The organism is Amycolatopsis sp. lyj-23, from assembly GCF_046549135.1.
GTDB lineage: Bacteria > Actinomycetota > Actinomycetes > Mycobacteriales > Pseudonocardiaceae > Amycolatopsis.
Genome location: NZ_JAJPWN010000017.1, coordinates 113,952 through 170,599, shown reverse-complemented (window position 1 = coordinate 170,599; position 56,648 = coordinate 113,952). Strand labels below are relative to the sequence as shown.

Below are 56,648 nucleotides of genomic sequence, written 5' to 3'. Positions count from 1 at the left end.
TGGGCGCACCATCGGTGGCGCTGCCGACCATCGGGCGGGCGCTGGGAGTGCCGTTCGGGGCCACGGCTTGGATCCTCGCCGCCTGGTCGCTGACCTCCGCGCTCGCGATGCCGGTCGCGGGCCGACTGATGGGCCGGTGGAACCCCTTCCAGGTGCTCGTCACCGGCGTCATCGCGCTCGTGGGGGGCTCCGCGCTCGCGGGAGTCGCGCCGACACTGCCGGTCGTGATCATCGGCAGGCTGAGCGGCGGTGCCGGGGCGGGCGCGACCGTGATCGCCGTGTTCGCCGCCGCGACCGCCCTTCCCGGCCGAGAACGCACCCGTACCCTAGGCATCATCGCGGTCGCCAGCGCGACGGCGTCAGGATCCGGGACATTGCTGGGCGGAGCGGTGACCGCGTGGCTGGGCTGGCGTGCCGCGCTCGCGGTCCCGGTCGTCGCGCTGCCTCTCCTGCTGGCCGCACTGCCGAGCAGACGAGCATTGACGCGGACGACAGGCGGGTCGGGCGCACCGTTCGACATCGTCGGCGCGGCCGTGTTGTCGGTACTCGCCGGCTCGGTGATCATATTGCTGCAGGCACACTCGGTTGGCCTGCCCGCGGCGGTCATCGTCGTCGTGGCGGCCGCCGGAGCGCTCGCCGCCGCGGAGCTGTGGCGTCGCGTGCGAAAGACACCCGACGGGTTCGTGCCCCGGAGGGTGGTCACCACCCGCGGCTTTCCCGCGACCGGTCTCATCGGCGGAACGGTTTACTCCGGGTACTACGGGGTGCTGTTCCTCGCGCCGTCCTTGATCGAGCAGGCCACGGGTGGCGGAGCATTGGAAGCCGGTCTGCTCCTCGTCCCGGCCGCAGCCTGCTCCGTGCTGACCGGACGGCTGATCGGCGCCTTGACCGGCCGGGTGACCGGCTGGCAGTTGTCGGCCGGGCTCGCGGCAGTCACCGTCGCCGGTGTTCTCGTGGTCGCCGCCTTCACCGGGCCGATCCCGGTCATCATCGGCACCGCGCTGACCGTGTGCGGGTTCGCCGGCGCCCAAGCCGTCCTGGTGGGGCTCGCCACGGACCTGGTCGCCACGGATGACCGCGACACCGCGCAAGGCCTGCTCAACTTCATGAACGCCCTCGGGGGCGGGATCGGCCCGGCCGCCGTCGCTGGCCTGTCCGGCATCGTGCCGGTGCCGGCGGCTCTCGCCCTACTCGCGGCTCTTCCCCTGTGCGGACTGGTCGTCAGCGTGACCCGGCGGCCCGGTGCCTGAGCCGCGAACTGTCCACTCTGGACCCGATGAACGCCTTTACGTCGAAAGGAGCCCTCTCCATGGCCGCCAAGCCGTTCGAAGTCAGCATCACCGAGGCCGAGATCGCGGATCTGCGTGACCGGTTGCGTCGCACGCGGTGGCCCGAGCCCGAGCCGGTCGACGACTGGTCGCAGGGAACCCCGCTGGCATACACGCGGGAACTCTGCCGCAGCTGGGCCGAAGACTATGACTTCGGGTTCGCCAAGCGGCTGAACGTCTTCTCGCAGTACCGCGACATCGTCGACGGGTTGGGCATCCACTTCCTGCATGTCCGCTCGCCGGAGCCGGACGCGTTCCCGCTTGTGCTCACACACGGGTGGCCGGGTTCGGTGCTCGAGTTCCTCGAGGTCATCGGCCCGCTCACCGACCCGGGCGGACACGGAGGGGACCCGGCGGACGCCTTCCACGTGGTCGCGCCGTCGTTGCCCGGATACGGCTGGAGCGACAAGCCCGCGACGACCGGGTGGGGCGTCACCCGCACCGCGCGGGCCTGGGACACGCTGATGGTTTCGCTGGGTTACCAGCGTTACGGCGCGCAAGGAGGCGACTGGGGTTCGGCGGTGTCCGGCGCTCTGGGCGAGGTGGCGCCCGAGCACGTCGCCGCCGTGCACCTCAACCTGGGATCCGTCGCAGCGGGCACCTTCGCCGACCCCACACCCGCCGAGCTGGCGAACCTCGAAGCCGAAGAGGAAATGCAGCGCACCGGCCGGGGATACTCGGCGATCCAGTCGACCCGCCCCCAGACACTCGGCTACGGCCTCACCGACTCCCCCGCCGGCCAAGCCGCCTGGATCGCCGAGAAGTTCCAAGCCTGGACGCACCACGACGGCAACCACGAGGACGCGGTGTCGCGGCAGAAAATCCTCGACGAAATCTCGGTCTACTGGTTCACCGCGTCGGCCACCTCGTCCGCGCGCCTGTACTGGGAAAGCTTTACCCACTTCCGGGACAAGGTCACCGCACCGACGGGACTGTCGGTCTACCCCCGAGATATCACCCGCCCGTCGCGGAGGGAGGCGGAGCTGCGGTTCACCGACCTGCGCTGGTTCGAGGAAATGCCACGGGGCGGCCACTTCGGTGCCCTTGAGCAGCCGAAGTCACTCGTCGAGCAGGTACGCGGCTTCTTCCGCCTCTTCCGGTGATCGTCAGCCTCGGCGCGTGCCCCGGCTTCGGGCGGCGCCGCCCGCCGCAAAATCCCGCCAGCCTCAGCCGCAAGGGACTGTGCCTTGGAGACCGTGCTAAATGCCTCCGCCGCCGCAGGAATCACCGGTACACCTTTGGCGCAGCTGGATCCATGAGCACCACACCCGCCCGTGAGAAGCGGCACAACTACGGGGTACCCGCATTCGCGGAGTGGTCCCCCGCCCGTTACGCTGTTGCACAGGGAGACCAGCACAGTCGCTTCACCTGGTTGATTGTCTTCATCAGCGCCTTGGTCTCTGGCCCTACGACGACGCCACGGAACCGGCAGAGAGCGTCCGGCGGTACCAGCGCCGGGCAAGAATACGCTCGGATTCGTGACATGACTTCTCCCAGTGAAATACACGAGAGCGGTCGAGTTCAGGATCCTTGCTTCCCTAAAGTAAAGCTATGTGCGAACCGTTATTTACTGTCAGGGTCGACTATTGAGTCCCGGGTAGCCGTTGCGCGATCGATCAATCTGCCGTCGCCGCAGGAATAGGTCGGGTAACGCACGGGTCCAGGAGCAGTATGGATGCCGGTCGTACGGCGACAACCGGAGAGCGGCAAGGCCGCCGACAGGAAAGACCACGGATCGCAGGAGTCTGCTGAAGATCGGTGCCGGGGCGGCAGTCGCCATCGCCGGATCCGCGCTGCTGAACGCACCGGCGGCCGCGACGACGACGCCCGACCTTCCGCCTGTGTCGGGGATGCTCGGCGACCCGCGGACGAACGAACTCTGGTACCGGCTCGACGAGATCTCGATGTACCACCGACACCAGAAACCAACGACGCCTGAACACCTTCTTCGGCTACGTCGATGAAGGAGGCATCTACGCGAAGTGGCTCGCTTTCAGTGAAGAACCAGGCTACCCGTGGAACTACGCCGAGTACCTGAGACCCGTTGAGCAGCCGTTGAGGATGCTATCAACCCTCCAGCTGGACAACTTCGACCGCTACTACTGCGGCGACGACCATGGACTGATCGCAGCCTCGCCGCATTCGGGCAAGGTGTGCTCTTCGACCCACGGCGAGCGGACGTCGAGTCCGACGTGCACACCATGGACGGTGATCCCACCCACGCCTACCACCGCTGGCACGCGATCCAGCGCGGGAACATGGTTCTCGACATCGATCGCGGCCAGTGGGTACGGCTGAATCCTGTTCTCGGGTTCGCCTGGGCTCTGCAGTCCGTCGCGAAGCCGGATCACGGCCATGTCAACCCCCGCCTGCCCGCGGACCAGGTCCGCGCGTTAGCCCGCCACTGGCTGCCTCGCGACCAGACCTTCCTCGATCGTGACTTCCGATCGGCGCCCTACCCGTCCGGGATCGAGTGAGACACCCGTTCACAAGCCGCGCGCGACGCCGGGCCCGGCGCGGTCCCCAACCGTTCGTCGCGGATCCGCCGAGCCCGGTGGTACGCCGCGACCGCGTCGGCTACGCGTCCGCTCGCCCAAGCGCTCGTGGTGAGCTGAACCCGCGCGCTCGCGTAGCGGCTGGTCGTGGACCAGGCCTGTGGCGTCCGCACCGCGCTCTGGTGGTCGGCCACCGCCATGGAGCGTAAGCTCCATAGTTCCTTTGGGAAACTGGGTGCAAGGAAGGTAACCGGAGTCACGTGCGGACGGTGAATTTCCACGCGAGTGGATTTAACTGACGGGACAATCCCGGCCCGACAACGCCGAGACAGTTCGAGTTGCCACACTCTGCCCCTGAGCGGAACTCGCGCGGTTCTCACTGACGATAGAAGATTGCGGTACCTGCGCTTGACCAACCTGCCGAGCCCTTCTGCTGGATCATTCGCAGCGCGCATCGCCCCGCGTGGCCGCCAATGACGCAATCCAGGCAGCAAGTGTCGAAGCGGTTGTCTCGGCGGCCTCGGGTGAGGACTGTGTCTTGATCGCCCGGTACGTCCAGCACCTTGTGCGGCAACGGCCAGCTCGGCCGCCAGCCCCGGTCCGGGTCCGCCGCCGTCATCTCCGGGGTGGGACCGCCCATGAGCAGCAGGGTAGGCACGTTGGACCGCCCGGGAGGCCAGCGGTGGAAGAGGCGGACATACCAGCAGGCGGTGAGTAGCCAGGCATCCGCGAAGTGCTCGTCTTCCGCCGGCTGACCAGATGCGGGGGGCGCGGCCGACATCAGCGCGATCGTGCGGGGGTCGGAACCCTCGGTCAAACCGATATCGGACTCGATGAGCGCGACGTCGGCCGGCGCGGACCCGATCGAGGCGAGGTGCGTCGCCAAAGCGTGTGTGACCAAACCGCCGGAGCAGTAGCCGAGCAGGATGACCGGCCGGTTGCCAGCCACCTCGTGCACCTGGGCGGCGAACTTATGCACGAGTGCTTCCAGATCACGCGGGATCGCCTTGTCGTCGGCGAAGCCGGGTACTGAAGGACGAAAAGGCCGTAATGGTCGCCCAAGCTTTACTTCAGGCGGACTGGACCGGGTCGTCCCAGCGCAGATAGCAACGAAAAGACGGTTTCGCTGCTGTGCAAGGAAGGGGCGCGATTCCGGCCCGTTCCAGTGCCTCCCAGGTTACCGGACGCGGACTAAGCAATGCGGAGATCGCGAAGGCGCTGGTGGTCAGCGAGTCCACGGTGCAGGTCCGCATCGGGCACAACCTGGCCAAGCTGGCCGCGGCGAATCGCACTCAGGTGGCCATCCTGGTCCACGACGCCGGACTGGCCTAGCTAGCCGTGGACCTGGGCTTGACCGGTCCGGCGAAACCTGTGCCTTCCGGAGTCGCGATTTCCGTCGTACGGCATGCGCGAGCGCTCGGAGCTGTGCGGAGGTACGTTCAATGGCGGACCGCGACCCGATGGTGGCTTCGCTGCAGTTGCGTCCTTGCCGCTCGAGGAGAGAACATGACGGTCCGGGTGCTGGTCGCCGACGATCAGCAATTGGTTCGAGCTGATCGCGCTGCTCGTGCGACGGCCGGCTCGCCCAGCGTGTTCTCGAGCTGGCTACTGCCGCACGCGCCCAGCTCTCCTCCAACATCCAGCTGTTCCGGGAGCTGATGGCCGGTTTCGACGTGATGCCGGGTCGACACACCATCGTTCCCGTGCGCGTCGAGCAAGTGAGCCGCGTTGCGGAACGCATACGCTCAGCGGGGGTAGAAGTAGAACAGCCTGCATGTCCCGTCGTACCGCGCGGCACCAAGCGCATCCGTGTACAGCTGCCCGCGCCGCACACCGAGCAGGACATGACCCACGACAAACGCGTACCTCCGCGCGGGTCAACAGCGGCTGATCTCCCCGGAAGCAGCTCATCGAGCCACAAGCCGCCCTCGGTCACCCCCGGTCGGATTCGGCCAGGGCGTGGGCGTGCGCTCTGGTTTCGCTGTTCATCGGGAAGAAGCACTCGATGCGTAGTTCCTGCAACGTCACGTCTTGCGGAGTACCCAATGTGGTCACCGTGGAGAAGTAGTCGAACCGCCGATCACCGACCTCATACCGGATCGGCACGATCGGCAGGACAGGCGTCGATGCGTCCATTGTCCGCAGATTGGACGGCACTCCCGGGTAGCCCAGAACTTCGTCGAGAATCCGCTGCGCCCGCTCGTCGAGGACACCACCGATCGCCTCGCGCCGGGCACGCCGCACCAGGGCCTCAGCGACCTCCGCCCAGTTCTTCACGTGACGCCGAACACCGTCCGGGTGAAACATCCGGCGAAGCACGTTCGCCGGCCCCGGCGAGCGATCCCCGTGTTCGTTCTGAAGGAAGGCGAAGAACCGGCGGGCAGCGGTGTTGGCGTGTCGAATGTCCCAGCTACGGTCCATCACCAGTGCCGGGAACGGCTCCTGCTGGGCGAGGATCGTCTCCAGTGCTCCCCGCACCGCGGCCAAGGCAGGGGCATCCAATTCAGACTCCGGGTACTCGGGGGAAAACCGGCCCTGAGCAGCAATGTGTTGCGTTCACGCAAAGGGACGTCCAGCACCTCCGCCAGCTTCAGCACCATCGCGCGGCTCGGATTCGCCCGACCGGTTTCGACAAAGCTGAGATGGCGAATCGACACGGCGGCCTCGGCGGCCAGAGCCAGCTGGCTCATCCGCCGAGTACCACGCCACTGCTTGAGCAAAAGACCGACGTCAGACACCCGTCGAGTATCTCGGTTCTGAGACGCGCGGCAACACGACGTCCTCCAGCGGTGGTATCGCGGCGTTGATCACGTAGTCGGTCATCGCCGGGATCGCGAACCCAGTTGTGAGCTCGAACACCTTTACCTCGGCGCAACCCGCCGACCAGCTAACGTCCGAAGCCCCTCACAACCCGGACGTCGTCGATGTCATCGTCCACTCTTACCGGCACTGTGGTGGTCTCACCAAGGGAGATCCTCGTCCTCGAGAGCAGAGGAAACCTCTACGCCCAAGTTCGCGTGGCGACCGCGATCACTCTACCGGACGGTACGAACACCTGCTCCTCCAAGGTGTCGGTACAACGTTTCACACGAAGCGCCGGAGAAAGTCCGCGAACGCGGTCGCAACCCTCCTCCGGCGCCAGTCGGACGAAATCACGCCGACGATCTTGCCATCGGCGAGGTCGACGAGCGCACGGTGTCACCGCCAGAGCCGATTCGCCTGACAATCCGACGCGCTCGCGAACTTCCTAGACCAGGGTCGCTTCCAGCGTAATCTCGACGGTGGACAACGCCTTGGAAACCACACAACCCGTCTTCGCCTCGCCGGCGAGCTTTGCGAACTCGGCTTCGTCAATACCCGGGATGTCGCCCCGCGTCTTCAGGTCGATACGCGTAATCTCGAATCCGCCGTCGACGGCGGAAAGTCGCACCTCGGCACTCGTCTCCACCGATTTCGGGGAGTGCCCGGCGCCTTCCAGAATATGCGTGAAAGCCATCGAAAAGCAGCCAGCGTGCGCCGCCGCGATCAGCTCCTCCGGATTAGTTCCCTTACCGTCCTCGAACCGCGACCGGAAGCTGAACGGTCCTTCATACGCCCCCGAGCCTAGCGCCATCGAGCCAGAGCCCTCCACGACCGAGCCCTGCCAACGCGCCGTGGATACCCGAGTAGCCATTTTCTTCTTCCCCTTCGTCACCGCTGCCCGGACATCCCGGGCGTCATCAGCAGCAAGGTACCCAAAGACGGGTAGTTACTCGCAAGGACAAGTGGTTCCCAGCGGGAAGTACCAGCGCCCAGGCACCCGAAGAGTCGCCACCATGCGAACGTCCGGGTCTGGACGACCCGACCGAGCGAACACCGGCGGGCTAGGAGATACCAGCACGCCGGTTCATTCCGCAATCGCCCGGACTCAGGCAACCACAACGAGCGGCACTTTGGTCCAGATGCGGACCAGCTCCGCTTGGACCGACCCAACGTACGCAACTACCTGGAGTTCGGCGACGCCCCGAACAGATGGACACCACCCGGACACCCGACCATTGGGCGCCCGGCGAGCGTGCTGTCAGCGAGCCCGGCAGTTCGCGGTGCCAACACCTGCACCGGAATCGCCTGGTCGAGCGACAGGACGTCCCCGAGCAAGAACACCGCCATGCGGTGCCGAGTCATGGTGACATCCCAGTGCGCGGAGGCAAGACCGCGAAATTGCCACACGAAGGTGGTTACTCCAAGGTATGCCTACTTTCCATACGGTGCGTAGCTCCCCTTTTTGGAAGCAAGTTCGCTTGCCAGTAACCAAATCTGCGTCTTTATAGTGGCGTGGCGGGACGGATCGGCCCGAAGCCACTACGGAAAGTCAAAGACACCATGACAACCTCGTTTTCCTCTTTGTTCAAGCCCGCCACCGTCGGTGGCGTGCACGTGCCGAACCGGCTCGTGATGTCGCCGATGACACGCAATCGGTCCACTCCCGAGGGCGTTCCGACCGCACTGAACGCCGAGTACTACGCGCAGCGCGCGTCGATCGGGCTGATCATCTCCGAGGCGACTCAGCCGTCGGATGACGGACAGGGGTATCCGCTCACCCCTGGTATCTACACCGACGAGCAGGTAGCGGGGTGGCGGCAGGTCACCGACGCGGTGCACCGCGTGGGCGGCCGTATCTTCATTCAGCTCATGCACGCCGGCCGCGTCGCCCACCCGTCGAACACTCTCCACGGGCGGCAGCCGGTTGCACCGTCAGCCATCCGTCCCGAGGCGGAAATGCCGACGGCCACCGGTTCCCAGCCGATTCCGGAGCCCCGGGCACTCACTTCGGAGGAAGTCGCCGCCACGGTCCAGGACTTTCGGAACGCGGCCGCCGCCGCGATCCGGGCCGGCGCGGACGGCGTCGAGATCCACGGCGGCTACGGCTTCCTGGTGCAGCAGTTCCTGTCCAGCAGCGCCAACCAGCGCACCGACCAGTACGGTGGATCAGTCGACAACCGCATCCGGTTCGCGGTCGAGGTCGCGGCTGCGATCGCCGACGAGATCGGCGCCGACCGCACGGCCATTCGAATCACACCCGGAATCCCGCACAACGGCATCGTCGAGGACGACATCGAGCAGATCTACCCGGCTTTGGTTCGCGCCCTCACCCCGCTCGGCCTGGCCTACCTCGAACTGGTCCACGTCGGAGACGACTCGTTTTTGCGCACGATTCGCGAGGTCTGGCCGACCGCACTGGTTGTCAACCGGCCGGGTGCCGACCTGTCCACCCGGGTCGCCGACCTGGACACGGGGCTGGCCGATCTGATCACCGTCGCACAGCTCGCGTTGGCCAACCCCGACCTGGTCGAGCGCCTTCTCGATGCGGCTCCGCTGAACGAGGCCGATCCGGCCACGTTCTACGGCGGCGATGCAGCCGGCTACACCGACTATCCCCTGCGCACGAGCAACGGCCAGTGACCAAAACAGACTTTGCCGAGCCCACAACCGACCGGTTGTGAGCCGGGTAACCCAGCACAAACCGGCTCGGTGAGCATTGAGCTCACCGAGCCGGTTTTAGTGTGCCGGGAAGTGGTGTGGCATTGGCCTGGTGCGGTCTTGTCAAACCCGCCTGCGTCGTCCGCCGCCCCATGGTACGGAGCAGCACACCGGCAACTGTCCGCTCAGCGCTGGCCTGCAGTCACGCCGCGGGCGCAACCACCGTCCGACGATCTTGAGCTCGCGAAGCGCACCGACTGGTCCTTGCCCCGGCACCCGGTAGGAAAACCAGTCAGTGCGTCAACGGAATCTTACTTCGGCTGGACGCCCAGCGCGGACAGGGCCGGGCCGGCCATGATCACGCCGTTGCCCGTCACCGTGTCGAAGCCGGGCGCGCCCAGGTCGATCGCCGAGGACACCAGCGCCGAACGGATCTGGGCCGGGGTCGCCGTCGGCTTGCCGGACAGCAGCAGGGCCGCGATCGCAGCCGCGTGCGGGGCCGCCGCCGACGTCCCGTAGAACGGCTGGAAGCCCGCCACCGACGTCGCGACGCCGTCCGCCGCCGTGATGTCCGGCTTGCTGCGGGTCGTGCCGCCCGTCGAGGACACGTTGCCCGGCGTGATCGCCGACCCGTCCGCGTTGTAGAACAGGTGACGCTTGCCGTCGGAAGAGAAGCGCTCCCACTTGCTCGACGCGCTGAACAGGCCCGGGTACGGGCCCGCCGGGTTGGCCGGGTCACCGGTCTCGAGCGGCCGGCCGAACGCCGGGCCGGCCGGGGCCGCCGCCACGCTGAACGCGTTCGCCGCCGCCGAGTGGCCGTTCGTGACGCCGTTGGTGCTGAACGCCTTGAGCGAACCCGAAGCCACGAACCGGCCGCGGATGACGTTCAGCGCGATGAACCGGTCGGCACCGCTGTACTTGACCACCGCGACCTTGTAGCCGGAGCCCGTGGTGGGCACGCTCGCGATCTCGTACGGGTTCTGCGAGCCGGACTGGCCGTTCTCGCTCGAGGCGACGACGCTGCCCGAGGAGTTCAGGATGAACAGGTCGTAGTCGTTGGCGGACTTGCCCCACGGGTCGGACCAGAACAGCGTCACCGGCTTGCCGAGCGAGCCCGCCGAAAGCGCGTCGAAGTTCTGCGTCGTGCTGCTCGGATCGAAGTCGTGCGGGGTGCCGGTGACGCCGCTGATCTTCGACGACGACGCCCGGAAGTCGCCCTCGTAGTAGCCACTGGTGCCGTCGGTCGCGTTGCCCGAGTTGCCCGCCGAGGAGAAGTACAGGACGCCGGCGGCGGTGACCTCGTTGACCGCCTGCGCGACCTGCGTGTCCTGGAACGGCGACTCGTCGAAGTAGGCGACGTCGTCGACGATGATCGTGCAGTGGCCGGTGGTGCGCAGCGCGCGGATGTTCGCGGCGAAGCTGGCCTCACTGGTGAACGCGGTCGCGAAGCCGAGGGCGGCGTTCGGCGCGAGGTCGTGGACGATCTCCAGCATCGCGGTGCCCTCGTCGCCGCTGCCCTTCTGGCCGGACAGGACGTCGACGGTGGGCAGTTCGCCGGCGCTTTGCGACTTCGCGAGCGAGTCGACGCCGTCGGAGAGCACGCAGACCTTGACGCCGGAACCGCTGACGCCGTAGGTGGTGCGGGCGGTGTCGGCACCGTGCGCCTTGTCGCCTTCGGACACCTGCGTCGCGGCGGCGACCTGCGCGGCCGCGGCCTGGCGGAAGTCCCGGTTGCCCGGCTCGCTCCAGGTGGTCGCCTGCGCGGCGGGCCGCACTTCGGCGACGTCGGCGCGGCCGGCGATGGCGTCCACGGCGGCCAGCGGCAGGTCGGCGCGAACGGCGCCACCGGCGGCGTAGCGGACGGTGCCGCCCGCGGCCTGGACCGCGCTCGCGACGGCCTGGTCACGGCTGGCGGCGATGTCGACCGCGACGGTGCCGGCGCTGCTGACACCGACGCCCGAGCGGTAGTCGGGGATCTTCGCGGCGAGCGACCGATCGGCCCGCAACCGCTTCTCGACGACGAGCTGGCTCGATTGCTTCCGCTCGGCGGGGGTCAGGCTCTTCTTGATGCCCTGCAGCGCGTTGATGCCCGCCTCGGTGCGCGCGGCCGCCGCATCCACGGTGGACGGCTGCGCCGCGGAAACCCCCGTGGTCAGCAGCAGGGCGCCGACCGTCAGCGGAACCGCGTGCGCGGCGACCCGGCTGAATCTCACCATCGATTTCTCCCTATGATTTTCGATCATCCGGCCCTGAATCGGCTCGATCGGAAGTTATCCACAATGAAACTAAGTAATCGCCATCGAACGGTCTAGCGACCAAAGTCGGGAACGTATCGGACATTGTTGCTCGCCGGGAAGTCAAGTGAGTGACAGGTAACCGCTTCGACTCTGGCTCATGAGGCTCGGTTGCAAGCTGCACTGAAACCCGACTTGTTCAAGACGAATCACAGCGCGACATCGACCGGTGAGCACGTCCCGGCCGATAACCGAGCGTATACCGGCCAGCAGGATGCTCCTGTCAGAGGACCGGATGCGAACGAAGCAAATAGTTGATTCCCATAAGAAACCAATACGCGTTGAAGGTAACCATCTGCTGCGTGATAGGATTTCGATGTAGCTAGGCAGGGACTTTAAAAACCGAAATCACCTGCGCGAACCCTCACCTCAAGAAGGATCTGTCATGTATATCTCTCGCGTACTTGCTACTGGCGCATTGACCGCATGCCTGGGACTCGGCCTCATCTCACCGGCAATGGCCGCTCCGACTACAGCTGCGTACAACGCCGCAGAGTGCAGCCGAGCACTTTCAAAGGGACTGGATATTCTCGGCGCGATCGGCCAGACCACCTTGCCGCTCCCATCCTTGGTATACGGGGCTCTTGGCCAGGCAATCGACAGTGGCCGACTTAGCGGGCCCACGGCACAGACGGCCGCACGCGAGGTACGTGATCGAATCTCGATCTACTGCTTCAATTGAGCATCCAGTAATACTTTAAACCCACCTTTAAGAACATCTTACCTCGATTTCGAGATATTCCTACACTCAAATCACACGAGCTACGACGGTGGCGTGCCAGGCCAGCTAAAGGCCTGGCACGCTATCGCATTCTAGGGAATTACCGGATTCCTGCGTTAGCTTGCGCAAGTTGGTCACACGCGGTGAACACTAACGATTAGCGATGGCGCCGACTACGCCGCTACCGTCGCACAGCGATGAATCTTGCATTGCAGGCCTAGAGAAGCTGTACCGCACTAGCCGGTCACGCGGCTGTCCAAACGCGTAGCCGGACGGGGTGCGGCGCATGATGATCTGTTCTTCCAGGTGCGGGAAGAACTCCCTCACGTCGCGAGGCAGCACTCCGCGCCGCAGCACCGAACGCACCGCCGCCCGGTGGCTCCACCACCCCCGCAGGGACACCGCGAACCCGGTCAGCCACGCCCCGGCCGCCGCCGCGATCATCAGGTGGTAGGCAAGGGACCGGACCTCCGCGCCGACGACCGCAGCGAGCACCGCGGCCAGCCTCCACCACACCACCAGCGCCACGGCTCCGGTCACCACCCGCACGAACAGCGTCCGCCGAGCGGCCGCGGTCCGCACCGACCGCACCCGCCCGGCACCGCGCTTGCGCCGCGGCGCGGCCCGCACCGGCAGAGCGAGCACCGCAGCCGCCGCCCCCGCGGTCACCCCCGGCAGCAGGCCGAGCAGCAACCCGTCCACCCCGCCGAGCGCTCCGATGCACACACCCACCATGAGCCCGGTCGAAATGCTGGGCAACGCCATCAGGAGCGCACTCGGCAGGTCCAGCCGCCACCGGCCGGCCACGAACTCCGCGAGCTGCAGCTGCGACAACCCGCTGGCGTTCACGCGCTGCGCGATCCGCCACTGCATCAGCGCGGTCAAGATGAGCACGACGACGGAGGCGATCGCGTAGCCCGCGCCCTTCACCCGAAGCTCATATCCGGCCAGTCCGAGTGCCGCGCACAGCGCCACCACGGCGTAGGCGCCCATCGGGATCCGGCCGGGCGGCGCCGGGTCGGCCTTTCGCACCCAGGCGAGGGTCAGGTTCTCCATCGCGAACGTGTCGCGGCCGCCGGACTCCATCAGCCGCGCCAGCCCCCGCAGGTGGCCCATCGTGGCCTCGTCGCCGAAGCGCGGTTTCCCGGGTGTGGTGAGGCTGCGCCGCCGTTGCAGGGCCTCCGCCAGGTAGGCCGACCACAGGTGATCCAGACGGCCGGCGAGCAGTTCGGCAACGGCCGCGTCGTCGACCAGCCGGCCGCGGTAGGCGAGCACGGCGACGGTCAGCGCCAGCGGTGTGTTCAGCAGCCGGACCAGCTCGGCGTTGCGGCCGCACGCGCCGCGCAGCGACGCCAGCTCGTCGCCGGCGTCGGCTAGGTACTGGTCGATGTCCGCGGCGCTCAACGGCGTGATCTCGGCGGCGGCGCCGAAGTTCAGGAGGCGCTCGGATTCGAAGTACTCCTTGGTGCGGCAGCAGACGACGATTGCGGTGTTCAACCGTGACCGCAGAAGGGAAAGCACCCCGACGCAGCGGCGGCGGTCCTCGACGTTGCGGATCTCGTCCAGCCCGTCCAGCAGCAGCACGATCGGGCTGCGGTCCATCCGCAACCACGCCGCGACCTTCGCCTCCGGGACCTGATACAGCCGCGAGATCTCCCACGACAGCCAGTCGATCGCAGCCGCCACAGCAAGGTCGGCCTGCACCCGGCGGGCCGCGCGCAGCCGCTCGCGCCGCATCACCTTTTCGTCGTAGGTCGCCTCGTCCGCGCGGCCGGTCCGCTGCAGGGTGGTTTCCCGGCCGGGCTCGACCTTCCAGCTGCCGGTCGACAACGAGACGACGATGGGCACCGGCCCGGCTCCGTCGGCGAGCAGGTGCTCCGCGAGGTGCAGCAGTTGCGTGGTCTTCCCGGCGCCGGGCTCACCCAGGACCACCAACCGCCGTTGCGTGCGATCGGCTTCATAGAGGGCAACGATGTCCGCGACCTCGTCCGGCCCATCGCCGTCAACCACCCTCAATGGACCGGTGATCCCGTCTTTCCGCTCCCGCAACCCCAGCCGCGCCGGCACGACCCGCTCCAGCGACCGGGCCAGGAACTGGTCAATCCACACCACCCGCATCCGGCGGCGGACATCCTCCAGATAACCGTCCTGCTGCGGATCCCACGGATGAACGGCAGAACCGGCGGCCGGCCGGGCGCCGCGCTGCCACAACGCGAGCACCGCACCGAACAGCGTCACCGCACCGAACAACGACAGCGCCAACGCGATGTGGCTCTTCATCCACTGCTGACCGGGCAACGGGTCAGCGGCCACCCAGTCCCCCAGCGGCGCGAAGTAGACCGCACCGGCCACGCCGACGGCAATGGTCAACGCCGCGGGCACCGCTCCGTTTCCCCGACGTCCGGCCACCCGCGCCCTCGCTCCTTTCCGCACCAGCGAAACGTCGACAGCATATCCGGATTACCAGCGCGAATCAGCGCTCTGCCAGCGACTGCCACCTGCGCGTACCAGTGATCTACAAAATTCCGAAAACCCGTTCCCACATGATCGACAAGACGGTGATTCACGAGCGACACTCTGGCTCGTATGTCCGATCAACCCGGATCTGAGTCCGCGTCGAAAGCCACTCCCGGGAATTGCCGCCGCAGTTCGGCCAGCACTGCCGAAGCCGTTCCGCCGTCCACCTTCGCGGCTCCGGTGCGGCTGCCGGCCGCGACGACGATCGCCGCGACCTCATGCAGCTTGACGCTGGTCCGCTGGGAGATGCTCCGGAGGACGCCGAAGGCCGCTTCGGGCGGCCAGCCACACAGCAGCATCACCATCCCTGTGGCCTGTTCGATCACCGGCTGCGTCGCCAGCGCGTCGCGCAGCTGGCTCACCTCGTCGACCGGATCGTCCGGGGGTCTCCACGACGTCATGCCGCTCATTCCACCTCATCGGGCTTTCAGCGAGCCGCAAGAACGCAGCACGTCGAACGTCTCGTCCGCGACGATGCCGCGGCGGGCTCGACGAGGAGAAGTTTCGATGCGTCCGAACGGGGGTATCGAGAGGCCAGGTCTGATTGTCTCGTACGAGTGTCCTTCGGACCCAGACCCCGTCGGCTCCAAAATCGGGGGCCGACGGGGTCGCCCACCACCTGGGAGGCGACCGCCGTTACGCCAGACCCGGAGCCGCGAGGTAGGCCGTCAGCCGCAGGCGCAATCCCCGCAGGTCAGCCACCGCGACGAACAGCGTGCGAACCGGCGTATGCCCGTTCCGGCCTCCCGCGAGCACCGGGCCGTCGAAGTACACGCACTCCGTGATCCGGTCGACCCGCGCCCGGCTCCACCGGTCGAGACCGCCGACCTTGGCCGTCGCAGTGCTCTCCAGCACCGCCTCGACCGCGGCCGCCAACCCCGGCACCGCCGCCACCGGCACCAGCACACTTCGACCCCGCCAGGCATGCGGCTGGATCCTCGGTTGCGCGCCGACCTCCGGCACGTAGGAGAACACCGCGTCCCGCCCGTCGACCGCTGCCGACCAGGGCGCCATCACAGGCGACCGCGGTATGACCATCATCGGCCCACCCTCCGGGTTCCGCTGCCGTCTTGGCGGGCGAATGCGCCGAGCAGGACAGCGACCTGTTCCGCCACCAGGGTCGTCGGCGCGGGACCATGCAGCAGTTCCGGACTCGCCTTCAGCTCCGCGAAACTAGGCGATGGACATACCTGCCAGCTGCGCCACCTTCTCACGACACAGCCCCGACCGTCGGCGCCGTGAACCATCCGCCAGGTCGAAGTCAGCCTGCCACATCAGCTCGCGGTGGCGGAACAAGTCGGCGAGGGCGTAACGATCCGATCATGCGGCCGTTCTGGACGGCGGCTCACTTGAGCCAGGGAGGCCCCGACCCTGATGGACCCGGCCTCATGGCAGGGCGTCGGTGCGGGCTGGGACGACACCGAGCGCTTCGGTGACACCGGTCAACTGGAAAACACGTGCCACCGTGCTGTGCTCGGGAGCCACCACCCGGACCCGGGTGACGGGCGCCGCCTGGCGACTGGCTTTGAGCAGGATCGTGATCCCGATCGACGCTAGGAAGGATACTTCGCTTAGATCGATCACCAGCAGCTCTGGTCCGCTCGCCCTAGCCTCGGCGATGGCGGCTTCCAGAACGGGAGAGCTATGCAAGTCGACCTCCCCGGCGACCTCGAGCACGACCGCACCTGTGCCCGATTCCGCAGGGAGGGCCGTCACTCGCCGCAGATCACGGGGTTGAACCCAAAGAGGATCGGAAGCCACTCTTTACCTCCGGTGGGACAAGTAAGCAGGACCGAATACCCGTCTCGGCGCAGCGCAAACCTTCAACAATGTGACCTGCGACACATGTCCGGGTGATTGGCAGGGCAGGGGTCCGCTCCTTCGACCTCAACGCTGACGCAACAGAGGCGGCCCGGACTCCGCGACAGCCGCACGGTGAAGGAGCAATCAGACCTTCCGCTGGATTGGACCCCGCCGCGACGGCGGCTGATCCGGCGACGCCGTGACAGCCCAGCTTTCCGCGAGTATCCGTTCCCGGAAGCACCGTCAGCGCGACATAGCCACGGCCGCGACGAGGCAGTGCAAGACGCTGGCGAAGCGCTGGCCTTCGGCCTCAACTTGGCTCAGTCCACCGCCTGACGCGCCCGGCGCCTGGCAGGCCCGACGGTCACTTCCCCACACCCGACAACACGAAATCACTCGCCAACTTCGACAGCGCACTGAGCAGAGAACCATTTCGTCGACGACCCACATGCACGAAACAAATTCCCCGGCGAGCGGCAACTCCGACCGGTTGAAGAATCTCCGGACCGCGACCGCCGCGGAAAACTCGACACTTTCACCGGGCAATCCGGCGAACCAGCTACGGCGTCGAACCGCAAGCGCATCACAGAGTACGTCGAGCCCGTGACGTTCGCGGGCTTCGATCGTTACTTCAGATAACGCGAAGGAGAATCAGGTGGCCAACATCGACAACGCGCTGTACCGCCGTATCCTCGGGGACGAAATCCGTCGGACCCGGCGCCGGCCGGGCTGGACCCGCGAGGAGCTCCGGGCGCGAATGGGCGGCACACTCTCCCTCCAAACCCTCGCCACATACGAACTCGGCACTCGCCACTGCTCGCTTATTCGGTTCGTCGAGATCTGCATGGCACTCGGCGAGCCTCCGAGCGACGTCTTGGCCCGCACTCACCGTCGCGTGACGCCGGACCCGGCAGACGGTCTCCTGGTGCACTTGAACGCCATCGTCCGAGATGCCCCGCCGACGCTGGAACCGCTACGCCGGTGGGCCCAGAACCGTCTCGCTTGCTCGGGCATTCCCAGCGGCGAGGAGGAAATCCTTTCCGGCGCCGCGCTTGAACACCTTGCCCGCCTGTGTGGAATGTCCGTCACGGAGGTCATCGCTACAGTGAACGACTTCGCTCCGGTTCCGTCGGCATCGTAAGGCAAGCGCGAAATCCGTCGAGAGGCCGCGGAAGATTCGGATCGAGCGCACCGCTCAGGACCATGTCGACCACGGTCTCACCACATTCCGCTTGACCAACCGGACGCCAGCCTGGAGTGCCAGACGATTTTCGGTCGCGTACAGCACGATAAGGTCTCGTTCTCTACAGAGAGTAGGATTAGACCGAAGTCGCTTAGCTCATAAGGGTGGTTGCCGACTCCTCCTTGGTCGCGAATCTCGCACACTGTAACTCAGCTGCAGAGCTCTGCGACCTAGAAATGACACCAGACATCGACCGTGGCGGCGGCTTGAGGTGAGGGCGAGCCGTCCGCGACATCGCGGAGAACCGGAATGAGCGCACACCTGCCCTTGTTCGGGATGCTGACCTATCAGGCACGGCACGCCCGCCGGCGCCTGCGCTGGCCGGTACTCGCACTCCCAGCCACCACGGCGGCCATTCCGGTCGCGGACACCGCGGCCGGCATGATCGTCCTCGCCACGGCCGCAGTGCTCATCGCAGTGATCCTGGCCTCGCGGTGGCACTGGACCCGCGCGGCCACGCGGATCGAGGAGATCGTCGCTACCGAGCTGGCCAACAACTCACGGCCACCCGCCACCGGCCGACCACACGACTGAACACCCACAGTGGATCGACCGTTTCCGCCGGAGTCCACGCGCCGGTCCTCGCCACGGCATGTCCGCACATGTCATCTTGCCAGCACGTCAAGCTCAGAGAAAGCCGTCAGCGTCCGGACGCACTGCACCGGGAGCAACACCCGACCGCGATCCTCGCCGGTTTTGATGATCGCGGGTGGCGCCAACTATCGTCTTTTTGCACCGAGAAGTCTGCATCAGCACGCAACCCGCTGCTGGCGCGGACCCTTCAGCGGGCCGCTTTCATCTTGACTCCCAGCAAACCGGCGAGCGAGCCGCGCAGCTCGCCCGGATTTCCCTCCCAAGTGATCACCGCGGGCGGCTGCGGTCCGAGAAAGCGCAGCGCCTGTTCATCGAGTTCTCGCACCACGACCAGCACGGCAGCTCCGCCGACGACCATCGAAGCACGGGAACGAACCCGGTTGGCCACGTGCTCGTCGAGAACCAGGCGAATAGCCAAGAACACCGCTTTCCCCGCCTTCTCGACGCGCGTGTTCCACCATTCGTCGGCCGCCCCGTTGAGGCTTACCTGTGCGCCCAACTCAGCTGCTATCTCTGCGACGACGGCCATGATTTCACTGTTGAATAGCGCGTGCTCGGCCAACCGGGCAGCCTCGGTGAGGTCCACACCGTCTTCGACACCACCGATCGCGTCGGCGATAGCGTTTTGCGCAATCTGAGCGAGCTCAGCCGGCGGCGTCTCCAGCGCTTGCGCGTCGGCACCCTTGGTGCCTGTCCGCAGATCGATCTTCAAGTTCTTACCCCACGACACTCGCCCCGGCAGCACGCCGACGACCCCGAGCAGAAACGCCGCCCCGGCCAGAACCACCAGAGCCACCACAGCGGCTCCTTCATGTCCCAAGAACACGTCCCATTGGGCGAAACCCGCAACCAGCAAACCAGATCCTCCGCACACAAGCCGCTGCGGAAGAGGCAGCCGCACCGGCTGCAGCCTCTCGTTGTGGTTGTCACGCCCGGACATCCGTCACCGTTCCCATGCCTAATCCGCAGAAGCGGCATTGCCGTGGGGACAGCCGAGTTTGGGCACCTTGTTCCGCCAGGCGTGCAGATACTCCTCCTTGCCGTATCCGCACGCCGCCTGCAGATACCGGATCTGCCACCGCGAAAGCCGTGGCCCCTTCGGCACCGGAAGCAGCACTCCGCCACGACGAAGCCACCGCACGTCTGCCGTCGCTTCGACGCAGCGGAATCCGAGTGCCCGAAGTGTCCGAGCGTGTGCCCGGCCACCGCCATCACAATTCCATCGCTTGCCGCGCTTCGCCATACCGTCAACCACCCCGCTCACTCAGCGTCGCACTCGGCTCTAACCGTGCGTTGTAGCGAGGAGATCGTTCGGCTCTGCTGGTCTGCTACGCCCGAGCCCCATCCCCTCCCTGTTGGAGACCGGATCGTGACCGCGGACCAGGCTGAGCCCGGTCATCCGGTGGGGGCAGCAGTCTCCGAGGTTTTGCTCTTTTCGGCCTTCCGCGACTCCTTGGCCGCTTGCCTGGATGACTGCTTCGCGGCCTGCCTCGATTCCTTCGCGGCCAGCTTGGATTCCTTCGCCGCCTGGCCGTCGTTCGTGTCGGTTCCTGAGCCCTGGGCCGCTTCGGACTCCGCCGCAGCCGCCGTCTCATCGGCCGAAGCTGCACCCGGCGCCGACGTCAGCTGCGGATCCGGCGAGGCCTGGCCAGGGCCCGCTGGAACTGCTTGCCCCGCAGTGTCGCGCGCGGCCGAGCCGCTCCGGGCGGTCTGCGTCGTCGTTGCCGCGCCGCCGGACACCGGCGGCGGGGTGTCATTGGAGGTGCTCGTACCGATAGTCACCGTCGTCACCAGGACCGCGCCCGCCGCGGCGACCTTCGCGGCCGTCGCCCAGGACAACGCCGAGGCGCCGGTGCTGGCGGCGACCCCGGACGAGGCGAATGAACTGCCCGTGGTCAGCCAGTGCGTGATGATCGGCAAGCCGAGGATGAGCGGCGCCACGGTGGCGGGCAGCTCCTCGTTCAGCTCCTGCAAGCCGGTCGCCAGCTTCCGGCAGTCCGCGCACCGCTCGAGATGCACGGTGATCCGGTGCGCTTTGAGGTCGGAAATGTCGTCCCGCACCCACCGGGCCAGCTGACCGGACACGTTCTTGCAGTGGCGCCGCCGCGCCTCCGGCACGTGCTGGCCCAGGTACGCTTGCCGCAGGCCCTCCCGCGCACGGTAGGCCAGCGCCGCCACGCCGTTCGGCGTCATCCCGAGGTCTTCGGCGATCTTCGCGGGCGAGTCGCCGTCGATTTCGGTCCGCCACAGCACCGTCCGCCACCGCTCGGGCAGACTCGCGAACGCGTCCGCGGCGACCGTGGCGTGCAACCGGCTGTTCACCGACTCGTCGCTGCCCTCGCCCGGCAGGACGTCCGGCACCTCGGCCACCACCGACACAGTGGAGTCACGCCGCCGCCAGCTGACCATCGTGTTCCGGATTGTCGTCAGCAGATACGGCCGGAAATCCTCGTCCGGCCCGTCACCGTTGCGCAGAATCCGCAGCACGCGGGTGAAGCCCTCGGCGATCAGGTCGTCCCGCTCCGCCACGTCGGCCGCGATCGCGGCCGCCACCCGCCGGGCGGCGGCGAGGTGGCGTTCGTAGAGCTCACCGAAAGCCGCGATGTCACCACCACGGACCGCCGCGATCAGCGCCGCGTCACTCCGGGCATCGGTCCCGGCCACCGCCGGCGCCACTTCGGTCATCACACCCCCTTGCCCGTGCGGGTGCACGTGCAGAACGTCACACGATAGTGGTCGAAGGTGGAGTCGTCCGCAAGGCTCAACGCGTTGCAGATGCGCGAACTCAGCAGCGACACAGGAAGATGAGCTGCGTTCGCTGCGGTGGCTTCACCGGGGTCATAGCTGCACTGTCAGCTACCGGAGTGAGCGCTCGGCTCGGGAACTGAACCGTAGCGCCATGCTCACCAGAACGGTCTCCAAGTCCAAGGCCTGCCGAAGCCAAGGCAGCCTCTCCGTCTCCAGCCGCTCGCGGAACTGGCCCGGATCGCCGTCCTGGGCCAGCGTCACCACCAGAGCCAGTGTCGGGTCGTCGCGTCCTCCGGTCAGCGTGGCGCGTGCCTGGCGCGGCGTCCGAAGCAGCCCTCGACGCGGGGATGTTGCGCCCACGTGCGGCGGCGCAACCCCGGCTGATCACCACGGTGGGTTTGCCGTGGATCTCCTCGTCAGCGAGCACTCGCGGGTGCCAGCAGTTAACGGGAGCGCAAGCGCCGCCCCTGGGGCGAGGGCGCCGTCGAGTTGGCCGCTGTCGTGGACCTTCGGCGGGTGCGGGAACGACCGCATGCCCGTGTCGCTCCGTCCATGGCCGCACCAACAGGCTGTGAACGCGGTGCATCGACGGTGAGGCGGCCTGCCGGGTGCGCCGTGCTGCGCCCGACAGGCCTCGCCGACCGGCGGTGGGCCGGGGGGAAACCCACATTGCCGGTCGGCGTCCTCCGAGAATGGCAACGGCACGCGGTACCGACCAGGGTCGAACGCCTCTGTCAGCGCCAATCGGCACCGCCAGCCGCTGAGTCGATCAGCCCGCGTCGAGACCTACGAGTGCTGATGACCTGCCGCCCCCGACGGCCGGCAGGCCGTCGGGGTCATTGCCGTCACGCTGGATCCACGACCACGGCCATGAAACCGGGCCCCAGATCGCCTTCGGCGTTCCCGCTGGACATCAACGGTCAACTCCGCCAGCAAGACAACGCATAACCAGCACCATTCTTCGGCAGAGCATGGCTTCAGTCCGCAGCGCCGTCGATGAGCCGGATCAGGTCACCGGTACTACGGTGATCCAGTGCACGGCAGAACAGTGAAGATCGCGGTGTGGGGCGGAGCTGCCCTCGTTGTGCTGGCGGCGGTTGCCGTTCCGTCCGTTCTGCCTGCTTCGTCCGATGACTACCGGGATTCCGCGCTGTCGGCGGCGGAAGAGGCGCTGTCACAGTCCGGACGACCGAGCTGATGGTGACGGCCGACGCCGAGGAGAACATCCTTCCTCCGTACCGGTCGGCGGTGCTGTGGCAATCCCGCGACAGCCTGGCCACGGCGATCAGCGATTTCGCCGGCGACGAGGTTCCGGACGCCGCCGCCTTCGCGCTGCGCGACGAGTGCCTGCCGTTGCTGAGCGCTGCGGCCGCCGAGGTGGCCGCCGTCAGCGCCGCCACGGACGCGGGACCGGGGGCCGAACGCGCGTTGGCGGCGAAGCTGCGGAGCACTGGTGATCTGCTGGCCGGTTTTCTGGAGCGCCGCCGATGAAGAAGGTCTTGGCCGTCACCCTGGGGATCCTCACGGCGATCGGCGGTTTCGTCGACATCGGCGACCTCGTCGCGAACTCCCAGACCGGCGCCCGCTTCGGCATGCGGCTGGCGTGGGTCGTGATCGTCGGCATCGTCGGGATCTGCGTCTACGCGGACATGGCCGGCCGGATCGCCGCGGTCAGTGGCCGTCCGGTGTTCGACCTGATCCGCGAACGGCTGGGCCCGCGGATCGCGCTGGTGAACCTGGTCGGGTCCTACTTGGTCACCATGCTGACGTTGGGCGCGGAGATCGGCGGGGTGGCGCTCGCGCTGCACCTGGCGACCAGCGTGCACTACCTGCTGTGGGTGCCGGTCGTGGCGGTCGTGCTCTGGGTGGTGTTGTGGCGCACCAAGTTCGAGACCCTCGATCGGGTGTTCGGGCTGCTGGGCTTGGCGTTGGTCGTGTTCGTGGTCGCGCTGGTGACGCTGCCGGTGTCGTGGGCCGATCTACTCGGTGAGGTGGGCGGGGGACCACCGCCGACGGAGAACTGGGCCACCTACGGATATTTCGCGGTCGCCTTGTTCGCAGCGGCGATGACGCCGTACGAGGTGTTCTTCTTCTCGTCCGGTGGAGTGGAGGAGAACTGGACGCGCAAGGACCTCGGCACCGAGCGCATCAACGTGTTCGTCGGGTTCCCGCTCGGCGGCATGCTGTCGCTGGCGATCATGGCGTGCGCCGCGGTCGTGTTCGAGCCGGCCTCGGTGAAGGTCGACGCCATCACCCAGACGACGCTGCCGGTCGGGCTCGCGCTGGGCAAACTCGGCTTGGCCGTGGTCATCCTCGGCGTGTTCGCCGCGACGTTCGGGGCGGCGCTGGAAACCGGGCTGTCCGCCGGCTACACCGTTGCCCAGTACTTCGGCTGGGAGTGGGGCAAACGCGTCGCGCGGCCCGGTTCCACACCGTCGTGCTGGTCAGTGTCGTGCTGGGGGCCGCGCTGTTGCTGACCACCATCGACCCGGTGCAGCTCACCGAGTACACGCTGCTGCTGTCCGCGGTGGTCCTGCCCCTGACCTACCTGCCGATCCTCGTCGTCGCGAACGACCGCGACTACCTCGGCGACCAGGTCAACGGCCGGATCCGCAACGTACTGGGCGTCACCTACCTGAGCGTCATCCTCGTCGCGGCGGTCGCGGCGATCCCGTTGATGATCATCACCGGAGCCGGCCAATGACCACGTTGCGGATCGACTTCCACCTCCTCGACCGGCAGGTCGTCGACCTGGCGGGCCGGAAGGTCGGCAAGGTCGACGACGTCGAGCTGGCCGCGGGCGAGGATGGGCGGCTGCGGGTCGTCGCGTTGCTGGTCGGCCAGGTCGCCCTCGGACTGCGGATCGGCGGCCGATTCGGGCGCTGGCTCGCCGCGGTGGCCACGCGGCTGCGTGCCGAAGAAACGCCGGTGCCGCTGCGGATCCCGTTCGAGCACGTCGCCGACGTCGGAAGTCACTTGACGTTGTCGTTGCGGGCGGAAGTCTTGACGGAACCGCCGCTGGAGAAGTGGCTGCGGGAGCACGTGATCGGCCGGATCCCGGGAGCTCGTGATGCGCGCAAGTGACCTGCTGGGTTCGACCGCCTACGACACCCAGGGGCGGCCACTCGGGCGGATCGCCGACCTGATCACCGAGGTGGACAGCACCGGTGCGCCGGTGATCCTGGCGGCGCTGATCGCTCCCCGCCGGCGCGTCCGGTTGCTGGGCTACGAGCGGAAGGAGATGAGCCGGCCGTGGGTGATCGACCGCATCGCCCGGTGGCTGCACCGCGATCTGCGGGAAATCGCCTGGGCCGATCTGAGCGTGGCCGCTAACTCGCGAGACCGCTGATCGGCAGGGATGAACCGGCGGCGTTTGCTCGAGGGCCGCCGATCCAGGTGCTCTTCGTGCGAGCGCCTGCCCCCGCCTCGGGAAGCGTTGAGCAAGCACCTGTGCGTCACCATGTGCTCCGGGCACCGAGGTCCGCAACGCGATGTCGTCGCGTTGATCCGAGGAACAGGAATCCGATGGAGAAGTGGTAGTGCCTCGCGGACCAGACCACTCATCGGAGCGGTGATCTTCGCTCTTACTTGCCAGCTGGCCGCCAGTCGCTGGCCCGCCGTCACACCACCACAATTGCGGCTGATGGATCCTCAGCCGATGGTGCGGTCGATCGGGGGGCCGGAGGTGACTTCGGGCAGCAGCTTGCCCAGTGACTGGCGCCAGGCGGACTGGTAGCGGCCGTCCTGGTAGCTGTGCTCGAGGATGTCGTCGATCCCGTCGGCCAGCTCATGCCGGTCCTTGCCGACGGCGATCCCGTAGGAGCTGTCGCTGAACGGCGCTCCGACGAGCTTGACCTTGGCGCCGAGGCCGAGCTGGTAGCCGAGCAGGACCGAACGGTCGGAGCTCACCGCCGTGGTGAGGCCGTGCAAAAGCAGCTGGAGGCATCCGGCGATGGTCCGGCGAGTAATCAGCTGGCCGGAGCGATTCAGGTAAGGGCGCAGGCTTTCGACCGCGGTGGTGCCCTCGACGGCGCAGACGGTCAGGTCGGGGTTGCGGAAGGACTCGCGGCCGTCGACGGTCGTGGTGGGACCGGCGACCATGAGCGACTGGCCGGAAATCTCGTAGGGACCACCGAACCGGAGGTATCGCCGACGGGAATCGGTGATTGCCATGCTGCCGGCCACGAGGTCGACGCGGTTCGTCAGCACCGAGGAGAGCCGTTCCTCGGCAAGTAGGTCCACCCAGTGGACGCGCTCCGGTGGGTATCCGAGGTCGGCGGCGACCATCTCTCCGATGGCGATGTCGAATCCCCGGAAGGTGCCGTCAGGGCAGCGTTCTGCCAGTCCCGGCCGGGTGAGCATCGTGCCGATGTTCAGATTTGGCTTGCCGGCCAGCGCTGCTGTGGCCGCGACGACAGCCGGAGTACGGGTGAGCGGCCTGGCAGGCGGTGGGGCGAGCGGCTCACTGCCCTGACAGGCCACTATTTCGACCGGCGGTGGAGGCGCCGGAATCGGCACGGTGTCGGCCGCGACGAGCATGGTAGTGGCCAGCACCGCGGCCGCCGTGACGCGGGCTTTCCGGGTGGGCCGGGTGGCCGGTGGGAGTGGTGGGCCGGCGAGGTTGCGCGCGAGCGGGATCCGGGTGCCGGCGTTGCGGCTGCGCAGCTGCGGCAGCGGCCGTCCCTTGGCTCGCAAGCTCGCCCGCAGGTGCGTATAGACCGTGTCGATGTCGAGGATGGCCGGGCCGCCGGGGATGCCCCCGGTCAACGTGCTGAGCAGCTCGCCGGTGAACGCGGTGAACGGCTCGCCGCGCGGGGCCAGCGCGGTCTTGGTTTCGGCGCTGGCGGTCAGGACGCAGACGCCGTCGACTGCGGCATGGTCGGCCGCGTCGGCGGCCAGGGTCCCGCCGAGCGCGACGCCGCTGTAGCAGCAGTCGAGCACGATCAGCTTGCGTTTCGCCCGGACACCGGGGTGGCGCAGCGCGCGGCGGATCCAGTCATACGGGAGCCCGGTCCAAGGCCGCGTGCGGTCGGTGGCAGGCAGGGCGAGGAACAGCTCGTCGGAGTCCAGGTCGATGAACCCGTGCCCGACGAAGTAGAAGACGAACAGGTCCGTGGCCGCGGCCGCGCTGTCGCGGATGCGGTCGAGCACCTCACCGGCCGACGGCGGATCGGTCAGGGTGCGGCAGTGCGCCGGCGGCAGACCCCACAACCGGGTGTCGGTCAACGCCGTCTGCAGGCCCAGCACGCCGGCGGGGACGGCCGGCACGTCGCGCAGGTGGCGGTACCGGCCACAGCCCACCAGCAGGGCACGCGAAGAGCCCGGGTCCGCCAGGTCGAGCACCGGGTCAGACCGCCTGCTCGTCGTCCACCGGCACCGGGTCGGCCAGCGCGGCGGTGATCGCCGCGACCGTCTCCGGAGCCGGATCCCGCACGACCACGCTGACACCGTTGTGCTCGATCCGGACTTCGTTCGCCTCCGGGCGACGGTGGGAGCGCCACGCGAGGATCGACACCACCAAGCTCGACAAGGCGGCCGCGTTCGCGACGAGGGTGTTGATCACCTCGAACCCGCCCAGGTCCTCCTCGCCTTCGACACTCGCGGTGTCCTGGACGAATCCGGCCACGTCGGGGTCGGCCAGCAGCCACCGGTACAACGAGCCCACCTCGCCGCTGACTCTCAGCTGCAGCTCCATCGCCCTCTTCCCGGTCGGCTCGTCCTGGCAGGCAGAAGTCGTGATCGGGTCGCGCCGTGTTACGCCGGACGCTGGCTACACCGGCTTCGGCCACCCGTACGGCTAGATTGGTGGCGACGATGGTTGAGCAGGCAGCCATCCTTCGTGAATCACAGGAGGATGGGCATGACCGGTGAGCGAGATGAGCAGCTCGACAAAACGGCGTTCGTTTCCGGCGCCGAGGCCACTCGGTCGGCTCTGGGACCGCTGGCTGCGCAATTCGCCCAGCTGACGACCACGCTGCTGGCCGCTCCCTCGGTCAAGGATGTGCTCCAGCGGGTCCTGGACGCGACTGTCGTGATGGTCCCGGCTGCCGATGTCGCCAGCTTCACCCTGCTCGACCCCGAAGGCGGCTTCCACACCCCGGCCGAAACCCACGACCTGGCCACCGACCTTGACGTGCTGCAGTACCGGTTCCGTGAAGGCCCCTGCGTCGCGGCGGCCGTGCCGGAGGGCCCAGCGGTGGCCATTTGCCCGGATCTGGCCGACGAGCCGCGCTGGCCGCGGTGGGCCCCGGCCGCGGTCGGCCTCGGCGTTCGCTCCGTCATCGCCACCGCCCTGCTGCCTGGCGCGCCCAGTGGCAGTTCCGTCGGCGCTTTGAACGTGTTCTCGAGAACCGCCGGCGGCCTGGACGGCGCCGACCGGGATGTCCTGCTGCTGCTGGCCACGCACGCGTCGCTGGCCCTTGCCACCACCGACGCCGTCACCCGCGCCGAGCTGCAGGCCGCACACTTGCGCACAGCGATCGAAAGCCGGGACGTCATCGGCCAGGCCAAGGGCATCATCATGGCCCGCCGCGGCGTCTCGGCGGAAGCGGCATTTGATGTGCTGCGGCGCACCTCGCAGGACCTGAATGTCAAGCTGGCCGACGTCGCGTCGACATTGGCGACGCGCCACACCGAAATTGACCTTCCGGCCCGCTGACTCACCACTGATTCAGCCGCCTCTGGGTGCTGAATACCGTTGCCGGTCGGCTGCCGCACCGACGTGCTGAGCGGCCGCTGATCCAGCAGCACCCGGCGTCGCGCTCACTCCAACGTGAGCAACCTGCCCGAGGTTGAGCCGGGCAGTCGTCCTCCCCGCGGTCGGGTATGGGTCCCCCTATGGCGTGGTGGCGTGGATGCCGGCCAGGACGACGTCAACGATTTCCCTGGAGGTGTGAAGCACGGCTGCATGTTCAACCCTCGCGACCACCAACGTCGCCGCACCGAACGCTCGTGGACGAGCGGAGTGTTTCGGCTTGCACGGACGGGGTACGGGTGGTGAAGGTCAAGTTGACTCGCACGGGTACTTCTCGACCTAGATCCCGCCGGCTCTAAACCCAGGGCCGGCGGGGTCGCTACCACCCGCTCCGCACCGTCTCCGGTGACCGGACAGGTGATGGGTTCATGTTGGTCGTTCTGCCTGTCCGGCGCTCAGCGATGATCATTTCGGTGATATGTGGAGCACCCTGACGGGCGGCGCGCCGGGGCGCTATACACTCCTGCCGGTTGAGTCCACAGCTACTGGCGAGCGCCCGCGTGGGCGTCGTTGCGGCTGATCCCGCCCGTCTACGTGCGGGCACGTGGTGAGGCCTCGGTTCCAGAGAGGCTTCACGTTGTGACCACTGCTGCGATCGGCTTTGCCCGGGTCTCTTCGGCGCTGACGGCGAGCGACCGGCTCTCGGTGCTGCTGGTCGAAGACGACGACGGGGACGCCCTGCTGGTCGAGGAGATGCTCGCCGACCTGCCGGTCGGCGCCGAGCAGGTCGCATTGCTACGGGTGCAGACCCTGGCAGCCGCGCTCACGCACGTCGGCGGCGTCGACTGTGTCCTGCTTGATCTCCAGTTGCCCGACGCCACCGGGCTGACCGCCCTGACCACGCTGCGCCGGCATCGCCCTGACGTCGCCATCGTCGTGCTGACCGGGCAGAACGACACCGCCACCGGGGTGGCCGCGGTCGCCGCCGGCGCGCAGGACTACCTGGGCAAGGACCAGGTCGACGGCCACCTGCTGATGCGGGCGATGCGATATGCCTGGGAGCGGCGCCGCGCCGAAGGCGCCGAGCAGCAGCTGCTGGAGCAGCAGCTGCTCGCCGGGGAAAACACGCGCCTGGAACGCGGCCTGCTGCCCACTCCCCTGCTGCAGGATCCCGCGCTGGAGCTCGCTGTGCGGTACCGCCCCGGACGTGACGGGGCGCTGCTGGGCGGCGACTTCTACGACACCGTCGAGCTGGCCGACGGCACCGTCGAGATGATCATCGGCGATGTCTGCGGCCACGGCCCGGACGAAGCCGCCCTCGGCGTGGCGCTGCGGATCGCCTGGCGGGCCCTCGTGCTGGCCGGGCTGCCCGCCCCCGACGTCCTGACCACGGTCGAGCAGGTCCTGGAAAACGAGCAAATCAAACCGCTGTTCGCCACCGCCTGCACGATCACCCTCGCCCCGGACCGCAGGTCCGCGCGGATGGCCCTCGCCGGCCATCCACCCCCTTTGCTACTGCCGCATGGCTCGCCGGCCACCCTGCTGACCTCAGATGCGCTCGGCCCACCGCTGGGTGTCCCCTCGCGGCGCCCGCGGCGCCAGACCCAGCACGCGCTGCCGCCGGGATGGTCTCTGCTGCTCTACACCGATGGCATCTTCGAAGGACGGACCGAGCAGGGCGACCGGCTTGGCCACGACCGGATGGCGACGCTGGCCCAGGAGCAGCTGCGGCAGCCCGTGGACACCGGCGCCGCGCTGGACGCCCTCATCACCCGCGTTCAAGAGCTCAACGCCGGCCCGCTGGACGACGACATCGCCCTGGTTCTGCTGACCCGCCAGCCCCACGGAGACACCCGATGACCCCGAGCTCGACCGCCTGGCCCATGCGGCGCTGGGTCACGCTGCTGGCCCTCGCCGAGGCGATCGTGCTCGGCGCGGCTCTCCTCGGCGGCGCGATCGCGCTGACCAACCTCAGCGACGCCCGCACCCGCTTGCTCGACCAGACCGGACCGCAGCTGCTGCAGGCCAACGCCCTGGCCACCTCCCTGGTCAACCAGGAAACCGGCATCCGCGGCTACCTGCTCACCCAGCGGCCGGACTTCCTCGAGCCCTACCGCACCGGCCAGGCCCAGCAAAACCAGGCCGTGGCCGAGCTGCGCCGGCTCGGGGCCACCGCCGGCACCCAGGCCGGCCGGGACCTCGACGCCGTCCTCGCGGCCGCTGACACCTGGCGCGGCGCTGCCGCGACCCCTACCGCACCCACGCCCGCGCAGGCCGAGCAGAGCAAAACCCTGTTCGACACACTCCGCGCTCGCCTGGCCGAGCAGACCGCGCACCTGGAAGCCGCGCGGACCGCCGACCGGGCCGACCTGACCACGGCGTCGAGCCTACTGACCTGGATGCTGATCGCGATCGCCGTCGTGATCGCGGTGGCGTTCGTGTTGCTGTTCGCCGGTCTGCGCCGCGCGGTCGTCGGCCCGATCCAGCAGCTTGCCGCTGCGGTGCGCGACGCCGCCGCCCGGGACCTGCGCCGCCCGGTGGTCGGCACCGGGCCCCGCGAGGTACGCCAGCTCGCCACCGACGTCGACACGATGCGCCGCCGTATCCTGGAGGAGGTCGCCGAGCTGGCGCAGGCGCACGCGCAGCTGGAGACTCGGACCCACGCGCTGGAGCGGTCGAACTCCGACCTCGAGCAGTTCGCCTACGTCGCTTCGCACGACCTGCAGGAACCGCTGCGCAAGGTGACGAGCTTCTGCCAGCTGCTGGAAAAGCGGTACGCCGACCAGCTCGACGAGCGTGGTGTGCAGTACATCGGGTTCGCCGTCGACGGCGCGAAACGGATGCAGGTCCTGATCAACGACCTGCTGGCGTTCTCCCGCGTTGGCCGCCGCGGTGGCGAGCCGGTCGATGCCGAGACGTCGGCGCTGGTGGCCGCAGCGACGGCCAACGTCGAGAGCGTCATCGCCGACACCGACGCGCGCGTGGTCGTCACCGGCGACCTCCCGGTGGTGCGCGCGGAGACGTCGTTGCTGACCGCGGTGTTCCAGAACCTGATCGGCAACGCGCTGAAGTTCCGCGGCGAACACCCCCCGCAGATCACCGTCGCCGCCGAACGCGACGGCGACGAGTGGGTGTTCTCCGTGACCGACAACGGCATCGGCATCGACCCCCAGTACGCCGAGCGGATCTTCGTCATCTTCCAGCGCCTACACGGCCGCGGCGACTACCCCGGCACCGGCATCGGACTGGCGATGTGCCGCAAAATCGTCGAACACCACGGCGGCCGCATCTGGCTCGACACCGAGGTCGCCAAAGGCACCTGCTTCCGCTTCACCCTTCCCGCCCTCCCGGCCTCGGAACAGCCCGACGCCGCCGACGAAGAACAGGACGCCGCATGACCGAATCCCTCGAACCGATCGACGTCCTGCTCGTCGAGGACGACCCCGGCGACGTCCTGATGACCCAGGAAGCGTTCGAGCACTACAAGATCCGCAACACCCTGTCGGTAGTCTCCGACGGCGAGCAGGCCCTGCAGTTCCTCCGGCGGGAGCCGCCGTACGAGGACGCGCCCCGGCCTAGCCTCATCCTGCTGGACCTCAACCTTCCCCGCCGGGACGGCCGCGAAGTGCTCGCCGAGGTCAAAGTCAGCCCCGACCTGCGCAGCATCCCGGTCGTTGTGCTCACCACCTCCGAAGCCGAAGAAGACATCGCACGCAGCTACGACCTGCACGCCAACGCCTACGTCACCAAACCGGTCGACTTCGACCGCTTCGTCGACATCGTCCGGCAGATCGACAGCTTCTTCGTCACCGTAGTCAAACTCCCGCACTGACGCGTATCCGGTAAGCGGCTCAACGCAAAAAGCTAACGGTGCAACGGCGTTGCGCCGGATACAGCGGACGACGTCACACGATGGCCGCGTCACCTGGTCGACCACCGGCGACGCGGACACGGCGAGGTGCCGGGTCGTCGGTCACCGACCGCAAGCGGGTCAAGTCTTCTGCGCGGCAGAGACCCGCCGGTTACTACCCAGGCGTCGCCAGGCACCCGTACCAACCCTGCTCCGAGCGCGACCGAGAACTCGAACGGCGTGCGCAGAAGCTGACTGCGGACGCGTCATGACGGCGACGGGTTGACATCCGGTGCGCAAGTTTCCGGGTGTTCGCCGCAAACTGACGGCACCAGTCCCTCCACCCGGTTCCTGACGTTGTTCATCCAGCGCCGTCTGCCTCGCTGGGCGCCAGACGCACTTGGCGAAGCGATAACCAACACATATAGCTGACCGCCGCCACCATCTCGCTGCTGACCGCGGTAGTGCTCCTGTTGTGGGGCCAGGGCAATCGGGGGCTGCCGGTGTCTGTTGCTACGCACGGCCCCGCTGTGGCGTCCAGCCCGGCTGCAATAGCCCTTCAGAGGGCGGCTCGAGCCGAGCGCGGACTCGCGTCGGCGACCTGCTCGGCCGTCGCCCGGGCCGCCGCGTCCAGCAGGACCGAAAAGCGGGGGTCCGTGCGGATCTCGCGGTGCCAGGCCAGCTGGGTGTACACCTGGAACGGTGCCGTCCAGGGCACCTCCACCAGCCGGCCCTCCGCCAGCTCGGTCGCCACGCTCAGCCGGGGCAGCAGGGAGATCCCCAGGCCCGCCGTCAGCGCGCGCTTCACCGCGTCGATCGAGCCGAACGACAACGCCCGGACCCGGCCGTCACCGGCGTTCTCCAGGGTCTGCTCGAACAGGCGCTGGTACCCGCTGCCGCGGTGGGCGCACAGCAACGGCTGTCTCGCCAGCCGCCTGCTCGGTACCGGCTCCGCGTCCAGCGGGCCGTCCTGGCCCGTCACCACCACCAGCGGCTCCGGGCACAGCAACGTCGAATCCGCCTTCGGCGAGGACTCGCACACGTCGATGAAGAACGCGCAGTCGACGTCGGAGTCGCAGATTCTGCTCCACGGATCCCTCTCCAGGGGCCGGATCTCCAGCGCGAGGTCGGGGTGCCGCCGGTACAGGTACTCGACGATGGGGACCAGGCGGTAGGACGTGAGCCCGCTGTCGGCGCCCACGGTCAGCGCGTCGCCCGGGGTCGTGCTCGCCAGCACCATTTCCTCCGCCATGCGGCTGAGCTTCACGATCTTGTGCGCGTAACGGCGGAAGCGTTGGCCGGCGGTGGTCAGCCGGATGAGGGCGCCCGTGCGGTTGAACAGGTCGCAGGCGAGGTCGCGCTCCAGTTTCTTGATCCGGGCGGTGACCGTCGGCTGGGCGACGCTCAGGTCGTTCGCTGCCTTGGTGAAGCTCGACTGCTCGGCCACGCTGAGGAAGGTGGTCAACGCTGCGGTGTCCACGGCGGGATCACCGCCAGGCCGTGCGGGCGGCACGGGGGCGGGCCCCCGTATCCGGGCGGACGTTCCCTTTCCCGTCCGGGCAGCGTTTCCGGGGGGTTGGCCGCCTCACGCCAACCGTGATTCCGATACCGGACGGCGGCTCTCCGAACGGCTGCGGTTTTGTGGCGCGGGTCCGATCCGTTCCCGGGCGTGTGACCTTCCAGCGGCCGGCTGCTCGCGGCCAGCACGGTATCTTTCACGACGTCCGTCCCCCAAATCTGCGTCCACGGCTCGTTCCCGACCACGAATGGGTGGCTCGTCCCCGACTGCGGACGGATCTGACTTTCCTGGCTCGCCTACCGGGTTCAATTAGAGAGCAGACCGACCGGTTTCACCGCCAACGTCGCCCTCTGGTGAGTTACCACCCGGCTGAGACGAGCAAACTACGCTCATCGGGCGAGTGATGAACGTTCTCCTCTTCACCCGCCGTGGCGCAATTGGCGAGGCAGGTCACCCTAAGAGACCATCAACGCCGGTGCCACCTGATCTAGCTTCTACGGCAGAGAAGCGACATTTCCTCGTAGCCGCGGTTTGACCCCCGCGGTTTCTGTTCGACGTCCCGCCCGGCGCGGCGAAATCAGCCGAATACCAGTCGCACCAGACCGGCGGCGCTCATCCGGCCCCTGCACGGAGCCGACGCCGCCCGGGCGGCCACGGACTTCTCAAGTACGAACCGCACACCGCCCCGAACCGGGACCCGTTCACTCGCGGGACTTGAACGCTACTGCCGGACTCGCCGCAGCCGCAACGCCACAACGACCGCTGGCGCCACCACGATCACGGCGATCAGGGACTGTCCGCCCCCGTGCTCCTCGTCCCGACCGCGCGTCAGCACCGGTGTGGTGGTGTGCGGAGCTCATCGCGTAGCGACGCCGCAGGCGCCCTTGATAGCGCCGCGCCGGTGCTAAGACCGCATCTCATTTGGGGTTGTTGTGGGCTAGAAGATCCAGCTTGATCGCCCGGCGGTAGCAGATCATCGCGCAGGCCAGCTGGGCGAAGCTGAGGAAGTGGGCGGCCTTGCGTTCGTAGCGGCGTGCCAGCCGGCGGAACCGGGAAACCCACTCCAAGGTCCGCTCGATGACGTACCGGTAACGTCCCAGCCGCTTGGCCGACTCGATACCCCGGCGGGCGATCCGGGCCACGATGCCCCGCGCACGCAGCACCTTCCAGCAGGCCGGATAGTCGTAGCCCTTGTCCGCGTGCAGCTTGTGCGGCCGGCGCCGCGGCCGTCCGAGCGGCCCGGCGACCGGTGCGACCGCATCGACCACCGCCTCGAAACTCAGGTGGTCATTGCGGTTGGCCGCGGAGATGACCACCGCCAAGGGGAGGCCATCACGCTCGCTCATCGCGTGGATCTTCGAGCCCGGCTTGCCCCGGTCAACCGGGCTGGGGCCGGTCAGATCCCCCCTTTTACCGCCCTGACCTGCATCGCGTCCACCGACGCCCGTGACCAGTCGATCGCTCCGGCAGAACCGAGCAGATCCAGCACCTGCTGGTGCAGCCGGGCGAACACCTCCGCCTCGACCCACTCGCTGAACCGGCGATGCGCGGTCGCGGCACTGACCCCGAACGAGGCAGGCAGCGCTGACCAGGCACAACCGGTCTGCAGCACGTACAAGATCGCGGCCAGCACCGCACGGTCATCGAGCCGGCGCCGACCTCCGCCCTGGTGGCGTTGCGGCGCATCCGGCAACAGCGGGTACGCCAGCAGCCACAACGGCTCCGGACACCACTTCTCCACATCGGTCATCGCTGATCAAGATATCGCCCACCCAGCAACACAACCAAATGAGATGCGGTCTAAGGGTTCAACGGCGAGGTTGCAGGGGCCACTCACCGGTGGTGAGCTATTGTGCGATCTGGCAGCGGCTTGGTTACTATCGGTGGTGGCGTGGCGCTCGTGTCAGCGGCTGGCGGCGGAGGCGCTCGTTCGCGCACTCCCCCTCAGGCGCGGGTAGTGGCTGCCTTAACGAGACGCTGGCCGGTTCTGCATCTGGTGCGGACGCCACGCCCCCGCTTCCCGCAGGAGCCGGGGTGGGATTCTGCTGGGGGGGAGTGCATGGGGCGCGGCGCTGGGGTATCCGGTCCCGGGGAGCAGTCGATGGCCGGCTCATCGGGGCCGGTTAGGCTGTGGCGAAAGGTAGGACGTCGTGAACGACAAGCTGGAGAACAAGGGCGAAGAGCTCAAGGGCCGGGCCAAGGAAGCGGTGGGCGACGCCACGGGCAACGAGCAGTGGCAGGCCGAAGGCAAGGCGGACCAGGCCAAGGGCGCGCTGAAGCAGGCAGGCGAGAAAATCAAGGACGCGGTCAAGGGCGTGACTCACAAGGACTGATGCGTCTGCAATTTGGGCTGCCGCATCCGGGAGGAGTTCCGGGTGCGGCAGTTCTGGGTCTACCGTCCCTTCGGATCTCTGCTGCCTGAGCCCGATGGTGACGCTGTTCCTCGTGGGCGGGGGTTCGCTGGGAAGCGGCTAAGGATGCTCTCTGCTGCGGGTAGGCTGGCTGGGGGCGGTTTCCGTAGCGTGGGCGGTGTGTGGCACTCGGACGCCGCTGGTAGCGGTACGCGATAGGGAACGGGAGGGGCTGCCGGTGCGCTGTCATCCCCGGGCGGTGCGCCGTGACCGGTCCGGGTGCCACGGGTTGAGCTGGTGAATGAGTGTTGTGGGGTAGAGATTCCGCCCGGCGCGAACGCTCAGGCGCCGAAACCGAACACGACGCGCTGGCTGAAACGCTGCGCGCGCTTGCCCCGGAAGGCCATCCGCACATCGCCGCGGCACGCGCCGCAACCCTGGTGTCCGCGGCCACGACCAACACCCCGGTGACCAGTCCGCGCTCGAGGTGATCCGTGCGTTCGTCGTCGAATGCCCCAGCGAGGACACCGGCATCGACACCGCCGACCTCGCCGAGGACCTGCGCCACGCACTCGTGGCCGCCGGCGTGCTGGACGACGGAGTGTTCGAACCCGTCCCGTACGTCGGCGAGAAAGCGTAGGACTACACCGTGGTCGTTGCAGCTTCCTTCAGCTCCGCCGCTGATTTCACGTGCCTCAGCGAGTGTGAGCTCGGCGCAGTTACCTCGGGCGTTCCGGCGTGACGGACATCGACGCCAGTCCGCTCGGGCTCCACCAGGCGAACCTGATCCGGCTGCTGCGGGCCATGGCCGACGCCTACCCGTCGCAGCCGGGCCGTCGGCACGCAAGCGTCGAAGCGCTCGTGCTCGAACACGGCCGCTGGTTCGCCCCCGCGCCCTTTCCGCCAGGCCGGCCGCTCGGTCGCCCACAGCGCTGCTACGGCAACGCGACGCTTCACAGCGAGACCTACGGCCTGGTGTACGTCGAGGGCTTCGCCATCCACACGAGCGGGTTCCCGGCCGCACACGCCTGGTGTGTCCGGCCCGATGGCACGGTGGAAGACCCGACCTGGGACACCGACGGACATGCCTACCTCGGCCTGCCCTTCGCCGCCGACTACCTCCGCGATCACGAGACCCGATTCGGCACCCACACCGTCCTGTTCGACCAGCACCGCACTGGCTGGGACCTGCTTACTCGGGACCTCCCCGCAAACGCGCTCGCGCCGATCGAGCTCCCAGGTACAGCAGCCGTGCCGAACGACCGGTGATCGGCCCCGGCCACCGGAACCGCCCGCCACCAGCTCCCAAACCCCACCCAGGGCGCCGATGGCTGGGCACACACGCAGTGAGTAGGCACTGGCGCGCTACACGCTCCCGTTCGGCGGCAGTACTTCATCGTGCTGCACGGCCACGCGGGCAGCGCCGACCGCCCCGACGACGCAATGCTGGCCTGACCTCCTGGTCCGGGCGGGCGGATGATCCGCGCGGAGTTCGGCGCGGCGGGTGGTCTCCCGCCTCTTGTCCTGGCACGTCGGACCGAGTCGCAAGCGGTATTTCACCCGTTGAGGGCACGCGTACCGGGTCCTCTCAGTGGCACGATGGTCAATGATGTTGACTGGCGATCCGTGGGGGGAAGCCGTGTCGGGAAAACGGAAAGCCGCGTGCTGGATCACCAATGCAGGCCAAGTCACCACGTCGAAAGAAGTCGCCAGGCCGGCTCAGGCGCCGACGGTCCGCTCGGCTGCGGCGACCATCGTGCCGCACCACTCCTGCAGCGCAGGATTCAGCCTGCTCTTCTGTTCGGTGAACCCCAGCGACAGGGTCGCGTGTTGAATCAAATTCTGGAAACCCAGCGGCTTTTTCATCGCTGCGCCGCTCGATAAGCGGCCCGTGCGTAGCCAGCGGCACGGTCGCGGGCCGCGACAGCACCGAAAACACCGGTTCGCAAGGGTGACCCTGATCTGCATTCTGGACGTGCCCTGAGCCGCAGTCGGTGTTCCGTATCCGAGTTCGGCCGGGGTCCGTGCGAGAACTTGCAAGGGGGAACGAGAATGGAACAGCCGATCAGGCTCGACGTCAACGCCTCCGACGTGCACGCCGAAGGCGCCCGCCTGCGGGAACAGGGGCCGGTCACCCGGATCGAACTGCCCGGTGGCATTCCGGCCTGGGCCGCTACCGGGAACGATGTCCTGCGTCGGCTGCTGGCCGATCCCCGGGTGTCCAAGGACGCGGTGCAGCACTGGCCCGCCTTCACCAACGGCGAAATCGCCGAAGACTGGCCGCTGCGGATCTGGGTTTCGATCCGGAACATGTTCACCGCCTACGGTGCCGACCACCGGCGGTTGCGTTCCCTGATGTCCGCCGCGTTCACGGCCCGCCGCACCGAGGCGCTCCGCCCGAAAGTCGACGAAATCACCCGGGACCTGCTCGACGCGATCGAGGCGAGCGCCGGCGACGCGCCCGTCGACTTACGGGCGCGGTACGCCTACCCGCTGCCGATCGAGGTCATCTGCCGGCTGTTTGGGGTCCCGGAAAACAAATGGGCCGGGATCCGCGAGGTGGTGGACGGCTTCTTCGACAGCGCGATCACCGCCGAGCAGGCGCAGGCGAACGTGGCGGCGGCGTACGCCCTGTTCACCGAGCTGATCGCGCAGAAACGCGCGGCTCCCGCGGACGACCTGACCAGCGCCCTGATCGCCGCGCGCGACGACCGGGACGGCGCGCTGAGCGAAACCGAGCTCGTCGACACGCTGATGCTGATGATGACCGCCGGCCACGAAACCACGGTCAACCTGCTCGACCACGCCATCACCGCGCTGTTGGCCCACCCTGATCAGCTCGCTCTGGTCCGGTCCGGGCGACGGCCGTGGACCGCTGTGGTGGAGGAGACGCTGCGCTGGCAGGCGCCGATCCCGTACACGCCGCTGCGGTACGCGGTCGAGGACATCGAGGTGGACGGCACGGTGATCCGGCGCGGCGACGCGATCTTGGTCAGCTTCGGCGCCGCCGGGCGCGACCCCGCCCAGCACGGCGACACCGCCGACGAGTTCGACATCACCCGCGCGGCCGCACCGCATCTCACCTTCGGCTACGGCGTGCACCACTGCCCGGGCGCCCCGCTGGCCCGGCTCGAAGCCGAGGTGGCGCTCCCGGCGCTGTTCGACCGCTTCCCGGACCTGTCCCTCGCCGTGCCGCCGGAGGAGCTGGCCACCCTGCCCACGTTCCTGTCCAACGGGCACACCAGCCTGCCCGTCCACCTCCGGCGGGTGTCCCGCTGACGCCCGGAGCAGAAGTTCGGAGGCCCGACGGCTTTCCGGCCGAAGACGACGAAATTCTGCCCCGGCGGCCGACCTACCGCCGGCATCGTGCAGCCCCGGCTCGAACTCAAGGAGATCGGTGGCGGGCAGTCGCTGCGACTGCAGCTGGACGCGATCGGCACGCGGCTCGGCTTGGTCGGACGCCACGGGCGTCCGACCCGCTGCACAAGCGGCCCCCTCGGTGCCGGCGCGGCTCAGTACCGCCGAGGCGCTGCCATCCTCACGACCGCACCTGACCTCGGCTCGGACGGCCCGCCATGCCAGCGACTGTCTCGACGAACGCCGCAGCGCCGAGATCGCTGACCACGCCATCGCGCCCGAAGCAGGTTCTAGCGAGTCGAGGCCGTGACGGTCTGGTCGCGACCGCGATCCTTCGCGCGATACACCGCGTCGTCGACGGCCAGCAACACCGTGGTCAGGTCATCACCGTGGTCGGGGAACATCCCGGCGCCGACGGAGGCGGTCAGCGTGACCACCGCGTCCTGTCCGTTGCGGCGGTCGGTCGCCGTGAGGGTGATCGCGGCGATCGCGGCGCGGATCCGGTCAGCCGCGGCCTGCAGTCCTCCAGGGTCGAGGCCAGGCAGCAGGACCACGAATTCTTCGCCGCCGAAGCGTCCAGCCAGGTCGGGGCCGTGGCCGCGCACGCAGCCACGCACCGCATCGGCCACCGCGCGCAGCACGGCGTCGCCGGTCAGGTGCCCGAACCGGTCGTTGATGTCCTTGAAGTGGTCCAGATCCAGGAGCAGAACCCCGACGTGATCACCGAGGCGGCGGGCCCGCTCGAGTTCCCGTTCGGCGACCTCGTGCCACCAGGTGGCGTCGGCGAGCTGGGTGCGCCGGTCGGTGCGGGCGGCGTGCTGGAACTGCGGCAGCAACAGCCCCAGGTGCAGGCCGACGATCAGGACCAGGACGAATACCAGCATCCAGGGCCGGGTGAGGGCGACCAGGGCGTAGACGTAGCCCAGCCCGATCGCCGCGGCGATGATCAGCTGGTCGCTGGCCGGGCCGAGCGCACGGTGGGCCGGCTGGTCGCGGTTGTCCATGATGATCGCGATGACGACCAGGCCGTAGTTGGTCAGCCGGTAGATCAGCCCGGCCAGCACGATCGCGACCACCCCGCGCGGCCCGTCGAGCACCGTGACGAACGGCCCGGCCACGCCCGGGTAGAGCGCTGAGAGTACGAGGGTGGCTCCGGCGACGCCGAGCACGACGGTGGAAGCGGAGAACACCTTCCGGTGCACCGGCGCGCGGCGGGCGAACACCCGCACCCACTCGTAGGCGAAAGTCACCCCGATCAGGACGACCTGCAGCGGCAAAGGCAGCAGGAGCAGGCCGGCGATGTACCAGGTGGACTGCAGGTGCGTGTAGGGCGCGCCTTCGGGCAGTTCCCGGATCCGCTCCAGACCCTGCGTGACTTCCAGGTGCGCGACCGCGCAGGCCAGCAGCAGCCCCAGCCACGCCCAGTCCCGGCCGGCGACCGGCGTCGTCGCCGTTGCGGCGGCCACGACCGCCGCGGTGAAGCCGACGACGGTGCAGACGTAGGCCAGCAGGCCACCGGGAAGTGAGCGCAGTGCACGCAGCGGGGACTCTCGAACGCGTGACGATGTCCGGTCCACGACGTGCCTGCCTCCCTCCCCGGATCAGAATATCCACTGTAATCGGATGACCACGCTTGGTCGTGCGTCATCCGGGTGACCGCATCGGGACCTAGTGCCCGGCATCCAGGAGGTAGACCGTGATCATCACCCACACCCAGCTGACCCGCCGTCCCCGTCCCGGCCGCCCCACCGAGTGGAACCGCTGACCGACGACGAACCGGGGCCCGGCGCTTCACACAGCGTTCGCCGTGGGCCGGGCCCCGACCTTTCCGGCGTTATCGGGCTTCGCCCGCGACGGACCTACCCGCCGTGGGTCAGCCGATCAGCGCATTCACGTCGATGGTCAGGGTGAATGGCGAGGTCACCCTCAGCGTTCCCTCATCGACACTGTCCACCGCGTACGCCTGTGTCCGGGCGTCCAGGACGTGGCGGACAACGCGCCGCGACGCAGATGCGGCGTCGTTGTTGTCGACGCGCCAGTAGTGCCCGATCCCCGCCGCGGCGTACTCGGCCGGTTTGCTCACCAGGTCCGCGGTCACCGAGCCCGGGGACATGACCTCGACCACGAGCCGGCAGTCCGCGGGCCGCAGCACCTTCTCGTCCGGGACCTGCACGTCGTAGACGATGATGTCCGGGCGCCGGTTCACCAACGGCGACTCGCGAACCCGCAGATCCGCGCCCGTCACCACCGCTAACCCCGGGCCGCAGCCGGCCTCCAGCGCATCCGCGAGACGCCGGACCAGCCGCTGATGCGACCGCACCGGCGCAGGAAGCACGACCACTGCCCCGTCGACGATCTCGACGCGCCGGCACACGTCCTCCGGCAACGCCTCGTAACCGGACCTGCGCATTGACGGTCGGCCCACCCCCTCTGCCCACCAAGGCCGCAGCGTCCTCGCGGAGGCCCGCACGCTGTCCACAGGTTGCCCACACCGCGCATCACCTGTGGATAAGTTCACTTGTTTCGACTGTCGTCGAAGGACACCATTGCGCCGCCGACTCCCGTTGCCGGCAGCGTTCATGCGCCCAGCGTCGACCCGGGTCGGCGACTGGCCTATCCAGCATCGAAGAGTCCTACGTAGATCAGCCAAGCCGAACGACCGCTGACCGTTCACCGCGACGCGACCACCTTTCAACGTCAGCCCCCCGCTCGCGAGTTGCCAAAATAATAAGCCAGAGAAACGATTCATCAAGAGATAAAGAACCGACAATTTGAAACGATGAGGCAGTGTCGAATATTCGATTCTTTGCAACAAGCCCATAGCGCGACACCGACCCGCAAGGGGGGCTCGACCAGCCGATTCACCTGAAAGTGTGCCTAGGTCGAATATTCGAGATCGGATCCACCATGCGTCGTCGCCCGATGACCGACCGGGTGGAAATCAGAAATCGACACGTGCAAGACTTGCTTCGCAAGGAAAGGCTGGATGGAATATTCGACATCAGCGACTATCCATTCTTGCCGGAGCGGCGCGGCTCCCTCTGATCCCGGAGAGCCGCGCCGCAGTTGCCACTCTCACCTGTGAACAGAAAGGACAACGTGATGAGCCTAGACCCCGGCGATGACACGCTGCCAGCAGGACATGCCGATGATCACTCCACGGTGGAGGAGACCACCGTAGCCGGTATCCGCTCTACCCGGGTTGTCATCGACTTCGCCGCCGACGGCCCGACGCTGCGGCGTATCCAGATCGTTGACGTCCACTTCCCGCGCGCGGCCCCGACACGTCACGGCCGCCGCCGGATGCACCGGTGGCCGCGCACCTGGCCGGAGGTTGCGGGAATGATCGTCGGGAACTGGGCGACGACGCTGCGAGCCGGAGTGATCGTGATGACTGTCGCCGCGAGCGGGACGGTGTCGCCGTCCGGACTGGGCGCCGCGAGTACGGCGATGACCGGTGCGCTGTGTGCGCTGACGGTCAGAAGGCTGCGCGCCGGCGGCACGACGACCGTTCCGCAGCAGCTTCCCTAGCGATACCACTGGTGTGGCCGCCGACTCGCCGGTGGCCACACCTCGGGGACCTGCGCCGCGAGCTGGTCGGGGGTGCGGCGCAGGTCCGCCCGCAGGCATCTCAACCCGTTTGACTTCGATGGAGTGAACATGGCCTGGAAGAACACGCTGCGGGCTTGCATGTCGAATATTCGACACTCATTCTGGGGTCGACTTGACAGGCGAGCTCTCAGGGGGAGCAATGCAGTTCTACGATGCGCCAGTACCCACGGCAGACTTCGACGAGAGCGGATGGCATCGATCGAGCTTCAGCGGCTCCAACGGCGGCACCTGCGTGGAGGTCAACCTCACCTCCCGGGACGCTGTCGGCGTTCGCGACAGCAAGCTCGTCGTATCTCCGGTGCTGGAATTTCCACACGACACATGGGACGTCTTCTGCGGCCTGCTGCGCCGGCAGCCGGCCGGCTGACACCTGCCTGCTGGAGTGCCCCGCTCACTTCCCACACGGCGTCGCCGGGGCGGTGGATGCAGTGATGGCATCGGATCCCACTCCGCACACAGACGACACGCTTCAGCACGATCTCGGCGCGAAACTCGGCGCAGCCCGGGAGGCAGCCGGCCTGAAACAGCACGACATGGTCCCGCTGCTGGGCAAGACACAGCCGACAGTGAGCAAGATCGAACGCGGCGACACGTCCATCTCTCGTGAACACCTGCTGGCCTGGATCACCCGATGCAATGTCCCGGTGGCGGACGCGGACGCGATGGTGCGGATATGGGACCTGGTGAACTCACCCGTGCGTGTGCGCGGCTCCGACCGGGCTCCCACTCCGAAATGGTTCTTTGAAGCGATGGAGCGTGAACAGCAAGCCAATGTGCTGTGCTCCTACAGCGGCGAGGACATTCACGGCCTCATGCAGCACGAGTCCTACATGCTGTTGTTGTTCGACGGGCAGCGGCGTGCCACCGACATCTCAGAACGCCTCAAGCAGCGAACCTGGCGGCAGCGCATTCTCGCCGACCCCGACAAAAGCTTCGTGTTCATCATCAGTGAATCCGCCCTCAACCGCCTGTGCGCCCAGCCCGCCGACATCGTTGAAGACCAGCTCGGCAAGATGGTCACACTTGCTCAGAAGGACAACGTCGTGATCCGCTATCTTCGCTATAGTGCCTCACCTGAGGCTGGCCCTAGTTACGTCATGCTGCGAATTCCCGACGACGATGTGCCAGTTCGGGTTTACAACGAGCACTTGACCGGCGTGACCTGGATACCGAAACGCAATATTCACACTTACGAGACAACCTGGGCGGCCCAACTGGCACTCGCCGAGAGTGCCGAAGACACGCTGGTCGAGCTACACCGCCGGTTTCAGCAGGTCACGTCGGCCAACACAAAAGATGGATAGCAGTTCCTCCGTTTGCCAGGTTTTCAAGACGTCACCCGTGAACTACTCTCAGTAAGGAACTGGATATGCTCCAACCAGGGAAGGGGACACTGGTGGCCGACGAGGGCGGAGAACTCGAGGCATATCCACCTCCTGGCATCGACATGCGACGCCCCAGCGTCGCCAGGGTCTATGACTACTATCTTGGGGGTGACGCATCGTGGGCGGTCGACCGCAAGTTCGGCGACACCGTCCTCGACCAGTTCCCGATGCTCGGCGAAATCGCCAAAGCCAACCGGGTTTTCCTACACCGTGTGGTCCGTCACCTCATCGGCCGCGGAGTCACCCAGTTCATCGACATCGGCGCGGGCCTGCCGACCATGCAGCATGCCCACCAAGTCGCCGATGACCTCGCCCCGGGCCGCACACGGGTGGTCTACGCCGACTACGACCCCATAGCTGTCTCCCACTCCCAGGCGCTGCTCGAAGAGCACGGTGACCCCGCCCGCCATGCAGCCATCCACGCCGACCTGCGCGCCCCCGACCGGCTATGGAAGCAGGTACAGGACACCGCCATCCTCGACCTGAACCAGCCGATAGCTATCATGCTCATCGCCGTGCTTCACGTCCAGCAGCCGGCGTCACCGCGCAGTGGCGACACCGGCGATGTCGGCCCGGCCGCAGTCGCTCGCTACCGTGAACTCGCGCCCCCCGGCTCCTACCTCGCCCTCTCCCACATCACCGACGAAGGCGTCCCTCCGGACTACCAGCAGCCACTCGCCAAGCTCAAAGAGCTCTATGACAACAACAGCAGCCCCGTCATCTGGCGAAAAAGGCATGAAATTCGGGAACTGTTCGGCGACTTCGACCTCATCCCGCCCGGACTGACCTGGACAACCGAGTGGCACCCCGAAGACCGCTCCCCCACCGAACCCGACATCACCTTCCCCACACCCAACGGATCACTCATCCTCGCCGGCGTAGGGCATAAGGCACCGTAAAAGGCATGTTCGCCCGGATGACACGCCCGGCACAATGTGGATGGAGGGCGGTACCGGTGGTGAAAGCGATCAACCGCTGCGGTGAGCACGACGTGCTGGCCGCGGCCGCCGAGGACCACGACCCGGTCATCGCCTTGACCCGGGAGCTGATCTCCATCCACAGCTGGGGCGGAATCGAAACCAACGAACCCGTTCTGGACCATCTCCGCCAGGTGAAGCGGAACCGCACGAGTACCGGGAAGCGATGCGCCTGGTCCGGGCCACTGAAGGGCGCCGCGTGGAGCGACTGCTGTTTGTGACCGGAAAGTCTGCTCGTCCCGGCTGACAGCGCGAAACGGGAGACGGAGTCCGATCGATCCGACACCATCGGTGACGAGCACGGCCGCGCTGCCTGCGCGGCCCTCGACCGGCTCGGTGACTGCCCCGCGGTCGGTCCGGTCGACCAGCATCGCACAGGCGGTGTCGCGGGAACGTGCTGTCCGCGCGGCCGCCGCGATCACGGGATCGTCGGCCCGGGGATCACCGACGATCTATGACGTGTGGCAATGGGATTAGCTTAACACCGCTAAAAGCTCAGCCTGACTGTGGCGATTGCCAGACGTTGGTGTTTTCATGTCGAGCCATCGTTAGCTCGCAAAATCGCTTTCAACTACACTCGGCCGCGCCCCAGCCACCAAGAACTCATGAAGGCCGCGGCGTACCGTAGATATCGGGACTTCAACGCTGGCCGACACTTCGCTGTGGTTGCCCATGTAGATGTAGTCGACCATCGTGTCGGCGTCGCCGTCCCCAACAGTCCAGCCACCTTCCGTGCGGGAGGTGTACCCGATGAAGCCCTTCTCCTTACCGAGGCCGACCTCAAGGGCAGGCGAGCGCTTCACGCCGGAGAGCGCCACCTGGATCATCGGCGGAGCCACGTTGTCGGCCGTCTCCTCGATGATGCGGTCAATCAGGGCGTCCAGCTCGGCAACAGTGTTCACGCGGATCACGACGCTACCGTCGTCATCTTTCGGCGTCTGGTCGTACCAGATGTCGAGCGCTACCACTCTTCGCCTCCCTCGAACGTCTCCTCATACCCATCGGGACCGTACACGGTGACGCTGTACCCCTTCGGGAGCAGGACCGGCAGCAGCGAGTCGCATCCCAACGGACCGACGCACGGCCGGTTGTTCAACACCAGTTCGGTGTGCCGCTGGCCGCTCTGAATCATCCCGGCGGCGACCTTGGCTTCGACGTGCGTGGTGATAACGGGCTTCCGATTGGCGGGCATTCCGGCTTGCTGAAGTCGCGCCCACGCTGCCGCTGATGCTTGGTCCTCACCACTCACCGTAGTGTGCACGTTACCTTGCCCATCTACCCACTGACCGTGGGTTTTCTTGTTCTCGGGGTTCGGCTTCGGAACCGAAGGGGGCAACGTGGCGCGAAGCTCCTCTAGCTTGTCCGGATCAAGCTTGCGTGAGCTCGCCGGTTGCCCCTTCGCTGTGGAGGGCTCCGGCCGGCCACTGCTGGAAGGCGTCAGTTCTACCCTGCCCACCCTCACCAGATAGCCGGTAAGTCCTTGGGCGGCAGTCGTCAGCGTCTGGTTGATGCGACCAAGGTCGCCGACGGCGTCCGCAAGAAGACCAATGGCCTGGCTGGCCTCATGGTCACCGGTGCCCTGCACGGCCTGTGATAGGGCAGCATGCGCCTCCTGGAGGGCTTGACCAGCTTGTTCAAGGGCAGCAGCCGGGAGCTTGCTGATCGCGGCGTTCACGCCGCGCGCGATGTCCTCGACCGACACCTACTCCCCCTAGCAAGATCGCCAGGAATATAGAAACACCCCTTGGCCACTTGCGGAAGCCAAGGGGTGCTGGTGGGTGAGAATTACCCGGCCTTCACGCCGCGCGCAGTGTTGTAGATCCAGTCGCGGAAGTCCGGCTCGCTCGTGTAGATGGTGGGCGATTTAGATGCTCCATGGCTGCACGAGCCGACCAGCTGAGCGGTACCGTCTTTGATGAACTTCACGGCGGGACCGCCGGAGTCACCCGGACCAGGGCCGTCCGTCTTGTGAGGGTTGTTGGTGCAGATTTCCCCGGCGGAGTGGCCCGCCTCGGCGCACTTGATGGAACCGAGGACTTTCGTGTCGAGCTGCTGAAGCTGAGCCGGCAGGTTCGGGGTGCAGTCGGGCAGGTCGACGCAGCCGTACACCTGATCCGGTCGCCCGGCTGAGCCGCACGACCAGCGAGCTGGATGGGCTGCTGGTTGACGGGGTGGTCCAACTTGGGCACGGCGATGTCGGCGGTCGGCGCGGTCATCCCCCAGTGGCCATCCCGGGCACAGGCCAGTGCAGAATCCATGGCCCGGGTGATCGGCTTTCAGGCAGATGACAGCAGAGTCTCAGCAATGCTGGCGTCGTTTAGACCTACTCTCGCGCAACGCAGGTGGCTACGCGGCGGCCTGCGGATGGGAGCGGGGTCAGCGGCTGGGGCGCTCGGTGGTCGCGCGCTGCAGCGTGTAGCCGATCTCGTAGCGGTCGGCGCGCAGCACCATCTCATTGACCTCGCACACCCGACCCGCGTTGCTGCGCGTGATTCGTAGCAGCCGCAGCACCGGCGTGCCCGGCGCCAGGGTCCAGAGCGTGCGCTCCCGCGCCGACGGCGGACGTGCGCCGAGACGCTCCTCCCACTCCAGGGGGCCGAGGCCATGGTCTTCCATCCGGTCGTAAATCCCGCCTGGACCGGTGTCGGCGGAACCGAGAACGGGGAGCTGGTCGACCAGCCACGGCGCCAAGTAGCTGAGTGACACGTGATGGACCTCGCCCGTCTCGGCATCGCCCATCACGCAGTCCCGGACGACCACGGCCTGCCCGGGCTCGGTCTCGAGCATGTCGGCGACGTCCGTCGGCGCCGGCGCCGACCGCACCATCGGCTTCTCGATCGCAACCCAGGTCTGCGCCGTCAGGTCGAAGAAGTAGCCGCGCTCGTCGCGGAAGACCCTGCGCCCCCGCACGATCAGCTCGCGCGTCGGCGCGGCCCTCACTACTGTGCCGCGCCGACGCACCGGCTCGGCCAAGCCCTCCTCGGCCAGCACCCGGATGGCGTTCTGCACCGTCTGCTTCGACACGCCGTAGCGCTGGGTGAGCTCGGCCAGCGTCGGCAACGTGCTCCCGGGTGGGTACGTTCCATCGACGATGCCGTTGCGCAGCTCCTGCGCGATCGCCGTGTACGCCGGCGTGTCGGACACCTCTGACGCCCCTTCCTTCAGCTCGATAGTACTAGGACTATTGCGCCATAGTCAGAGGCGTGCCATCCTCAAATAGTACTAGTACTAAACCCGGGTAGGTGCCCGGACGGATCCGCGCAGTCATGTCTTCTACCACGCCCATGGGAGTCAGCCGTGTCCAGCGTCGTGTTGCCCGTCGATTTCAGCCGACGTAACGATCCAGCAGACCTGCCCACCTTGCCGAACCGACTTCGAGCGCCTCAACGCGGCACTCGGCGACGCCGAGTTGCTCACCCGCGTACGCGCAGGTCACACCGAGTACTACGGAGTGCTGTTCGAGCGCCATCACGCCGCAGCCCGCGCCCAGGCCCGCCAGCTGACGAAGTCCAGCTTGGAGACCGACGACCTGGTCGCCGAAGCGTTCGCCAAGGTCCTCACAGTTCTCCACGGCGGCGGCGGACCCGACCGTTCATTCCGCGCCTACCTGTTCACCACGCTACGGCGCATCGCCTACACCGAGACCCGCCGCGCCCGTAGGATCGTGCTCACCGACAACGTCGAGGCGACCGCGATCGACGCTGAGATCCCGCACGTGATCGCCCAGCCGTTCCAGGACACCGCCGTAGCCAAACTGGAACGCACCTTAGCCTCACTTGCCTTCGCTCGATTGCCCTGCCGATGGCAGGAAGTATTGTGGCGCACCGAAATTCGTGGCCTGACGGCCGCGTCGGTCGCGGCCAGCGTGCACCTGTCACCCAATGGGGTCTCCGCTCTGGCGCACCGGGCCCGCGAGGGCCTCCGGCAGGCGTACCTGCAGGCGTACGTCACCGACAACGCCCAGCGTCCGCAGCAGTGCCGCCAGGCGGCCGAACAGCTCGGCGCGTGGACCCGCAGAAGGCTCAACAAGCGCGAGACCGCCAAGGTCGACAACCACCTCGACGACTGCCGCCGCTGCCGCGTAATCGCCGCCGAACTCTGCAACGAACTTCGTACCTGACCTGGGCTCCTGGCGCGGTGGCTTGAGTCAGAGCAGCTGCCTGGTTGAAACGGTCGCAGCCCGATCGGATGCTTGGTGTCGCCATCCCGCAACAGGCATCGTGGACGATGTGGAAGCGCGTGAATTTCGGGTACTGCTGCCAGGGGACGTGCCGCCGGGCAGGTACGCGGCGATCGTGCACGCGGTTGCCGGGGTGCTCGACGCGGCCGGGATGGTCGCCATGTCACCGATCGTCGTGGACGAGGCAGCCCGGGATGCGGACCTGAACGCCGCCTTCGACGATTTCACTGCGCAGTACCCGTGGAGCGACTGCTGACTGCGCTCGAACGGCGTCCAGCCGGATGACTTCTCGAACAGAAGGGGTTTGGACGGTGCGCCCGGCCGCCACGCCGTCGCGGGCACCGGTCGTTGCCTAGGCACCAAGACGTGCGCGGCGATGTCGCGCAGACGACAGCGCCGACGCCACCCGAGCGTACGGCACGATCTCGACGTCGGGCGCGACGTCCAAGTCCCTGGGCTCGGGCGCCGGCCGTCGGGGCGTATGGCTTGGGGGTGCGGTTTCGGTGAGCAATCCTGCGGGCTGATCATGACGTCGTCGCTCGATGCCGAGCCCGTGCGCCTCGGCATCGAGCACGCCGACGTTGAAGCCCTGCGCGGCCGCGTAGGTGGCGATGTAGGCCATGCCGAGCACCGGCAACGTGAAGTCGTTCACCCGCGGGCGCTCGTCGTAGTCGTGCAGCGGCGCGTTGACGAACAGGGCGTCGATCTCGCGCGTCAGGTCGGCGCCGGCGATCAGGTCAGAGAGCAACTCCTGTGGCGTGTCGGACTCCCCAAGCGAGGGTGAGCAGCGTCCACTCGGACAACTGCGTACCGGCCATCGCCTGCCACAACCGCCCGAACTCAGGTTCGGGTTTCGGCCAGTCGACCGAAGGGGCGAGCTTGCCCGCCCAGGTGCGTACAGCGAGGTCGGCGAAGGGATAGAGGCTAGCCCAGGTCCATGCGGCCCTGCGGGGTCCACCCGAAGACGATGGCCGACGCGTCGCGGGTCGGCGGCAACGCGCGGACGTCGGCAGTAAAGAGGGTCGCAGCGTGTCGTCGGTGAGGACGCGTCCTATCATCACCCGGAACCGGACAGTGTCACGCTGGGTTCACTAACGGTCGCGAAATGTGCACGGCTGATGGTTGGTTCGATCCGTTGGTGATGACCATCGACCGCGCGCGACACCGCCGCCCCGCGTCTTCACTGATGTCCCACCCCAGCCAGACTCGAGACCAACTGGAGTCCTAGGGAGCGATCACGAGGTCGCGACGCGATTCGTCGAGATGCGGGCAATATCACCCTCGGCGCGCTGATGATCGTGGCTGCGGCGGGCGGTAACTATCATGATCCGATGTGATGACCACGGGAGCCGCGTCGCGGTGGCTGACCTTCGCGCCGGTGCGGCGTCTGCTCGCCGTGGCCCACAACGTCACCGCCGCGACCCGGCTCTTCGACGTTGTCGCACTGGTAGCCGAAGATCCCCGGATCGAGGTCGTCTTCACCGATCCGGGTTCATCCGCCTTTCCCGCGGGCACCGCCGACTTCCTCCGATCACGCGGCGTGCGTCAAGTGGCGTGGCCGGAGGCGCTAGAGGGCGGCTTCGACCTGGCGATCGCGGCCAGCCACGGACAGACACTCCACGAGCTATCCATTCCGGTGGTCGTCATTCCCCACGGAATGGGGTACAATAAATACTTAGAAACCGGAAACCGGAAACCGGAAACCGGAAACCGGAAACCGGAAACCGGAAACCGGAAACCGGAAACCGGAAACCGGAAACCGGAAACCGGTTTTTGGTTTGTCGGACGATTGGCTACTGCATGACGGCCGCGTGATCGCGTCGGTGCTCGCCCTGTCCCATGAGGAGCAGCTGCGTCGGCTAGCCCGGGACAGTCCCGCTGCTGTGGACCGCGGCAGGGTCGTCGGCGATCTCGCTTTCGATCAGATCACGGCGTCCCGAATCCGTCGCGCCGCGTACCGGACAGCGCTGGGCGTTACCGATACCGAATCCCTCATCGTGGTGTCGTCCACCTGGGGGCCGGATTCGCTGCTGGGACGTCGCGCCGGGCTGCCGGCCGCGTTCGGTGCTCGACTTCCCGCCGACGAGTTCCGAGTCGCGGTGGCCGTCCACCCGAACGTCTGGTGGGGGCACTCCCCGTGGCAGGTACGCCAATGGCTGGCGAGCTGCACTCGCGCGGGAGTGACCGTGCTGGAGGACGTCGACGACTGGCGCGCTGCCCTGGTCGCCGCGGACACGGTGATCGGCGATCACGGTTCCGTCACCTTCTACGCGGCCGCTCTGGGCACTCCGGTCGCGCTGGCCGTGACGCCGGATCACACCGTCGCTCCCGACTCCCCGATCGGCATGTTCCTTCGTCGGGCTCCCCGGCTGGACGAGCTCGGCGACCTGGCCGGCCAGCTGCGCAAGCTCATGGCCAACCACGCTCCCGACCGGCTCGCCGACGTCACGTCCCTCACCACGTCGCTCCCCGGCGGATCGGCCGCCGCGCTGCGCACAGTTCTCTACGACCTGCTCGGCGTGCCCGAGCCGGACACGGCCGCCGATCCACCGCTGCTGCCGCTCCCGGACCAGGCGCTGAAACGCTGCGACTCCCACCTCGTGCACGTCACGCTCGGCGGTCCGACCAGTGCGCACCTCACTCGTTTCCCCGCGGAACGACTACGCACGGATGGGGCTGCCGGCGACCTGTGGCTGGTCGTCGGACCCGGCGAGACCACGCGCCGGTGGTACGAGCTGGCCGACGTCATCGTCGGCGCCCCGGGGGAGGGCACGCCGCGCTGGATGGCCGATGCGCTCGACCACGCGCCGGGCGCCGTCTTCGCCACTGCACCAGCCGACGACGGGCACTGGCTCCTGGGCGATCGCAACGGCAACGTGCACCGGATCAGCACGGCCGGTGGCCTGTTCGCCGCCGTCGCCCTCCAAGCCCGAGCCGGCGGCCGCACGGACCCCACCGGCACCTGGACGCTCACCGTCGGCCAGCGCGCCATCGAGGTCACCGTCACGGGCGGCTAACCCGGCAGGCTCGCGAGCCTGTTCCGGACCTCCCTGGCGCAGACAGCGAACCCAAGATCGTCGTAACAGCTCAACGCCTCGCGCCAGCTGTCCCGCGCATCGGCGACGTCGCCGGTTTCCCGCCGGACATCGCCCAAGGCCACCAGAGCCTCCGCCTGGTCGAACCGGCGTCCCCTGGCCGCCATGAACTTCACGGCCTCCACAAGCACCCGCTTGGCCTGTTGATTTCGTCCCGCGGCGAGCAGGTGCTTACCCTGCCAGGTCGCACATTTGGCCCGATTAACGACGTCGGCGTTGTTCTCGAAGTACGCGCCCGATTCGGCGAGCAGGCGAAGCGCGATATCGGGCGGCTCGGCCTTGGCCAGATGCAGCTGGGCCAGCGCGATACGCCGGCCGTCACCGATCTTTCCTGCCAGCTCCAGATTCCGCCGGAGTATCGCCACCGCGTCGGCGTCGCGTTGCTCGAGACGAGTCAACCCGAGCCCTTCTAGCGCAGTGGCTTCCAGTTCGAGAATCCCCGCCACGCGAGCACACTCCGCGGCGGCGGTGAACAACGACGCGGCAGTGCCCAGCTCGCCGGCCCAGGAATGCCCGAAAGCCTTCTGGAGGCGGATCAAGCTCTCCAGATCCGGCCGCCGCAACGCTTCAGCCGCGTCGATGCCGGCGTCGTGGGTGGCGAAAAGATCACCGAGATGCTTACCCGACTCGTAGAACGGCCACAGCAGCACACACCACGAACACACCGTCTCCAAGTCGCCCATCTCGTAGGCGTAGCTGAGGAGCCTCGCCAGCGTCTGGCGCTCTTCCTCCAGCCAGGCCAGCGCTGCCTCGGCGTCGCCGAACGCGCCTCGCGAGCGGAGCTCGGGAAACAGCATCCGCCGCCACGGCCGCGCCGGCATCAGCATCGCATCGGCGTCATAACTGCGCTGATGGTGGAAAGCCACGAGCCGGGCGCTTTCAGCCGCCTTCTCCGCGTCGGCACGTCCATCTGCAAAGGACGCATGCAGGGCGACGAGGTCGTTGACCGCGTAGCGATCCGGGCCGATCTCCTCGATGAAGCCGCTCTCCCACAGCTCGGCGAGACTCTCCGCGACTTCGTAAAACGGCTCCGCCAGGGCTTCGGCCAGCGCTTCAGCGCTCACCCGGCCGGTCCGAGGCGCCAACCCCAGCGCCCGGTAACACCGCTGCGCGGAGTCACCGAGTTGCCGGTATGCGGCAGTGAACGCGGTGTCGACCGACAGATCCGACGGCGGCGACAGCACCGAAAGCCGACGATGCTCGTCGCGAAGCCGTTCGACCGTGCTCGCGATCGTGCGGTTGCGCGGCCGCCGAAGCATGCTCGCGACCACGCACAACGCGATCGGGAGATGGCCGCAGAGGACGATGAGCTCGGCCGCTGCGCCGGGCTCGGCCGCGACCCGTTCGGCACCGAGCAGCCGTTGCAGTAGCTCCAGCGCCGCCACGTCCGACAGGGGCGACAGCTCGAAGAACTTCACCGGTGTATCGACCGCGAGGTCGGAAACCCCCTGGCCGGCCGTCGCCAGCACCAGGGACCGGCCGTCGCCGGGCATCAGCGTTCGCACCTGGCTCGACCGGACGGCACCGTCGACCACCACGAGGAGCCGACGTCCGGCGGTGAACGTCTGGTACCTGGCGCGCAGCGCAGCCACCCGGTCGGGCACGCTCGCCGCGTCGACGCCGAGCTCGACGAGGAACGTTCGCAAGACTTCGGCCTCGGCACCCTCGCGATCGAGGGCGCCACGAAGATCAGCGAACAGGACACCGTCCGGGAACCAGGACTTGATCCGGAACGCGAGCTCACGCGCGGTGGCGGTCTTCCCGCTGCCCGGCGGTCCCGAGAACACGATCACCAGGTTGCCCTCGGCTGCCGCGACCGCCGCGGCCGCCTCTGCCAGCTCGTCTTCGTGATTCACGTAGTGCGGGTTCCGGCCCTGGATGTGGTCCGGAACGAGCGACGTCGCCACCGGTTCGTCCCCCTCCGTTCGCCACCAGCCTACCGGCCGATGCCACCCTGTGTCGCCGGACAGTACGGCCCTGTAGTGCAATGTCGGGCATGAACCGAGTCGTGCTCAGGATCTTGCTGGCCCTCATCGTGGTCGCGGGCGTCGCCGGGATCCTGTGGGTCCTGTTCGGCCCGGTCGTCACCTGGCTCGGGGGTCCCGACCTCGACCGGCTGGACGCTAAGGACCGCATCGCCGCCGTCGGGACCATCCGCGGCCAGGTCGCGACCGTCCTCAGCGCCGCGTTCGTCGCCGCCGGTCTCTACTACACCGGCCGCAAGTTCGTCCTCGACCGCGACAAGCAGTACACCGACCGGTTCACCAGCGCCGTCGACCAGCTCGGCTCCGACGACGTCACCGTCCGCGCCGGTGGGCATCGGGCGCTCGACCGAATCCTGCACGACTCACCCCGCGACCGCGACCGGGTCCTGCGGACCGTCACCGGCTACCTGCGCGCCCACGCCGACGACGGCCGCACCGACGACGTGGTCGCCGCACTGGAGACCCTCCGCGACCGCGGCACCCCCGCACGCGACCGCCACGACGTGCTCGTCCTGCGGGGCGCGAGGATCCCGGGGGCGGAACTCTCCGGCTTCGACCTCCGCGACGCCGACCTCACCGACTGCGACCTCACCGGCGCGAACCTGCGCGGTGCGCACCTACAAGGAGCGCAGCTGGACCGGGCCAACCTGCGCAAGGCGGATCTGACCGGCGCCACGCTGAGGGGCGCCCACGCCGTCCGGGCCACCGTTGCCCACGCAGTCGCTCGCGACACCGACCTGCGCGACAGCGACCTCACCGACGCCGATCTGAGCGAAACCGACCTCGCCGGCAGCCGATTCGACGGCACCATCCTCACCAACACCGGCGTGGCCGGCGCCGACCTCCGCACCGCCACCGGACTCACCAGCGCTCAGCTCCGCCGCAGCCGCCGCGACCCGGCAACGTCGCTGCCGCCCGACCTCGGCTGACACCCGGAGTACCGTTCTCGAAGATCGACCGCACGCAGGAGCGCCGAACGTGTCAGCCAGTCATTGGATCAAGGTCCCCGTCGGACCGCAGAGCCGGCGCTGGAACACCGCACCGATCGAACGCACCGCCCTCGTGGTCGTCCACACGGTGACCGCGCTGAACCGGCTGCACGACATCCTGACCGTGTTCGACTCCGACCGGCGCGTCCAGCTGGTGTACACCATTCCCGGCGCCTCGGCAGCCGAAGCCGGCGTCGAACCGGAATTGACCGAGCTCGGCGCTGTCGTGCTGCCCTGGCACCAAGCACTCGCCACTGAATTCGATCTCGCCATTTCAGTACACAATAGTGGGAATCTGCACGAAATTGCCGCGCCACTCGCGATCCTCTCCCACGGAATCGGATACACTAAATACTCTAGCCGGAAGCCGGAAGCCGGAAGCCGGAAGCCGGAAGCCGGAAGCCGGAAGCCGGAAGCCGGAAGCCGGAAGCCGGCACGTATACGGACTCTCCGCCCAGTGGCTTGTTCAAGCCGGCGTTGTCGTTCCCAGCGCTGTCGTTCTCACGCATCACGATGAATTCGAGAGGCTGTCCCTCGCCGTTCCTGAAGCGGCGCATGCTGGCGTGGTCGCAGGAGATCCATGCTTCGACCGGCTCAACGTCAGCAGGACCGGGCGCCCGGCTTACCGGCATGTTCTGGGCGCCACTCCGGACACCACCGTGGTTTTCGTGTCCTCCACCTGGGGGCCACGGTCGTTATTCGGTCGATTTCCCGACCTGATAGCCCGGTTGCTCGCAGAACTTGACCTCGAGGAAAATCTGGTCTGCGCGGCCTTGCATCCCAACATTTGGTTCGCTCACGGTCCCGCCCAGATCCGGCTGTGGCTTGGCGACTGCCTGCGCGCAGGACTGCACCTCGTCCCGCCGGTACGCGGGTGGCAACAGGCGCTGCTGGCCGCCGATGTTGTGGTTGGTGATCATGGCGCGGTCACCGGCTACGCTGCGGCGATGGGCATGCCCACCCTGCTGGCCACGTTCCCCGAGGACGACGTCGTAGCGCAGTCCGCGATCGGCGCTCTCGGCCGGACCGCCCCTCGCCTCGATCAGCACGCACCGCTGGCACCGCAGCTCCGTCACGTCGCAGCGTCGCCGCAAACTGTTCGCGACCTGGTGACCTCGACCCCAGGCGAGTCAGCTGTGCTGCTGCGTCGCACGTTTTACGCTCTGATGGATCTACCTGAGCCGGCTGCCGCTCCTCTCCTCCCCGCGTACCGCGCGAGCGACCTGCGGCCCCTGCGCGAGGACGTCCGGGCATGGTGGGCGGTCACAGAGATCGTTGACGACCGCTCGGTTCGAGCGGGCCGGTGGCCGGCCGATGTGACGGCTACTCATGGCGGCCCGCCGGAATCCGGGGACGGGTATCTCGTCGTTGCCTACGATCATCCTCGGCGAGACCTCTACGCCCTCGCCGCCGTCGTGCTCGTTCCCGAAGCCGGCGCAGCGCCGGCCGAG

The 56,648-nt window shown here is 67.7% G+C and carries 57 protein-coding genes (2 of these 57 cut by a window edge); 32 read left to right on the top strand and 25 right to left on the bottom strand.

Annotated elements, in window-relative coordinates:
- The 3 genes from ACLJPY_RS36600 to ACLJPY_RS36590 all read left to right on the top strand — a co-directional run.
- On the top strand, positions 1 to 1,250 hold the 3' portion of the coding sequence (locus ACLJPY_RS36600; RefSeq protein ID WP_410595575.1) for an MFS transporter. Its footprint begins 28 nt before the window's first position; only the last 1,250 of its 1,278 coding nucleotides appear in the window; the start codon falls outside the window, past its left edge; the stop codon is at positions 1,248 to 1,250.
- A 59-nt stretch (positions 1,251 to 1,309) separates the two neighbouring features.
- A complete protein-coding gene (locus ACLJPY_RS36595) occupies positions 1,310 to 2,431 on the top strand; it encodes an epoxide hydrolase family protein (protein ID WP_410595574.1) in 1,122 nt (373 codons plus the stop codon).
- 1,089 nt (positions 2,432 to 3,520) lie between these two features.
- The gene (locus tag ACLJPY_RS36590; protein WP_410595573.1) at positions 3,521 to 3,805 is read left to right on the top strand and encodes a hypothetical protein; all 285 of its coding nucleotides are present in this window, start codon (positions 3,521 to 3,523) and stop codon (positions 3,803 to 3,805) included.
- On the opposite strand, the gene ACLJPY_RS36585 is transcribed toward ACLJPY_RS36590, so the two are convergent.
- Positions 3,784 to 4,023, bottom strand: a complete 240-nt coding sequence (locus ACLJPY_RS36585) for a BTAD domain-containing putative transcriptional regulator (RefSeq protein ID WP_410595572.1) — start codon at positions 4,021 to 4,023, stop codon at positions 3,784 to 3,786. The genes ACLJPY_RS36590 and ACLJPY_RS36585 overlap by 22 nt on opposite strands.
- A gap of 176 nt (positions 4,024 to 4,199) precedes the next feature.
- Complete coding sequence (locus tag ACLJPY_RS36580; protein ID WP_410595652.1) at positions 4,200 to 4,928, bottom strand: alpha/beta fold hydrolase; 729 nt, start codon at positions 4,926 to 4,928, stop codon at positions 4,200 to 4,202.
- Between the two features lie 26 nt (positions 4,929 to 4,954).
- On the opposite strand from ACLJPY_RS36580, the gene ACLJPY_RS36575 reads away from it, so the two are divergent.
- Entirely contained in the window at positions 4,955 to 5,155 is a 201-nt protein-coding gene (locus ACLJPY_RS36575; protein WP_410595571.1) for a LuxR C-terminal-related transcriptional regulator, read from the top strand.
- Between the two features lie 600 nt (positions 5,156 to 5,755).
- On the opposite strand, the gene ACLJPY_RS36570 is transcribed toward ACLJPY_RS36575, so the two are convergent.
- The 3 genes from ACLJPY_RS36570 to ACLJPY_RS36560 form a co-directional block, all read right to left on the bottom strand.
- Entirely contained in the window at positions 5,756 to 6,325 is a 570-nt protein-coding gene (locus ACLJPY_RS36570; RefSeq protein WP_410595570.1) for a hypothetical protein, read from the bottom strand.
- The gene (locus tag ACLJPY_RS36565) at positions 6,244 to 6,513 is read right to left on the bottom strand and encodes a helix-turn-helix domain-containing protein (protein ID WP_410595651.1); all 270 of its coding nucleotides are present in this window, start codon (positions 6,511 to 6,513) and stop codon (positions 6,244 to 6,246) included. The genes ACLJPY_RS36570 and ACLJPY_RS36565 overlap by 82 nt, the downstream gene beginning before the upstream one ends.
- Before the next feature lie 557 nt (positions 6,514 to 7,070).
- The gene (locus ACLJPY_RS36560; RefSeq protein WP_410595569.1) at positions 7,071 to 7,517 is read right to left on the bottom strand and encodes an OsmC family protein; all 447 of its coding nucleotides are present in this window, start codon (positions 7,515 to 7,517) and stop codon (positions 7,071 to 7,073) included.
- A gap of 620 nt (positions 7,518 to 8,137) precedes the next feature.
- Here ACLJPY_RS36560 and ACLJPY_RS36555 point away from each other — a divergent pair.
- Entirely contained in the window at positions 8,138 to 9,265 is a 1,128-nt protein-coding gene (locus tag ACLJPY_RS36555) for an alkene reductase (protein WP_410595568.1), read from the top strand.
- Between the two features lie 329 nt (positions 9,266 to 9,594).
- On the opposite strand, the gene ACLJPY_RS36550 is transcribed toward ACLJPY_RS36555, so the two are convergent.
- The 5 genes from ACLJPY_RS36550 to ACLJPY_RS36530 all read right to left on the bottom strand — a co-directional run bounded on the left by ACLJPY_RS36550 (position 9,595) and on the right by ACLJPY_RS36530 (position 16,531).
- Positions 9,595 to 11,499, bottom strand: a complete 1,905-nt coding sequence (locus ACLJPY_RS36550; protein WP_410595567.1) for a S8 family serine peptidase — start codon at positions 11,497 to 11,499, stop codon at positions 9,595 to 9,597.
- 949 nt (positions 11,500 to 12,448) lie between these two features.
- Entirely contained in the window at positions 12,449 to 14,707 is a 2,259-nt protein-coding gene (locus tag ACLJPY_RS36545; RefSeq protein ID WP_410595566.1) for an NACHT domain-containing protein, read from the bottom strand.
- Between the two features lie 185 nt (positions 14,708 to 14,892).
- A complete protein-coding gene (locus ACLJPY_RS36540) occupies positions 14,893 to 15,177 on the bottom strand; it encodes an ANTAR domain-containing protein (RefSeq protein WP_410595565.1) in 285 nt (94 codons plus the stop codon).
- 274 nt (positions 15,178 to 15,451) lie between these two features.
- A complete protein-coding gene (locus tag ACLJPY_RS36535) occupies positions 15,452 to 15,829 on the bottom strand; it encodes a hypothetical protein (protein WP_410595564.1) in 378 nt (125 codons plus the stop codon).
- Positions 15,830 to 16,201: 372 nt separating this feature from the next.
- Entirely contained in the window at positions 16,202 to 16,531 is a 330-nt protein-coding gene (locus tag ACLJPY_RS36530; RefSeq protein ID WP_410595563.1) for an STAS domain-containing protein, read from the bottom strand.
- Between the two features lie 742 nt (positions 16,532 to 17,273).
- On the opposite strand from ACLJPY_RS36530, the gene ACLJPY_RS36525 reads away from it, so the two are divergent.
- Both ACLJPY_RS36525 and ACLJPY_RS36520 read left to right on the top strand, forming a co-directional pair.
- The gene (locus tag ACLJPY_RS36525; RefSeq protein WP_410595562.1) at positions 17,274 to 17,759 is read left to right on the top strand and encodes a helix-turn-helix domain-containing protein; all 486 of its coding nucleotides are present in this window, start codon (positions 17,274 to 17,276) and stop codon (positions 17,757 to 17,759) included.
- 351 nt (positions 17,760 to 18,110) lie between these two features.
- Positions 18,111 to 18,395, top strand: a complete 285-nt coding sequence (locus tag ACLJPY_RS36520) for a hypothetical protein (protein ID WP_410595561.1) — start codon at positions 18,111 to 18,113, stop codon at positions 18,393 to 18,395.
- Between the two features lie 247 nt (positions 18,396 to 18,642).
- On the opposite strand, the gene ACLJPY_RS36515 is transcribed toward ACLJPY_RS36520, so the two are convergent.
- Positions 18,643 to 19,254, bottom strand: a complete 612-nt coding sequence (locus tag ACLJPY_RS36515; RefSeq protein WP_410595560.1) for a hypothetical protein — start codon at positions 19,252 to 19,254, stop codon at positions 18,643 to 18,645.
- 596 nt (positions 19,255 to 19,850) lie between these two features.
- On the bottom strand, positions 19,851 to 21,140 hold the full coding sequence (locus ACLJPY_RS36510; protein WP_410595559.1) for a sigma-70 family RNA polymerase sigma factor: 1,290 nt from the start codon (positions 21,138 to 21,140) through the stop codon (positions 19,851 to 19,853).
- A 1,260-nt stretch (positions 21,141 to 22,400) separates the two neighbouring features.
- On the opposite strand from ACLJPY_RS36510, the gene ACLJPY_RS36505 reads away from it, so the two are divergent.
- From ACLJPY_RS36505 to ACLJPY_RS36485, 5 genes are read left to right on the top strand one after another with little or no spacing between them, the layout of a single operon-like run.
- On the top strand, positions 22,401 to 22,694 hold the full coding sequence (locus ACLJPY_RS36505) for a hypothetical protein (RefSeq protein WP_410595558.1): 294 nt from the start codon (positions 22,401 to 22,403) through the stop codon (positions 22,692 to 22,694).
- Complete coding sequence (locus tag ACLJPY_RS36500) at positions 22,691 to 23,680, top strand: NRAMP family divalent metal transporter (protein WP_410595557.1); 990 nt, start codon at positions 22,691 to 22,693, stop codon at positions 23,678 to 23,680. The genes ACLJPY_RS36505 and ACLJPY_RS36500 overlap by 4 nt, the downstream gene beginning before the upstream one ends.
- Entirely contained in the window at positions 23,641 to 23,907 is a 267-nt protein-coding gene (locus ACLJPY_RS36495) for a hypothetical protein (RefSeq protein WP_410595556.1), read from the top strand. The genes ACLJPY_RS36500 and ACLJPY_RS36495 overlap by 40 nt, the downstream gene beginning before the upstream one ends.
- Positions 23,904 to 24,287: a hypothetical protein gene (locus ACLJPY_RS36490; RefSeq protein ID WP_410595555.1), complete on the top strand. Its 384-nt coding sequence runs from the start codon at positions 23,904 to 23,906 to the stop codon at positions 24,285 to 24,287. Before ACLJPY_RS36495 ends, ACLJPY_RS36490 begins: the two co-directional genes overlap by 4 nt.
- A complete protein-coding gene (locus tag ACLJPY_RS36485) occupies positions 24,274 to 24,552 on the top strand; it encodes a PRC-barrel domain-containing protein (protein ID WP_410595554.1) in 279 nt (92 codons plus the stop codon). The genes ACLJPY_RS36490 and ACLJPY_RS36485 overlap by 14 nt, the downstream gene beginning before the upstream one ends.
- A 302-nt stretch (positions 24,553 to 24,854) precedes the next feature.
- Here the strand turns inward: ACLJPY_RS36485 and ACLJPY_RS36480 are convergent, their stop codons facing one another.
- Positions 24,855 to 26,546, bottom strand: a complete 1,692-nt coding sequence (locus ACLJPY_RS36480) for a caspase, EACC1-associated type (protein ID WP_410595553.1) — start codon at positions 26,544 to 26,546, stop codon at positions 24,855 to 24,857.
- Between the two features lie 4 nt (positions 26,547 to 26,550).
- Complete coding sequence (locus ACLJPY_RS36475) at positions 26,551 to 26,898, bottom strand: effector-associated constant component EACC1 (RefSeq protein WP_410595552.1); 348 nt, start codon at positions 26,896 to 26,898, stop codon at positions 26,551 to 26,553.
- Between the two features lie 165 nt (positions 26,899 to 27,063).
- On the opposite strand from ACLJPY_RS36475, the gene ACLJPY_RS36470 reads away from it, so the two are divergent.
- The 4 genes from ACLJPY_RS36470 to ACLJPY_RS36455 all read left to right on the top strand — a co-directional run bounded on the left by ACLJPY_RS36470 (position 27,064) and on the right by ACLJPY_RS36455 (position 31,729).
- On the top strand, positions 27,064 to 27,861 hold the full coding sequence (locus ACLJPY_RS36470) for a GAF and ANTAR domain-containing protein (RefSeq protein WP_410595551.1): 798 nt from the start codon (positions 27,064 to 27,066) through the stop codon (positions 27,859 to 27,861).
- A 675-nt stretch (positions 27,862 to 28,536) separates the two neighbouring features.
- Positions 28,537 to 29,757, top strand: a complete 1,221-nt coding sequence (locus tag ACLJPY_RS36465) for a PP2C family protein-serine/threonine phosphatase (protein ID WP_410595550.1) — start codon at positions 28,537 to 28,539, stop codon at positions 29,755 to 29,757.
- Positions 29,754 to 31,295, top strand: a complete 1,542-nt coding sequence (locus tag ACLJPY_RS36460) for a sensor histidine kinase (protein WP_410595549.1) — start codon at positions 29,754 to 29,756, stop codon at positions 31,293 to 31,295. Before ACLJPY_RS36465 ends, ACLJPY_RS36460 begins: the two co-directional genes overlap by 4 nt.
- On the top strand, positions 31,292 to 31,729 hold the full coding sequence (locus ACLJPY_RS36455; protein WP_410595548.1) for a response regulator: 438 nt from the start codon (positions 31,292 to 31,294) through the stop codon (positions 31,727 to 31,729). Before ACLJPY_RS36460 ends, ACLJPY_RS36455 begins: the two co-directional genes overlap by 4 nt.
- Positions 31,730 to 32,306: 577 nt before the next feature.
- Here ACLJPY_RS36455 and ACLJPY_RS36450 read toward each other — a convergent pair.
- Positions 32,307 to 33,227, bottom strand: coding sequence for a LysR family transcriptional regulator (locus tag ACLJPY_RS36450; protein ID WP_410595547.1), 921 nt, complete (start codon positions 33,225 to 33,227; stop codon positions 32,307 to 32,309).
- A 956-nt stretch (positions 33,228 to 34,183) separates the two neighbouring features.
- Positions 34,184 to 35,016, bottom strand: a protein-coding gene (locus ACLJPY_RS36445; RefSeq protein ID WP_410595546.1) for an IS5 family transposase whose coding sequence is annotated in 2 segments (ribosomal slippage) — positions 34,184 to 34,680 and positions 34,680 to 35,016 — 834 coding nt in all. Because the reading frame shifts where the segments join, the coding sequence is not laid out codon by codon here.
- Positions 35,017 to 35,416: 400 nt separating this feature from the next.
- Here ACLJPY_RS36445 and ACLJPY_RS36440 point away from each other — a divergent pair.
- From ACLJPY_RS36440 to ACLJPY_RS36430, 3 genes are all read left to right on the top strand, one after another.
- Positions 35,417 to 35,599, top strand: a complete 183-nt coding sequence (locus ACLJPY_RS36440) for a CsbD family protein (protein WP_410595545.1) — start codon at positions 35,417 to 35,419, stop codon at positions 35,597 to 35,599.
- 505 nt (positions 35,600 to 36,104) lie between these two features.
- Positions 36,105 to 36,257, top strand: coding sequence for a hypothetical protein (locus tag ACLJPY_RS36435; protein ID WP_410595544.1), 153 nt, complete (start codon positions 36,105 to 36,107; stop codon positions 36,255 to 36,257).
- Positions 36,258 to 36,355: 98 nt separating this feature from the next.
- Complete coding sequence (locus tag ACLJPY_RS36430) at positions 36,356 to 36,886, top strand: hypothetical protein (RefSeq protein WP_410595543.1); 531 nt, start codon at positions 36,356 to 36,358, stop codon at positions 36,884 to 36,886.
- 450 nt (positions 36,887 to 37,336) lie between these two features.
- Here ACLJPY_RS36430 and ACLJPY_RS36425 read toward each other — a convergent pair whose 3' ends face one another.
- Positions 37,337 to 37,483, bottom strand: coding sequence for a hypothetical protein (locus ACLJPY_RS36425; RefSeq protein ID WP_410595542.1), 147 nt, complete (start codon positions 37,481 to 37,483; stop codon positions 37,337 to 37,339).
- A 186-nt stretch (positions 37,484 to 37,669) separates the two neighbouring features.
- Between ACLJPY_RS36425 and ACLJPY_RS36420 the strand changes: the two genes are divergently transcribed.
- Positions 37,670 to 38,896 (top strand): cytochrome P450 family protein, encoded by a 1,227-nt coding sequence (locus tag ACLJPY_RS36420; protein WP_410595541.1) that lies wholly within the window; start codon positions 37,670 to 37,672, stop codon positions 38,894 to 38,896.
- Between the two features lie 368 nt (positions 38,897 to 39,264).
- Here ACLJPY_RS36420 and ACLJPY_RS36415 read toward each other — a convergent pair whose 3' ends face one another.
- Entirely contained in the window at positions 39,265 to 40,551 is a 1,287-nt protein-coding gene (locus tag ACLJPY_RS36415; protein ID WP_410595540.1) for a GGDEF domain-containing protein, read from the bottom strand.
- A 296-nt stretch (positions 40,552 to 40,847) separates the two neighbouring features.
- Positions 40,848 to 41,360, bottom strand: coding sequence for a Uma2 family endonuclease (locus ACLJPY_RS36410; RefSeq protein WP_410595539.1), 513 nt, complete (start codon positions 41,358 to 41,360; stop codon positions 40,848 to 40,850).
- Between the two features lie 716 nt (positions 41,361 to 42,076).
- On the opposite strand from ACLJPY_RS36410, the gene ACLJPY_RS36405 reads away from it, so the two are divergent.
- The 5 genes from ACLJPY_RS36405 to ACLJPY_RS36385 all read left to right on the top strand — a co-directional run bounded on the left by ACLJPY_RS36405 (position 42,077) and on the right by ACLJPY_RS36385 (position 45,169).
- Positions 42,077 to 42,505, top strand: a complete 429-nt coding sequence (locus ACLJPY_RS36405; RefSeq protein ID WP_410595538.1) for a hypothetical protein — start codon at positions 42,077 to 42,079, stop codon at positions 42,503 to 42,505.
- A 220-nt stretch (positions 42,506 to 42,725) separates the two neighbouring features.
- Positions 42,726 to 42,953, top strand: a complete 228-nt coding sequence (locus tag ACLJPY_RS36400; RefSeq protein ID WP_410595537.1) for a DUF397 domain-containing protein — start codon at positions 42,726 to 42,728, stop codon at positions 42,951 to 42,953.
- A gap of 64 nt (positions 42,954 to 43,017) precedes the next feature.
- Complete coding sequence (locus ACLJPY_RS36395) at positions 43,018 to 43,890, top strand: helix-turn-helix domain-containing protein (protein WP_410595536.1); 873 nt, start codon at positions 43,018 to 43,020, stop codon at positions 43,888 to 43,890.
- Between the two features lie 92 nt (positions 43,891 to 43,982).
- Complete coding sequence (locus ACLJPY_RS36390) at positions 43,983 to 44,870, top strand: SAM-dependent methyltransferase (protein ID WP_410595535.1); 888 nt, start codon at positions 43,983 to 43,985, stop codon at positions 44,868 to 44,870.
- Between the two features lie 5 nt (positions 44,871 to 44,875).
- Entirely contained in the window at positions 44,876 to 45,169 is a 294-nt protein-coding gene (locus tag ACLJPY_RS36385) for a hypothetical protein (RefSeq protein WP_410595534.1), read from the top strand.
- A gap of 327 nt (positions 45,170 to 45,496) precedes the next feature.
- Here the strand turns inward: ACLJPY_RS36385 and ACLJPY_RS36380 are convergent, their stop codons facing one another.
- The 4 genes from ACLJPY_RS36380 to ACLJPY_RS36365 all read right to left on the bottom strand — a co-directional run bounded on the left by ACLJPY_RS36380 (position 45,497) and on the right by ACLJPY_RS36365 (position 48,092).
- Complete coding sequence (locus ACLJPY_RS36380; RefSeq protein WP_410595533.1) at positions 45,497 to 45,916, bottom strand: Imm1 family immunity protein; 420 nt, start codon at positions 45,914 to 45,916, stop codon at positions 45,497 to 45,499.
- On the bottom strand, positions 45,910 to 46,650 hold the full coding sequence (locus ACLJPY_RS36375) for a DddA-like double-stranded DNA deaminase toxin (protein WP_410595532.1): 741 nt from the start codon (positions 46,648 to 46,650) through the stop codon (positions 45,910 to 45,912). The genes ACLJPY_RS36380 and ACLJPY_RS36375 overlap by 7 nt, the downstream gene beginning before the upstream one ends.
- Before the next feature lie 83 nt (positions 46,651 to 46,733).
- The gene (locus tag ACLJPY_RS36370; protein WP_410595650.1) at positions 46,734 to 47,171 is read right to left on the bottom strand and encodes a trypsin-like serine protease; all 438 of its coding nucleotides are present in this window, start codon (positions 47,169 to 47,171) and stop codon (positions 46,734 to 46,736) included.
- A gap of 153 nt (positions 47,172 to 47,324) precedes the next feature.
- A complete protein-coding gene (locus tag ACLJPY_RS36365; protein WP_410595531.1) occupies positions 47,325 to 48,092 on the bottom strand; it encodes a GntR family transcriptional regulator in 768 nt (255 codons plus the stop codon).
- Positions 48,093 to 48,399: 307 nt separating this feature from the next.
- Between ACLJPY_RS36365 and ACLJPY_RS36360 the strand changes: the two genes are divergently transcribed.
- Both ACLJPY_RS36360 and ACLJPY_RS36355 read left to right on the top strand, forming a co-directional pair.
- Positions 48,400 to 49,068, top strand: a complete 669-nt coding sequence (locus tag ACLJPY_RS36360; RefSeq protein ID WP_410595530.1) for a sigma-70 family RNA polymerase sigma factor — start codon at positions 48,400 to 48,402, stop codon at positions 49,066 to 49,068.
- A gap of 100 nt (positions 49,069 to 49,168) precedes the next feature.
- Complete coding sequence (locus ACLJPY_RS36355; protein WP_410595529.1) at positions 49,169 to 49,384, top strand: hypothetical protein; 216 nt, start codon at positions 49,169 to 49,171, stop codon at positions 49,382 to 49,384.
- A gap of 96 nt (positions 49,385 to 49,480) precedes the next feature.
- On the opposite strand, the gene ACLJPY_RS36350 is transcribed toward ACLJPY_RS36355, so the two are convergent.
- Positions 49,481 to 49,876 carry a hypothetical protein gene (locus ACLJPY_RS36350; protein ID WP_410595528.1) on the bottom strand — a complete coding sequence of 132 codons (396 nt, stop codon included), beginning with the start codon at positions 49,874 to 49,876 and terminating at the stop codon, positions 49,481 to 49,483.
- 588 nt (positions 49,877 to 50,464) lie between these two features.
- On the opposite strand from ACLJPY_RS36350, the gene ACLJPY_RS36345 reads away from it, so the two are divergent.
- Positions 50,465 to 50,932, top strand: a complete 468-nt coding sequence (locus ACLJPY_RS36345; RefSeq protein WP_410595527.1) for a hypothetical protein — start codon at positions 50,465 to 50,467, stop codon at positions 50,930 to 50,932.
- A gap of 196 nt (positions 50,933 to 51,128) precedes the next feature.
- Positions 51,129 to 52,145, top strand: a complete 1,017-nt coding sequence (locus ACLJPY_RS36340; protein WP_410595526.1) for a hypothetical protein — start codon at positions 51,129 to 51,131, stop codon at positions 52,143 to 52,145.
- Here ACLJPY_RS36340 and ACLJPY_RS36335 read toward each other — a convergent pair.
- On the bottom strand, positions 52,142 to 54,130 hold the full coding sequence (locus tag ACLJPY_RS36335; RefSeq protein WP_410595525.1) for an NB-ARC domain-containing protein: 1,989 nt from the start codon (positions 54,128 to 54,130) through the stop codon (positions 52,142 to 52,144). The two genes, ACLJPY_RS36340 and ACLJPY_RS36335, sit on opposite strands and share 4 nt — an antisense overlap.
- Before the next feature lie 89 nt (positions 54,131 to 54,219).
- Between ACLJPY_RS36335 and ACLJPY_RS36330 the strand changes: the two genes are divergently transcribed.
- The 3 genes from ACLJPY_RS36330 to ACLJPY_RS36320 all read left to right on the top strand — a co-directional run.
- Entirely contained in the window at positions 54,220 to 55,137 is a 918-nt protein-coding gene (locus ACLJPY_RS36330; protein WP_410595524.1) for a pentapeptide repeat-containing protein, read from the top strand.
- Positions 55,138 to 55,186: 49 nt separating this feature from the next.
- Positions 55,187 to 55,714: a hypothetical protein gene (locus tag ACLJPY_RS36325; RefSeq protein WP_410595523.1), complete on the top strand. Its 528-nt coding sequence runs from the start codon at positions 55,187 to 55,189 to the stop codon at positions 55,712 to 55,714.
- Between the two features lie 151 nt (positions 55,715 to 55,865).
- Positions 55,866 to 56,648, top strand: the 5' portion of a protein-coding gene (locus ACLJPY_RS36320) for a hypothetical protein (protein WP_410595522.1). The gene runs 225 nt beyond the window's last position; only the first 783 of its 1,008 coding nucleotides appear in the window; it begins with the start codon at positions 55,866 to 55,868; its stop codon lies beyond the right edge, outside the window.

Excerpts from the sequence above, each read along its gene's own strand:
- ACLJPY_RS36330 (WP_410595524.1), top strand. The coding sequence starts at position 54,220 with ATGAACCGAGTCGTGCTCAGGATCTTGCTGGCCCTCATCGTGGTCGCG.
- ACLJPY_RS36505 (WP_410595558.1), top strand. The coding sequence starts at position 22,401 with ATGGTGACGGCCGACGCCGAGGAGAACATCCTTCCTCCGTACCGGTCG.
- ACLJPY_RS36565 (WP_410595651.1), bottom strand. The coding sequence starts at position 6,513 with ATGAGCCAGCTGGCTCTGGCCGCCGAGGCCGCCGTGTCGATTCGCCAT.
- ACLJPY_RS36585 (WP_410595572.1), bottom strand. The coding sequence starts at position 4,023 with ATGGCGGTGGCCGACCACCAGAGCGCGGTGCGGACGCCACAGGCCTGG.
- ACLJPY_RS36510 (WP_410595559.1), bottom strand. The coding sequence starts at position 21,140 with ATGACCGAAGTGGCGCCGGCGGTGGCCGGGACCGATGCCCGGAGTGAC.
- ACLJPY_RS36400 (WP_410595537.1), top strand. The coding sequence starts at position 42,726 with ATGCAGTTCTACGATGCGCCAGTACCCACGGCAGACTTCGACGAGAGC.
- ACLJPY_RS36455 (WP_410595548.1), top strand. The coding sequence starts at position 31,292 with ATGACCGAATCCCTCGAACCGATCGACGTCCTGCTCGTCGAGGACGAC.
- ACLJPY_RS36385 (WP_410595534.1), top strand. The coding sequence starts at position 44,876 with ATGTTCGCCCGGATGACACGCCCGGCACAATGTGGATGGAGGGCGGTA.
- ACLJPY_RS36405 (WP_410595538.1), top strand. The coding sequence starts at position 42,077 with ATGAGCCTAGACCCCGGCGATGACACGCTGCCAGCAGGACATGCCGAT.
- ACLJPY_RS36535 (WP_410595564.1), bottom strand. The coding sequence starts at position 15,829 with ATGGCGCCCTGGTCGGCAGCGGTCGACGGGCGGGACGCGGTGTTCTCC.
- ACLJPY_RS36595 (WP_410595574.1), top strand. The coding sequence starts at position 1,310 with ATGGCCGCCAAGCCGTTCGAAGTCAGCATCACCGAGGCCGAGATCGCG.
- ACLJPY_RS36520 (WP_410595561.1), top strand. The coding sequence starts at position 18,111 with ATGAGCGCACACCTGCCCTTGTTCGGGATGCTGACCTATCAGGCACGG.
- ACLJPY_RS36550 (WP_410595567.1), bottom strand. The coding sequence starts at position 11,499 with ATGGTGAGATTCAGCCGGGTCGCCGCGCACGCGGTTCCGCTGACGGTC.
- ACLJPY_RS36425 (WP_410595542.1), bottom strand. The coding sequence starts at position 37,483 with ATGAAAAAGCCGCTGGGTTTCCAGAATTTGATTCAACACGCGACCCTG.
- ACLJPY_RS36420 (WP_410595541.1), top strand. The coding sequence starts at position 37,670 with ATGGAACAGCCGATCAGGCTCGACGTCAACGCCTCCGACGTGCACGCC.
- ACLJPY_RS36395 (WP_410595536.1), top strand. The coding sequence starts at position 43,018 with ATGGCATCGGATCCCACTCCGCACACAGACGACACGCTTCAGCACGAT.
- ACLJPY_RS36485 (WP_410595554.1), top strand. The coding sequence starts at position 24,274 with ATGCGCGCAAGTGACCTGCTGGGTTCGACCGCCTACGACACCCAGGGG.
- ACLJPY_RS36475 (WP_410595552.1), bottom strand. The coding sequence starts at position 26,898 with ATGGAGCTGCAGCTGAGAGTCAGCGGCGAGGTGGGCTCGTTGTACCGG.
- ACLJPY_RS36490 (WP_410595555.1), top strand. The coding sequence starts at position 23,904 with ATGACCACGTTGCGGATCGACTTCCACCTCCTCGACCGGCAGGTCGTC.
- ACLJPY_RS36345 (WP_410595527.1), top strand. The coding sequence starts at position 50,465 with ATGACCACGGGAGCCGCGTCGCGGTGGCTGACCTTCGCGCCGGTGCGG.
- ACLJPY_RS36500 (WP_410595557.1), top strand. The coding sequence starts at position 22,691 with ATGAAGAAGGTCTTGGCCGTCACCCTGGGGATCCTCACGGCGATCGGC.
- ACLJPY_RS36460 (WP_410595549.1), top strand. The coding sequence starts at position 29,754 with ATGACCCCGAGCTCGACCGCCTGGCCCATGCGGCGCTGGGTCACGCTG.
- ACLJPY_RS36470 (WP_410595551.1), top strand. The coding sequence starts at position 27,064 with ATGACCGGTGAGCGAGATGAGCAGCTCGACAAAACGGCGTTCGTTTCC.